The organism is Janthinobacterium lividum, assembly GCF_034424625.1.
GTDB classification, from domain to species: Bacteria; Pseudomonadota; Gammaproteobacteria; order Burkholderiales; family Burkholderiaceae_D; genus Janthinobacterium; species Janthinobacterium lividum.
In genome coordinates this window covers 1028134-1084516 of the sequence record NZ_CP139976.1, presented here as the reverse complement: position 1 = coordinate 1084516, position 56383 = coordinate 1028134, and the positions used below count along the sequence as shown (strand labels likewise).

The following is a 56383-nucleotide window of genomic DNA, read 5'->3' as shown; positions in this document are numbered from 1 at the left end:
TGGTGCGCCCTGCCACCCCGCGCCAGCCATCGGCATGGCGGCCCCGCTCCTCGCCGCACAGCAGGGAGTGGGCAGGGCTGGCAAACGCGTGCGGCAAGACGTCCTGCATGGCGCAGCGCACGGATGCGCAGGCTGCCGGCACGCCGCGCGCCAGCACATGGCCGCGCCCGGCCGCCAGCAGCATGCGCATACTGCCCAGCGCCGTGCTGTGCCAGGTGGCAGGCCAGTCGGCGCCGCGCTGGGCGATGGCGTCCTGCGTCACCAGTGCCGCATGGCAATCGCCGCGCGCCAGGGCCGCCAGCGCCGCATCCTCGAAAGCCGGTTGCAAACGCAAGCTGGCCTGCGGATAGGCGTCCAGCGCCGCCGCCAGGGTCTCCGCGTGGCGCCACAGCAGCAAGGCAGGGCCGGCGATGCGGCCATCGATGGCGCCCCGTTCGCCCATCACGTCCAGGCGCGCCTGTTCGGCCAGCGCCAGCAAGCTGCGCGCACGCTCGAGCAGCAAACGGCCGCTGTCGTTGAGCAGCAATTGCTTGCCGCTCCGGTCAAACAGGGGCGCGCCCATGTCCCCCTCCAGGCGGCGCAAGGCTTTCGACACGGCCGATGGCGTCAGGTGCAATTCCAGCGCCGCCGCGCCCAGGGTCGGCAGGCGCGCGGCGCTGCAAAACACGCGCAGGTCGGCAAGGCTCATATGCATGATGATTTCCAAATGGGACACGAAAGGTGAAAAATGGTTGCTGTACCGTCCATCATACCGCCCCTATCATCCTGGTATTAAAACTCATCAATTCCTCCCATGCTACGTTTCTTCCTTTCCGCCATGCTCCTGATGCTGTCCAGTCTCGCCCACGCCGCGCCCCCGACCTGGGGCCTGCACGGCATGGTGCTGTTTGGCGGCAAGCAAGGGCTGTATGCCTCGCACCTGCCGATGTTCCATGCGCCGCACGATTACCAGGTGGTGCTGCAAGTGCGGCTGGCCGACCCCGCCCTCGATGCGCGGCTGCGCCAGCAGCTCGATGGCCATACGGCGCTGTGGACCCTCGAACCGGAACATTTCGAGCTGGCGCGCTTGCTGCCCGCCGCGCCGCTGCCGCTGCGCCAGTTCCGTGCGACGGTAGTGCGCGGGCACTTCGAGAAGGCTGGAAAAGCCGAACCCGGTTACGGCGCTGCCGCCATCATCGTCGAGCGCGTCCTGCTGATGCGCCAACTGTCGCCGGCACCCGCCGCGCACGCCAGCGCGCGCTATCTGCAGGTGGGCGACGGCACGCAGCGCTTCCTCGTCAAGCGCATCGACAGCCGCCCCGATTTCGAACATATCGTCGCCTGGACCAGCCCTGCGCAGGCGCCGCATGGCGACATCGTGGCGGCCAAGCGGGGCGTGCAGGAAACCCCGGCCGCCAGCTTGCAGGCGGCCTTGCGCGCGCAGCTGGGAACAACGGCACGCTTGCGCGGCACGGTGTACTTTTCCACCGAGGACGTGCGCTAAAACAACACGCCAGGCGGACGCGCACCGGCGTGGCCAAATGTGTCACAGCGTCATGAGGGCGTCACATTGGATTGTTATCTTGCTAGCTCTTTCAAACCTAGCCGGATGAACCACATGACACGCAGAAAAATTTCCGTCGCTGGCTGCAGCGTCGCCATCACCCTGATGCTGGCCGCCTGCGGCAGCGACGCCAAAAAAGAAGAGGTAGTGGCTGAAGCACCGCCGAAAAACGTCATCTTCTTCCTCGGCGACGGCATGGGCCTGACCACCATGACAGCCGCGCGCATCTATTCGGTGGGCGAAGAGGGTGCGCTGACCATGGACACCCTGCCGGAAACGGCCTTCGTCAAGACGTTCTCGAACGACGCGCAAGTGACGGACAGCGCGCCATCGATGGCCGCCTACATGACGGGCGTCAAGATGAACAATGAAGTCATCTCGATGTCGGCCAACACGGTCGCCATCGATCCGGGCACGGATGCGAACGGCAACAAGCTGGTCAACAAATGCGGCACCGGCAACGGCACGCCCGCCACCACCCTGCTGGAACTGGCCAAGGCCAAGGGCTTTGCCGCCGGCGTCGTCAGCACGGCACGCGTGACGCATGCCACGCCGGCGGCGACCTATTCGCACATCTGCCACCGCGACCTGGAAAACGATATCGCCGCAGCCCTGGTGCCTGGCGGTACGGGCTACAACAGCGCGCTGGGCACTGCCGGCCTGGACGTGGTCCTCGGTGGCGGCGCGCAATTCTTCAAGCCGTTCAAGGATGGCGGCAAGCGTTCCGACGGACGCGACCTGCTCGCCGAACTGAAAGCGAAGAGCTACACGGTCGCCAACACGGGCGCCGACTTCAAGGCCGTCGATGCGGCCAAGACGGAGCGCCTGTTCGGCGTGTTCACGTCCAGCCACATGAGCTACGACCTGGACCGCGATGCCGCCAAGGAACCGAGCCTGGCGGAAATGACCACCAAGGCCATGGATGTATTGGCCAAGAACAAGAAGGGTTATTTCCTGATGGTCGAAGGCGGCCGCATCGACCATGCGCTGCACGAAACCACAGCCAAGAAAGCGCTGCAAGATACCGTCGCATTCGATAACGCCATCAAGGCGGCCATCGACAAAGCCAAGCTCACCGACCCGACCCTGGCCAATACCCTGATCATCGTCACGGCCGACCATGACCACACCCTGGTGCTGAACGGCTACGCCAAGCGCACGGGCAAGACGGCTGCCGGCAACCCTGGCGTGCTGGGCGTGGTGAAGAACTACGTGACCGGCGCGGTCGAGAAAGACCTCGATGGCGCACCGTATTCGATCATCGGCTTCGGCAATGGCGAAAACCGCACCCAGTCGAGCCGCGCCGCCATGGCCAGCCTCGATGAAACCGTCACCAGCGCCAATAATTACCACCAGGAAGCGGTGATCCGCACCACGGCGGGCAACGAAACCCACGGCGGCACCGACGTCTTCCTGGGCGCCATCGGCAAGGGTTCGGAAACCTTCCTCGGCACCATCGACAACACCAAAGTATTCGGCCTGGTCAAGACCGCCGGCGGTCTGTAATCCCCAAGAGACAAGAATTGGACAAGCACATGAAACTTGCATCGACACCCGCCGTACTGAAATCGGCCCTGAAACTCTCCTTGCTGACCACGCTCGTGGCCGCCAGCGTTGCCAGCGCCTACGCCGCCGACGCCAAGAACGTCATCTTCTTCCTCGGCGACGGCATGGGCCCGTCCGTCGTGACGGCGGCGCGCATCTACCAGTACAAGGAAGACGGCAGCCTGACGATGGACACGCTGGAACGCACGGCGCGCATCAAGACGTTCTCGAACGATGCGCAAACGACGGACAGCGCGCCATCGATGGCCGCCTACATGACCGGCGTCAAGATGAACAATGAAGTCATCTCGATGGCGCAGGACACGATCGCCAAGGAACCCAGCCGCGATGCCAACGGCAATCTGGGTGTGGACAATTGCCCGGCCGGCGGCAAGAGCGCGCCGACCATCCTGGAACTGGCAAAAGCCAAGGGCAAGGCCGTGGGCGCCATCACCACCACGGAACTGACGCACGCCACGCCGGCGACGACTTTCTCGCACATCTGCAACCGCAATGCGCAATACGCGATCGCCGCGCAAACGGCGCCGGGCGGCGCGGGCTACAACGCGGCCCTGGGAGATGGCGTCGACGTGCTGATGGGCGGCGGCCGCAATCACTTTACGCCTTGGTCGGCAAGCAACAAGTATGGCCGCGCCGATGGCCGCAACCTGTTGACGGAATTTGCCGCCAAGGGCTACACCGTGGCCGCGACGAAAGCGGAAATGGCGGCAGCGCCGAGCGGCAAGAAATTTATCGGCCTGTACAGCACCCGCAGCCACCTGGAATATGAACTGGACCGTACGGCCACGCCACCGCTGGGCGAAGGCGCGACCCAGCCTAGCCTGTCGGAAATGACGCTGAAAGCCATCGACTTGCTGTCGAAAAACACGAACGGCTACTTCCTGATGGTCGAAGGCGGCCGCATCGACCACGCCTTGCACGGCATCAACGCCAAGCGCGCGCTGACGGATACCATCGCCTTCGACGACGCCATCAAGGCAGCCATCGGCAAGATCCGAGAAACCGATCCGAAGCTGGAAAATACCCTGATCGTCGTCACGGCCGACCATGACCATACCCTGGCCTTCAACGGTTACGGCAAGCGCGGCAACCCTATCCTCGACATCAACCGCGGCTACAAGGATAACCAGCCGAGCAAGGATGCCGATGGCAATACCTACACCACCCTGGTGTTCGGCAATGGCCCGAACCGCCCTGCCCTGCGCAGCAACGTCGACAGCGCCACGGCCCTGAAAGACAATTACCTGCAGGAAACAGGCGTGCGCCTGGCCAGCGAAACCCACGGCGGCGGCGACGTCAAGCTGCTGGCCACGGGCGCCGGCTCCAAGACCTTCAAGGGCACCCTGGACAACACCAAGGTGTTTGACTTGCTGAAGGCGGCCTTCGGCTTCTGATCCACATCAACACGGCAACCCCACCGGGGCGGATGGCGTAGGCCCTCCGCCCCTCTGCACGTAAAGGCAACACCATGAAATCGTCCCTGATCGCCATCCTCCTCGCCGCCGGCTTTGCCGCCAGCGCGCAAGCCGCTCCTGCCACCCCGCCTGCTACTGCCGACCTGGACCTGGGCATCACCTATTACAGCCGCGTCCTGACGCCAGAAGGCGTGACGCGCGAGAGCCGCTACGAAGAAAAGATGCTGCGCCGTCCCGGCCACGTGTGGGTCGAGCGCGTGCTGGCGCCGTCAACGGACACGCATGCAGGCCACAAGCACGGCGACAACACCAAAGTGGCGCTGAAGGCCACGCAGCATGAACACAAGCACTTCAATCCCGTGCTGATACCGCGCCACGTGATGCTGGAAAAGAACACCGTGCGCGTGGAATACATCGATGCGCATGACAAGGTGGTGGTGGCGATCCCGAAAGCGGAATACGAAAACGTCAATTTCGACGGCTCCTGGGAAAACAGTTTCTATCTGCTGGACCCGAAACTGGTGGCCGCCATGCCGCTGTCGAAACAGGCATCGAACGTGACGGGCGCGCGCTGGCGCGAAGTGGAAAAAAATGGCGTGTTCCAGCGCATCCTGTGGGATGAACAAAAGCAGATTCCCCTGATCATCGAAAGCGGCGACCGCGCGAATACCTTCTATCGCCGGGTCGACGTCAAGCTGCAGCCGACCGTCAGCAAGGCGCAGCCGTGGGCGAATCTGCAGAACTACGCGCAGCGCGAGTATTCCGACTACCTTGACTAAGAGTCTCGGGACGTAAAAAAAGCCAGGGACATCCCTGGCTTTTGTTTGGCTGGCGCCGGATTACTCCGCCGCTGCCGCCTTCTTCGCCGGCGCCTTCTTGGCGGCCGGCTTTTTCACGGCCGTGGCTTTCTTGGCTGGCGCCTTTTTGACGGCTGCCGCTTTCTTGACGGCCGTCTTCTTCGCTGGCGCCGCGCCTTCTTCGCCTTCGGCTTCGACGGCTGCCGCCTTGGTCTTCGCGCCCGGCTTGGCCTTGCGCTCTTCAAACTCGAAGCTCACCTTGCCATCCTTGCCGCGCACGAGGAATGCCTTGAACGGACGGCGGGTACGCTGCGAAACAAAGCCCGGCAGCAAGTCCGTCTTGCCATCGTTGAGCAGTTTTGCCATTTGTTCCGGCAAGATTTCCTGCTGCAAGATGATACGGCCGCTGCGGAAATCGCACGTCTTCGGTTTGGCCACGCTGTGTTCGCACACATAGGCCAGGCCCATTTCGTACACGCCAGCGTTGCACTTGGGGCAAGGTCCCACAGGCGTCTGGCCCGTGAAATCGACGCCTTCGCCATCTTCGCTCTCGTCGTTCTGGCCGAAATCGAATTCCAGCTTGAAGTTCTTGATCTCTTCATCGCGCACGATGCGCAGGATGGCGGCGAACGGACGGCCCATCTTCGAGCGGAAGCCTTGCAGCGGGCCGATGGTGCGGTCCTTCAGCAATTGCTCCACTTCGGCGATTTCGAACTGGCGCGAACCCGGCGTCTTGCTCATCGAGAATTCGCACTTGGTGCAGGCGAAACGGCGGTAGTTTTCCTTTACCACGCCGCTGCAATTCGGGCACGGCGTTTCCAGGGTCGCGTAGTCGCCGGGGATCGTGTCGTTGTCGTATTCCTTGGCGCGCTTGACGATGATTTGCGTCATCTGCGCGATTTCGCGCATGAATTCTTCGCGCGAAATCTTGCCTTTTTCCATCTGCGACAGCTTGTATTCCCACTCGCCCGTCAGCTCCGGCGCCGTCAATTCGTTGACGCCCAGGCCCTTGAGCAAGGTCATCAGCTGCGACGCCTTGGCCGTCGGAATCAGTTCGCGGCCTTCACGGATCAGATAGCGTTCCGTCAGCAAGCCCTCGATGGTGGCCGCGCGCGTCGCTGGCGTGCCGAGGCCCTTGCCAGCCATCGCATCGCGCAGCTCGTCGTCGTCGATCAGCTTGCCGGCGCCTTCCATGGCCGACAGCAACGTTGCCTCGGTGAAGCGCGCAGGCGGCTTGGTGACCAGGCCGTTGGCGTTGACGCTTTCCGTCTGGACTTTCTCGCCCTTGGCGACCGGCACCAGATTGCCGTTGCCATTGCTTTCCTTGTCCGCGTCCGTCGAGGCTTCCTTGCCGTAGATGGCCAGCCAGCCCGGATTGGTCATGACCTTGCCTTCAGTCTTGAACTGATGGCCGGACACTTCCGTGTAGCGCGTGGTGACCTGGAATTCCGCAGGCGGGAAGAACACGGCCATGAAGCGGCGCGTGACCAGGTCGTACAGCTTCTGTTCCGGCTCGGACAAATTCTTTGGCGCGATCGTCGTCGGGATGATCGCGAAGTGATCCGAGATCTTGGTATTGTCGAAGATGCGCTTGTTCGGCTTGACCCAGCCCTTGTCGATGATCTGCTTGGCGAACTGGTGGTAGTTGCTGTTTTCCTTGACCGTTTCCAGCGCCTGCAGCACGGTCGGCATGTAGTCTTCCGGCAGGTGGCGCGAATCGGTACGCGGATACGTCAATACCTTGTGCTTTTCATACAGCGCCTGGGCCAGGCCCAGTGTGTTCTTGGCGGAGAAGCCGAAACGCGAGTTCGCTTCGCGCTGCAAACTGGTCAGGTCGAACAGGCCCGGCGCCATCGAAGTGGTCGGTTTCGACTCTTCCGTGACGATGCCTTGGCGGCCGCGGCAGGCGGTGGCGATCGAGTCGGCAGCCGTCTTGCTCCACAGGCGCTCGGCGCGCTTCTCCGGGTCGTTCTCGTCCTTCTTGAACTTCGTGTCGAGCCAGCGGCCTTCATAGATACCGGCCGCGCAGACGAATTCGGCGCGCACTTCCCAGAAGTCGCGCGGCACGAATTTCTTGATCTTGTCTTCGCGTTCGACCACGATCGACAGGGTCGGCGTCTGCACGCGGCCCACGGTGGTCAGATAGAAGCCGCCTTCCTTCGAATTAAACGCCGTCATGGCGCGCGTGCCATTGATGCCGATCAACCAATCGGCTTCCGAACGGCAGCGGGCCGCATCGGCCAGCGGCAGCATTTCTTCGTCGCTGCGCAGGTGCGAGAAACCGTCGCGGATGGCGCCCGGCGTCATCGACTGCAGCCACAGGCGCTTGACCGGTTGCTTGGCCTTGGCGTTTTGCGCGATCAGGCGGAAAATCAGCTCGCCTTCGCGCCCCGCATCGCATGCGTTGATGAGGGTGGTGACGTCTTTGCGTTTGATCAGCTTGTTTAATACTTTGAGGCGCGCTTCCGTCTTGGCGATCGGGTTCAGCGCGAAATACGGTGGAATCATCGGCAAGTGCGCGAAACTCCATTTGCCGCGCTTCACGTCGAATTCTTCCGGTACGGCGATCTCCAGCAAGTGGCCGACCGCCGACGACAGGACGTATTCATCCGATTCAAAGTACTCATCGTGCTTGGTAAAGCCGCCAAGCGTCTTCGCGATATCGTTCGCGACAGAAGGCTTCTCGGCGATGATGAGGGTTTTTGTCATATTTTTTAGTCTCGAAAAATGCTCTAGGATAGTTTCAGCATGCGCATCATACAGTGCATTGCCAGGCGCCGACGCTTTTGTCTGCGCAAGGCCGTGTGACTTGTGGTCTTGTCAAGCGGCCAATGATAAGCGCCTATTGAAGAATTCGGCAAGTTATCTGCAAGCAAGAATGCGCAAGCGCAAACACAACAGGCTGGCGGGTGCGCTGGTGCAACACATGGTAAAGGGGATGGCGCGGCAGCGGCGCCAGGGTCGGGCAGACAGCGAAGAATACGGCTATATATTAGTGCAATAAGCGCGGCGGGAGATCTTCATCGTCGACGAACAAGTCGTCGAACATCAGGGCATCCGGTTCCTTGCCCTGGCTCCACAGCAGCATCAGCACGATGACTTTCAGCTTGCCCAGCGACACGGGTGCCTCGTCGAGCGCCAGCGCCCGTTCGATGACGATTTCGCGCTGCAGCGGCGAGAGTACCTTGGCGCTTTCCAGGAACTGGATGAAGCCGATGGCGGCCGTGCCCAGCACGTCGCTTTCCTGCTGTACATAGAAGCGCGTGCCCGTGGAACTGGCCGTCAGGGTTTGCTCGACGCCGGCCATGGCATTCAAATCCGTCAGCCAGACAAGCGCTTCGGAAATCTCCACGTCGTCGAAACCGACGGCCGACAGTTTGCGCGCCAGGACTGCCGGCTCGGGGCAGGCATCGGGGCGATAGTAAGTCTCGTAGAGGTACACCAGGATATCGAACATGGCTCTACTCTATCAGCTAAGTTCGCTGCGACACAAGGGTGCGCGCCGACAAAGCGCCGCCGTGCGGCAAGGCCGCCACACAAGTGACAAGCTGTCATTTACAGCGTTGAAACAGTCCTCCTGGCAAGCGCTCCACCCGGCCCGCCAGCTCCAGCGCCAGCAGTTCGCCCATCAGCGCGCCCATGGCCAGGCCGCTGCGCGCGGCCAGGGTATCGGCATCGAGGGGATCGTGGCCCAGCGCGGCCAGCAGCGGCGGTTCGTCTTCCACCACGGCCGGCGCGCCGGGGATGCCGCCCAGCCACTGCAGCTCTTGCAGCACGTCATCGGCCGACTCGACCAGCTTGGCGCCCTGCTTGATGAGCGCATGGCAACCCTTGGCCAGGGTGGCATGGATGGAACCGGGCAAGGCATACACATCGCGCCCCTGCTCGCCGGCCAGGCGGGCCGTGATCAGGGAGCCCGATTGCGCGGCCGCCTCGACCACCAGCACGCCGCGCGCCAGGCCGCTGATCAGGCGGTTGCGGCGCGGAAAGTTACCTGGCATTGCGGGCAGCCCCAGTGCATACTCGCTGACGATGCAACCCTGTTCGGCAATTCTTTGCGCCAGATCAAGGTTACGTCGCGGATACACCAGATCGGCGCCCGTGCCGATCACGGCGACGGTGGCCCCCGCGCCGCGCAAGCCGCCCTCGTGCGCGTGCGTATCGATGCCCAGCGCCAGCCCGGAAATGATGGTCAAGCCTGCCGTGCTGAGGGCTTGCGCAAAGGCGGCCGCATTCTGCATGCCTTGCGCGCTGGCATTGCGGCTGCCGATGATGGCCACGCCGGGACGCGACAGCAATTCCGCCCGCCCCCGTACATATAACAAGAGCGGCGGATCGGCGATTTCCAGCAGCAGGGGCGGATACGCGGCATCGGCCAGGGTCAGCACGGCATTGCCGGGGCCTTGCAGCCACTGCAGAGTAAGCTCGAGCTGGCTGTTGGCCACCGGCCTGGGCGGCTGCACGATGGCGCGCGCCACGCTGGCCGGCACCACTTCGCGCAAGGCCTCGAAGGACGCGCTGAAGATGGCCGGCGGCAAGCCGAAGCTGACCAGCAAGGCACGCGCCGCCACCGGCCCCACGCCGGGCAGATGCTGCAGGCGCAGCCAGCCCGCCAGTTCCGTGGCCGCGTCTGCCGTCGTGGCAATTGCATGCATGACAACCTCGCTGTGTGCTGTGCCATCCCATGCTAGCGCCATGGCGCGCACGCGATACCGACGCGCGCAACAATGCGTGCAATGGCCGTGCAAAACGGCCCGTCATCCACAGGAGCATGGGCGTCTGTGATAAAATTTCCCTTTGCAGCAGACGAATAGCGCACTGGCAAACGCATCTGCCGCGCCGTTGTGCCATACGCGCCCAACCGTAGCGTACTCAAATAAAATAGCCCTGCCATCGTTCGCATGGCCCAGGCATGAATAATCCGGCGCACCGGCGCCCACCTTAACCAGTCGAATCCGTATGTCCATATTAAATATCCTGCGTTACCCCGATCCTCGCCTGCACACGATCGCCAAGCCCGTCACCGAATTTGACGCGCGTCTGCAAACCCTGATCGACGACATGGCCGAAACCATGTACGACGCCCCGGGCGTCGGCCTGGCCGCGTCGCAAGTGGACGAGCATATCCAGATGATGGTGATCGACATCACCGAAGAGAAAAACCAGCTGCAAGTGTTCATCAACCCGGAAATCACCTGGGCCAGCGAAGAAAAGCAGGTCTACGATGAAGGCTGCCTGTCCGTGCCTGGCGTCTACGATGGCGTCGAGCGCCCGGCCCGCATCAAGGTGCGCGCCCTGGACCGCCACGGCAAACAGTTCGAACTGGAAGCCGATGGCTTGCTGGCCGTCTGCATCCAGCATGAGATGGATCACTTGCTGGGCAAGGTATTCGTCGAATACCTGTCGCCGCTCAAGCGCAACCGCATCAAGACCAAGATGATCAAGGAAATCCGTGGTCTCGAGCGCGAAGCGAGCCTGCGCGCTCAGAACCGCCGCTTCTAAGCCACTGCTGATAGACTAAGCAACAACAGTCGTCGTTACACCACGCCAGCCTGGCGCATTTGGGCGCGGGCCTGTACACCTCACGTCAAGGAACCATATGAAAGTGATCTTCGCAGGCACGCCTGAATTTGCCGCCACGGCCCTGAAAGACTTGCACGAAGCGGGATTCGAGATTCCGCTGGTGCTGACCCAGCCCGACCGCCCTGCCGGGCGCGGCATGCAATTGCACGCCTCGGCCGTCAAGCAATATGCGCAGCAACATGGCATCGAGGTGCTGCAGCCCTTGTCGCTGCGCATGGACAGCAAGGACCCGCAGCGCGCCGCCGAAGCCAAGGCAGCCCACGCGCGCCTGCTGGCCACCGACTACGACGTGATGGTGGTGGCGGCCTACGGCTTGATCTTGCCGCGCAGCACGCTCGACATCAAACCCTGCATCAATATCCACGGTTCATTGCTGCCGCGCTGGCGCGGCGCGGCGCCCATCCACCGCGCCATCGAAGCGGGCGACGATGAAACGGGCGTGACCATCATGCAGATGGAAGAAGGCCTCGATACGGGCCCGATGCTGGCCATCGAGCGCACGCCCATCGAAGCGGGCGACTCCACCGCCAGCCTGCACGACAAGCTGGCCGCCCTGGGCGGCAAGATGATCGTCGAAACCCTGCGCAAGATGCAGCAGCAGCCGCTGGAAGCCGTGCCGCAGCCGGAAGCGGGCGTCACCTACGCGGCAAAGATCGCCAAGGAAGAAGCGGCGCTCGATTTCAGCCTGCCGGCACTGGAACTGGGCCTGAAGATCCGCGCCTTCAATCCGTTTCCCGGCGCCTGCGGCCAGGTCGATGGCACCACCATCAAGATCTGGGCCGCCGACGTGCTCGAAGCGGATAGCAAGGAAGCGCCCGGCCAGGTGCTGGCAGCCGACGCCCAGCACGGCATCGTCGTGGCCTGTGGCAATGGCTCGCTGCGCCTGACGGAACTGCAAAAACCGGGCGGCAAGCGCCTGCCCGCGGCCGAATTCATCAAGGGCTTCCCGCTCGAAGGCAAACGCTTCGCCTGACTTCACCGGGTTGCACCGCGCCATCATGCCGATGGCCATAAAAAAAGGCTTGCCGCGGCAAGCCTTTTTTGTATCCAGCCACAGCGCTTAGCGGCGCTGCACCTTCATCAGGCGTGCGCCCACGGACGACGACAGGCTGACTTCAAAACGGCCACCGGCCGGCACGGCGCTCACGTCGACATTGGCTTTGCCACCCGTCAAGTCACTGGCAACCACCGTCTTGCGGCCATCGGCAGCCACGTGCATGACGGCGGCATACGGTTCCGCCTCGGCATTCCAAACCAGCACCAATTGGCCGCCGCTTTGCGTCGCATCAAACGTGGCATCGTTGGCGGCAGCCTTGCTGCGGCGCGCCGGGCGTTCCAGCTTGGCCAAAGCCTTGCCATTTGCCAGCACTTGCACATCGCTGATTTCGCCCGGATTGGCGAAGCTGACGCGGAAGTGGCTCATGGCGTTGCCGCCATGGTCGGCCACGGAGACGCCATCGAAGGGCAAGTCGATAGTCTGTCCGGACGCCGTCAACACGCGCAAGGTATAAGCATGGCCACTGCCGCTGGCAGCGGCGCCGATGCGCGCCGACGAGGCAACGGCTGGGCGCAAGGCCACGCCGGCTGGCGTGATGCGGCCGGAAATGGTCAGGTAGCCGTTCTCGGCCACGGACATGCTGGCGGCCAGCACATTGCTGCCCGTCCCCTGCGTGCTGCGTTTTTCCAGGAATTGCTGCACCCGCGCATAGCTGTAGTCGGAGAACCAGGCGCCGCTGCAATAGCTCATCACGTCTTTCATCGGCGTGCTGCCATAGACTGCCTTGCTCAGCTGGCCGATGCTGCCCGCATAGTTGCTGTTATACAGGGGTTGCGGTCCCAGATTGCCATCCGCATACGGGTAGTCGGCAGCGGCGCCGGCCGGGCCGCCGCAGGCAACGTGCTGCAGCGAGTGGTTGTGGCCCAGCTCGTGCACGAGCGTGGTCAGCCATTCAGGCCATTGATTGCCGAATGGATCGACCGATGCGATGCTGTTGAAGCGGGCATCCAGGCCGATGGCCGACGTGAAGTCGCTGCCGCTGCTGCGCTGGTTGATGTAGGCCAGGCCGGCGGCGCGGGTGGAGGACATTCTCGGCACGAAACCATAGTAATAGGCACCGCTGTCTTCCAGCGCGCGCTTGTTTTCCAGCTTGCCCAGGGTATCGCTCCACCAGCTGTCGGCCGTGCTGCTGCCTGGCATGCTCAGCGCGGCGCGCGTGGTGATGCTGATATTTTCCGTCGCATACGGATACACGCGCAACAGCGCAGCGCGGATCACCTCGGCGTCCGGCAGTTGCGCCACGCCATCGTCGGTGCTCAAGGGGACGAGTACCAAACGGATTCTGGCCAGGCTGGCCACCATGGGTGCCGCTTCCTGGCTCACTTGCACGCCGTCATTGCCGACGGCCGTCACGCGCACGCGCACGCCGGGCAAGATCCAGCCGGAGGGCAGGACGGCACTGAAATTGCCATTGAAACTGTCATCGTTCGTCGTCGTCGGCAAGAGCGCCGGCCCCGTCATCGCGATGCTGCCCAGATTGCTGCCATTGGCGGCGGTCGCATTCAAGGTCACGGCCGGGCTGGCCTGGCCCGCCTGCGTGGCCAGCACGGACACGCGCACGGCAGCCGGCTTGCCGCGCGTCAGACGCAAAGCCGTATTGCTGGCGTTCAAATTCAGTACTTGCGCGAAATCAATGCTGCCCAAGGTAAAGGCCGACACCGTGCCCGCATTTACGGCGATGCGCGAAGCGGCCGACAGCATCACATTGCCCGTTGCCGAGGCTGGCGCGGACAGCAGCAGCTGGCTGGCGCTGGCGCTGACGATGACGGCCGGCGTATTGCCCACCGAAGCCGAGCTGACCTGGTCGAGATTGCTGCCCTGCACCGTCACCGACAAGGTCGCGCCGTTGACGGCCGACGTGATCGACGTCACTGCCACGCTGGCCAGGACCGTGTACGCGTCGCTGCTGATCACATCGTTGTAGGGACCGCGCACCGTCAGCGCGCCTGTCGCTGCACCCGCAGGCACCACCACTGTCACGCTGCTGGCCGTCTGGCTTTGCGGCGTTGCCGCCGCGCCATTGCCAAACTGTACCGCTGTCACGGCCCCCATGCCGCCGCCCGTGATCGTCACGCTGGAGCCGACACCGCCCGTCGCCGGCGCGACGCTGCCCACGCTCAACGGCAGGTACACATTGACGTTATAGCTGGTGGCCGCCGTACCGCTGGCGCTGACCAGGCTCAAGGCACCCGTGACGGGCACGCCAGGCATGGCCAGGGTCACGCTGGTCTCGCTGGCGGCACTGGTGGCAACGGTCACGCCGCCCACCTGGAAGGCCGTCACGCGGCCCAGATTTGTGCCCGTGACCACCAGGCTGCCGCCCACGGCAACATTCGCCGCCGAGACGGCCGTCACGGCAGGAGTCAGGACGGGCGTGCCCGAGGTGGTCGCCACCACCGTGTCGCCACCACCGCCACCACCGCCACCGCAGGCGGACAGGCCCAGCACGACAAACAATGCTACGAGCAGATGGTTTTTCATGGCTGGCAACCATGTTTGTGCAGCGCGATGCCGGGGAGGACACGAGATAAATGTGACATATTGGTGACTTTTGGTGAGAATTTAATTTCTAAGAACCAATATTATGGGTTAATTCGATTCCCAAAGACAACTATTAATGCTTTTGATTCAATTGGTTTTGATAATAGTTAAAATATCTGCTTGGCAAACTTTATTCTGAGCATTATTTCCCTCACTCTGTATTGCCTTAAATCAAAATTAATTTCCTTTGCAGCTATTGCCATTCCATTCATTAAAAATATGCTGAGGCAGGACAAATAATGTGGAAATTTTTCCACATCCTAGAGGACAGTATTTTTCTGCCAACTTTGGCGGAAGAATTAACGTTTTGAGTAAGATTTTCAGGAATGTAATTTCAGCGGCAGGCGTGGCAGGAGGCGATGTGTTGCAAGAAGGCCAGCCGTGGGGCGAACGGCCGCTTTTGCTTAAAACCAAAGCAGCCTGATGCCGTATAATTTTAGACCCGGTGAAATCAGGCGATTGCCACCTTCTGCCTGCCCTACCCGGCCGGCACTCTCCGTCAGCTGATCCTGCTGGCCCGCATCCGCCTCGTACCAGTCTTGTCGCCGCGCCGCCGCCCGTTTGCCTATTGAAAGCATGAAATGAACGATACCGTGATCCCCGCCATGTCCCCGACCGAAGCCACCTTGCGCGCCATTCTGGCGCAGCGGATCATGATCCTCGACGGCGCCATGGGCACGATCATCCAGCAGTACAAGCTCGACGAAGAAGCGTATCGCGGCGGCCCCGCCGGCCGCTTCATCGATTTCGCCGCGCCGGCCGACAGTGGCGCGCGCGAACTGTTCGTCAAAGGCAATAATGAGCTGCTGACCCTGACACAGCCGCACATCATCCAGGAAATCCACGAGCGCTACCTGGCGGCCGGCGCCGACCTGATCGAAACGAATACCTTCGGCGCCACGACCATCGCGCAAGACGATTACCACATGGCCCACCTGGCCTATGAAATGAACGTGCAGGCAGCCAAGCTGGCGCGCGCCGCCTGCGACAAGTATTCCACCCCGGACAAGCCGCGCTTCGTCGCCGGCGCCCTCGGTCCCACGCCGAAGACGGCATCGATCTCGCCCGACGTCAACGACCCGGCAGCGCGCAACGTCACCTTCGACCAGCTGGTGGCCGCCTACCTGCAGCAGACGCAGGGCCTGGTGGAAGGCGGCGCCGACGTGCTGCTGGTGGAAACCATCTTCGATACCCTGAACTGCAAGGCGGCCCTGTTCGCCATCGACCTGTTCTACGAGCAAAACCCGGATGTCGTGCGCCTGCCGCTGATGATTTCCGGCACCGTCACGGACGCCTCGGGACGCATCTTGTCGGGCCAGACCGTGCCCGCCTTCTGGAATTCCGTGCGCCACGCAAAACCGCTAACCATCGGCCTGAACTGCGCGCTGGGCGCCGCCCTGATGCGCCCGTACGCGGAAGAGCTGGCCAAGATCGCCGACACCTTCGTGTGCATCTACCCGAATGCGGGCTTGCCCAACCCCATGAGCGACACGGGTTTCGACGAGTTGCCAGCCGACACGTCCGCCCTGCTGCGCGAATTTGCCGACGCGGGCTTTTTGAACATGGCGGGCGGCTGCTGCGGCACCACGCCCGAGCACATCGCCGCCATCGGCGAATTGCTATCGAAAAACACGCCGCGCACCGTGCCGGCCCCATCGCACGACTTGCGCCTGGCGGGCCTGGAGCCGTTCGTCGTCAATGACGAGTCGCTGTTCGTCAACGTGGGCGAGCGCACCAACGTCACGGGCTCGAAAGCGTTCGCGCGCATGATTCTCAACGAGCAATACGACGAAGCCCTGTCCGTGGCGCGCCAGCAAGTGGAAAACGGCGCGCAGGTGATCGACATCAACATGGATGAAGCGATGCTCGATTCGCTGGCCGCCATGACGCGCTTTTTGAACCTGATCGCCTCGGAACCCGATATTTCGCGCGTGCCCATCATGGTCGACTCGTCGAAATGGTCCGTCATCGAAGCGGGCCTGAAATGCGTGCAAGGCAAGGCCATCGTCAACTCGATTTCCATGAAGGAAGGCGAAGAGGAATTCCTGCGCCAGGCAAAACTGTGCCGCCGCTATGGCGCGGCCGTCATCGTCATGGCCTTCGATGAAAAAGGGCAAGCCGATACCTTCGAACGCAAGATCGAGATTTGCGCCCGCGCATACCATTTATTGATCGATGCGCTCGACTTCCCGCCGGAAGACATCATTTTCGATCCGAACATCTTTGCCGTCGCCACCGGCATCGAAGAGCACAACAACTACGCCGTCGACTTCATCAACGCCACGCGCTGGATCAAGGAAAACTTGCCGTACGCGAAGATCTCGGGCGGCGTGTCGAACGTGTCCTTCAGTTTCCGCGGCAACGATCCAGCCCGCGAAGCCATCCACACCGTCTTCCTGTACCACGCCATCAAGGCCGGCATGACCATGGGCATCGTCAACGCCGGCATGGTGGGCGTGTACGACAACCTGGACCCGGAATTGCGCGAGCGCGTGGAAGACGTGGTGCTGAACCGCCGCGAAGACTCGACCGAGCGCATGATCGAATTTGCCGGTACCCTGAAGGCGGGCGGCAAGGCCGAGGCGCAAACCCTGGCCTGGCGCGAAGGCACCGTACAGGCGCGCCTGTCGCACGCGCTGGTGCACGGCATCACGCAATTCATCGTGGAAGACACGGAAGAGGCGCGCCAGGAATTGCTGCACAATGGCGGGCGCCCCATCCATGTGATCGAGGGCCCCTTGATGGCCGGCATGGACGTGGTCGGCGACCTGTTTGGCCAGGGTAAAATGTTCCTGCCGCAAGTGGTGAAATCGGCGCGCGTGATGAAACAGGCCGTGGCCCATCTGATCCCGTTTATCGAGGAAGAAAAGCTGCTGGAAGAAAAGCGCACGGGCATCGTCGCCAAGCCGAAAGGCAAGATCATCATGGCGACCGTGAAAGGCGACGTGCATGACATCGGCAAGAATATCGTCACCGTCGTTCTGCAGTGCAATAACTTCGAAGTGGTCAACATGGGCGTGATGGTGCCGTGCTCGGAAATCCTCGCGCGCGCCAAGGTGGAAAACGCGGACATCATTGGTCTCTCGGGCCTGATCACGCCATCCTTGGAAGAAATGGCGTATGTCGCCAAGGAAATGCAGCGCGACGAACACTTCCGTATGCTGAAGATCCCCCTGCTGATCGGCGGCGCCACCACCAGCCGTGCCCACACGGCCGTGAAAATCGCGCATAACTACGAAGGCCCCGTCATCTACGTGCCGGACGCCTCGCGTTCCGTATCCGTGGCGCAATCGTTGCTGACGCCGGAACAGCGCGACAAATACGTGGAAGACATCGAAATCGATTACGCGCGCATCCGCGAGCAGCACGCCAACAAGAAGGCCCTGCCCATCCTGCCGCTGGCGCAGGCGCGCGCCAACAGGATGGTCGTGCCGTTCGACGGCCCCTGCACGCCCGTGAAACCGAAGTTCATCGGCCGCCGCGTGTTCAAGAATGTCGACCTGGCCACGCTGGCCAACTATATCGACTGGGGCCCGTTCTTCCAGACCTGGGACCTGGCAGGTCCCTTCCCCGCCATTTTGACGGATGAAGTGGTGGGCGACGCGGCCACCAAGGTGTACGCGGAAGGCCAGGCCTTGCTGAAAAAACTCATCGACGGGCGCTGGCTGACGGCCAATGGCGTCGTGTCCTTGCTGCCGGCCAACAGCGTCAATGACGACGATATCGAGGTGTACACGGACGATACGCGCAGTACCGTGGCGTTCACCTATTACGGCATGCGCCAGCAAGGCGTCAAACCCGTGGTCGACGGCGTGCAGCGTCCGAATCAGTGCCTGGCCGACTTCATTGCTCCGAAAGCATCGGGCGTGAAGGATTACATCGGCATGTTCGCCGTCACGTCCGGCCTGGGCATTGAAAAGTACGAAAAACGCTTCGAGGATGCGCACGACGATTACTCGTCCATCATGCTCAAATCCCTGGCGGACCGCCTGGCCGAGGCGTTTGCCGAATACCTGCACGAGCGCGTGCGCAAGGATTTGTGGGGCTATGTACCGGATGAACACCTGGGCAACGACGACATGATCGCCGAAAAGTATGTCGGCATCCGCCCCGCGCCCGGCTACCCGGCTTGCCCGGAGCACACGGTCAAGAAACAGATGTTCGAGGTCATGCAGGCCGAGGAAATCGGCATGCAGCTGACGGAATCGTATGCCATGTTCCCCGGCGCGGCCGTCTCCGGCTTCTATTTTGCCCACCCGGAGTCGAAATACTTCGTCGTCGGCAAGATCGGCATGGACCAGGTGGAAGACATGGCCAAGCGCCGCAACGTCAACATCGAGGACGTGGAACGCTGGCTGGCACCCAATCTGTCATAATATAGGTACAAGGCGCGCGGAACTTATCGCGCGCCGAAGCGCACTAACGCAGTATGCCGGCTGGCATGCTGCATGCCCGCTCCGGCCCGTTCCCAACCGGCAAGGAGGATATATGGCAACCAATTTCAAACTAAAACGCTGGCAGGATCAAGTGATCCTGTTGCTGGGTCTATGGCTGGTCGTCTCGCCCTGGGCCTTTTCCTATCCCGAAGGTTCACCGCAGATGATCAACGCCTTTGTCTCGGGACTGGTGATCGCCGTACTGGCCGCCTTCGACCTGTACAAGACCTATTTCTGGGCCGTCGTCGTCAACCTGCTGGTCGGCGTCTGGGTGGCGGCCTCGCCATGGGTACTGCGGCTGGCCGATCAGCCCGTCGTCATGTGGAACGAGTTGCTCGTCGGTATCGCCGTTGTCGTGCTGGCCCTGTGGGAACTGCGCACCGACCCCGAGCTGCACAAGCACTGGCCCGGCGCCGCTGCGTAGCGGCGTAAAAAAGCCCTGCCACGGCGACGCCGTGCAGGGCTCTTTTAGATAAATGGGGTAGGTCGGATTAGGCCGCAGGCCGTAATCCGACATCACTACGATCAGCGTCAACAATGTAGTCGGATTACGCGTGGCCTGGCGGCCGCGCTAATCCGACCTACAGCGCGTAGCGGACTACGTTATCGCTCCATTCGTAGGCGGCCATTTCCAGCTCCACCAGGTCGTCCGGCGACATGGCCAGGTCGCGCAAGGTTGGCACGATTTCGCCTTCCATGTCTTCGATGCGCTCGATGCATTCGGCCAAGCGCAGCAGGTCGCCGTAGAAGCCCTCGCGCGACAGCAGCGCTTCGGCCACTTCGTCGATGACTTCGATCTGGCTGAGGATTTCCGACATCGGCACGCCGAACAGGGTATCCATCAGCGACATGATGCCGACCGTAAAGGCGATATCGGCCGAATGGGCGTGGTTCGGGCGCAGTTTATGCGCCAGCAATTCCAGCAGGCGGCCGCGCGTGGTGGCCAGCATCAGCAGCGGCGTCATGCTATGGCCGCGCTTGCTTGGTTCCGCGTACAGCATGATTTGCAGCCAGCGCTGCAATTGGCGGCGGCCCAGCACGGTCACGGCCTGGCTCAGCGAATCGATGCGCTGGCGCGCGCCCACGGCCGGCGTATTAACCAGGCGCAGCAGGTTCAGGGCCAGCGACACGTCGCGCTTGATGGCGCGCTCGATATCCATGTTGTCGGCGTCCGATGTGACCAAGGTCATCAGTTCCATGACTGCCAGTTGCGACGGCGACAGCTTCTTGCCCGTCATGATGGCCGGCTTGGCAAAGTAATAGCCCTGGAAGTAATCGAAGCCCAGATCCAGGCCCGACTTGAATTCTTCGCGCGTCTCGACCTTTTCCGCCACCAGTTTCTTGTTTTCCTGCTTGAAACGGGGCGCCAGCGCTGCCAGCACTTTCGGGTCGACCGTGCTCATGTCCATCTTGACGTACTGCACCAGTGGCAGCAGTTCCTGCACTTGCGACGTATCGGATACGACGTTTTCCAACGCGAAGGTGAAGCCATGGCCCACCAGTTCGCTGATGCGTGCACGCACTTCCGGCGTGACGGGCATCGATTCAACGATTTCCAGCACGACTTTTTCACGCGGCAGAAACACGAAGATGTCGCTCATGATCACGTCGGCATCGACGTTGACGAAACCGAGCGCGTCGCCGATGACCTTTTCCATGCCCAGCTGGGAAGCGTGGGCGATGACGGATGCCGTGGCAGACAGGTCGCTGGTAATGTTGGCGGGACCGACCGGAGCGTTGCGGAAAAGCAACTCATAGCCAAACAAGGCTTGATTGCGGTCAAGGATAGGTTGTCGCCCCAGATAGAACTCGCGCACGCGCAAGGGTTTCGGGGTGATGTCGTTGCTGGAAATATCGATCATTAACTCTTCATCAATCACGTCGAGTGACACCGGCCGCGCCGCGCCCGCATCAAGGTTCACTATTGACAATACTTTAGCTGAATTCCGCCCGCGCTGTGGGTATTTTGGCAGCAATCCAGTTTATTGTCGTCAACAAATTAGGGCGCAGGGGTTTCTTGCACCATCCCGTCGACAAATAATTTCAATTCACCCGGCGCAAACGCCGTCCATTGCTCATTCGTCGTCAGCGGCTGGGTAACGATCACGGCCACTCTGTCCTGGGGAGTCGTCACCTGGGAAAAGTCCACGCTCAGGTCTTCATCGGAGAGTTTAGCAGTTGGAAACGGATGTTGTCGCACCAGATAGTGCAAGCTGGTCGAGCAATGGGCAAACAGCGCCTCGCCGCTCGACAGCATCATGTTGAAGGTGCCGTGGGCGGCGATGCCAGGCAACAACTCCGCCAGGGCGGCATGCAGTTGCGGCAACGCCGGCGGGGCATCGCCAAAGCGCCCATGCAACTCCTGCAGCAGATAGCAGAAAGCCAGCTCGCTGTCCGTGCAGCCGACGGGGCGGTAACTGCCCGTCAGCACGGGGTGGAAATCCTTCAAATCGCCATTGTGGGCAAAGACCCAGTAGCGGCCCCACAGTTCGCGCACGAAGGGGTGGCAGTTTTCCAGCGCCACCTGCCCTTGCGTGGCCTTGCGGATGTGCGCGATGACATTACGCGACTTGATGGGGTAGCGTTTGATCAGTTCGGCCACGGGCGAGGCGATGGCCGCCTGGTGGTCGACGAAATGGCGCACGCCGGCGCCCTCGAAAAAGGCGATGCCCCAGCCATCATGGTGGGTATCGGTATGGCCGCCACGCATGGCGAAGCCGGTAAAACTAAAGACAATGTCCGTAGGGACATTGCAATTCATTCCAAGAAGTTGGCACATGGTCTGTTTGCAGCGGGATAACACGGCCACCATACCACGCCGCCTGGCGGATTGGTATGGCGGCGATAGCCATCACCCTAATGCAACAGCACAGGCTGGCTCATGAGGGAATCATAGCTGCCCAAAAATTCATCGATCTCTTCCATGCTGGGTTCGCTGGCGATCAGCTCCGTCACGTCGCGGCGGAAGTTTTGCGCAAGGATGCCGGCGATAAACGTTTCCCGCTTGCCCCCCTTGTCGACGATTTCATAGCCGCCAAAGCGCAAGGCTTCCAGGTTGCCATCGACGCCGAATTCCACGACGCTATATTGTTCGCTGTTATAGATCAGGTTCATTTTGCATCCTTCGCTCAAGCAGGAGAAGCTCCTGCGGTGTCAGAACAGAGGTGGGGTTACACGGCGCCATTTCAAGCGGCCATGCCACCCTGCGGGCTACAGAGTTGTAACGAGATGCAAACTGCGCTTGCGGTAAGTCGATCAGGAAATCGTCAGGAAACCACCATGTCTGCTTGCAGCGCCAGCAGGGCATCGTAGGGACTGGCGGTGAGCCAGGTGCGCAATTGTTCGATGTGCGAGGCGTCGGCCAGGCTGATGAACAAGCGCGCGGGTGGATGGCGCAGCAGACGATTCAATGTTACACGCAATACGAGATTGCCGCTGCAGCACAGGCAACCGGGCGCGATGCGCAACAGTTGCAATGGAAATGATGGGGATGGAGAAACTTGCTCGGCCAGGTAGGCCAGGATGCCGTTACCGTCAGCCAATCCTTCAAGGATCACGGCGGCCGGCTGGTCCGGCGGCAAGGCTTGCGCGATGGCCGCCTCGCGCCCGGCGGCGCGTCCACCGCTGACCAGGGTCAGCGGCGTCGGACGCCGCACGGCTGCCGTCACAGGCTTTTCTTGGCCAGCTTGCCCGGTTCGACGCCCAGCTGTTTCAGCTTGCGGTACAAATGGGTGCGTTCGAGGCCCGTTTTTTCCGCCACGCGGGTCATGCTGCCGCCTTCGCGCCCCAGGTGGTGTTCGAAATACATGCGCTCGAACGCGTCGCGCGCCTCGCGCAGGGGCAAGTCGAACGACAGGTTGTAGCCATGGCCTTCGGCCACAGCCGGTACGGCGATGCCCGGGCGTACCATCAGCTGTTGCGGCGCGCTGCCGCCAAAGCTGGGCACGGGATGGCTGCTTTCCTCGGCCACCACGGGTGCCACGGGACGCGGCGCCACGCTCGGCGCGCGCACGGTTTCCTGTGCCCGCGTCAAGCCTTGCTGGACCGCCTTCAGCAGTTTTTGCAGGGCAATCGGTTTCTCCAGGAAGTTCATGGCGCCGATGCGCGTCGCCTCGACCGCCGTATCGATGGTGGCATGGCCCGACATCATGATTACCGGCATGGTCAGCAAGCCGTCGCGCTGCCACTCCTTGAGCAGGGTGACGCCGTCGGTGTCGGGCATCCAGATATCCAGCAATACCAGATCCGGCGCACCGGCGGCACGCGCTTCGCGCGCCTGCTGCGCATTTTCGGCCAGCTGGATAGCATGTCCTTCGTCGCCCAAAATTTCCGAGAGCAACTCACGGATACCCATTTCATCATCCACTACGAGTATGTTTGCCATTCGTGTCTTGCCTTCCTCATTTCGCCGGCCGTCGCGCACAAGATGCACGCGGCGGACAACTATGATTTTATTAGTGTTTTAAATACTAAACCAGACCCTCACGCCAGGAATTCCTGGGCAGGAGTGTCGGGAGCTAACTTTAACAGCAAAATGACCACCGAAGCGCCATTGCCGTCGACCCGGTTCTCGATATCGATGCGTCCGCCGTGTTCATCGATAATTTTCTTGACCATCGCCAGGCCCAATCCCGTGCCGCGCGCCTTCGAGGTCACATACGGCTCGAAAGCCCGCGCCAGGATTTTTGGCGCGAAACCAGGGCCATTGTCGCTGATGGCCAGCCGCACGGCGATATTCACGCCGCCGTCCGCACTGCGATAATGAATTGCTTCCGTCCTTACGTCAATCCGCGGATGCGGCGAGTCCGGCGGCAAGTCGGTCATCGCGTCCTGCGCATTCTGCAGCAGGTTATGGATCACCTGGCGCAATTGGGTCGGATCGCCCATCACCATCGGCAGATTCGGCGCCAGCAGCGGGTGGATGATGTCGCCATCGTCGCCGCGCAGGTACAGGTTCAGTATCTCTTCGATCAGCTCGTTCAAGCGCAGCGGCGTGAGCACGGCCGGCGGCGTGCGCGCATAGTCGCGGAAGTCGTCGACCATGCGCTTCATCGCATCGACCTGCTTGACGATGGTGGTGGTGGCGCGACTGAGCAGGTCGGCGTCCGGCTGCTCCAGCTTGCCTTCGAGCTTCATCTGCAGGCGCTCGGCCGACAGCTGGATCGGCGTGAGCGGATTCTTGATTTCATGCGCCAGGCGGCGCGCCACTTCGCCCCAGGCGATCGAGCGCTGCGCGGAAATCACGTCGGAAATATCATCGAACACGACGATGTAACCGCTGCCGGACTCCAGCGGCAGGCGCGAGCCCCGCGCCAGCAAAGTGATGTCATGCTCGTCGGCACTGCTGCCCAGGCGTCGGGGAATCTCGATCTGGCGCTGCCAGTGCAGGCGCTGCTGGTTGCGGCCCGATGCCGATTGCGCGCTTTGCGCCGTGAAGGCGCTGATGATGGCGCCGCCAAATTCTTCCATTCCAGCAATATGCGCCAGCGGCTGGCCCACCATGCTCATGCCCGAATGCTGCAGGATGCGCTCGACCGACTCGTTGCAGGTCACCAGCTTGAAATCGCCGTCGAGCACCATCACGCCGGCCGACATGTTCGCCAGCACCGATTCCAGGTGGGCCTTGGCGTTTTGCAGGGCGGCGCGGTTGCTTTCCACGGCCGTGCGCGCATCGAGCAGCTGGCGCGTCATGATGTTGAACGACTGCGTCAGGGTACCCAGTTCATCCTTGGTGGCGACGATGGGGCGCGGCGACAGGTCGCCCTCGGCTACGGCGCGCGTGCCTTCGGCCAGCAGCAGCAGGGGCTGGGCCAGGTTGCCCGCGATCAGGAAAGCGCTGCCGATGGCGCCAAAGATGGCCAGCAGCAAGGTCAAGGTGAGGATTTCCATGTACATCTTGCGCAGTCCCACGCGCGCGACGAAACGTTCCTTGTATTCGCTGTAGGCGGCGCGCAGCACTTCGCCATTCGTCGCCAGCTTGGGCGGTACCGATTGCAGCAATTGCAGGTAGCGGGGCGAGACGGAAGGCCCCGGCACGGCCACCAGCACGCGCAGGCGCAGGCTGGCCGCCGTTTCCACCGACGCCGGCAAGCCCGAGCGGAAACCGCCGCCGCCTGACTCCGTGCCATCGTCGTGCAGCTCCAGCCCGCCCTCGGCGGAGGCATAGCCGGCCGGCAAGGCCGCCTGCACCAGCATGGCCGGCGTCGGCAAGTCGGCTGCGCTATGCGGCCCGGCGCTGGCCAGCAGCACGCCGTCGCCGCTGACAAGCATGACATTTTGCATGCCCTCTTCGCGCAGCAGGCTGGTCAGCACGGCCGGGCCGGCCACCGGGTCGGCGCCCAGTTCTTCGACGGCCTTGCGGCCCCGGTGGTCGAGCTCGACCAGTGCCGCATCGAGGCCGGCACGGCCCAGTTCAATCCCCGATTCCAGCGCCGCTTCGATCTTGACGTTGAACCAGGATTCGATGGAATGGGAGACGAATTGCACGGAAACAAGGAAAATCACCAGGCCCGGCAGAATGCCGACGGCGGCAAACAGCATCACCAGGCGCGTCATCAGCTTGGAGCCGAACTTGCCGCTCTTGTAGCGCGCGTACAGGCGCGCCAGGGAAATGCCCACCAGCGCCAGCAGGGACACGGCCACGGCCGCGTTCAAGCCCAGCAGCCAGGTGTAGTAGCGGTCGAAAAAGCCGGAATTATCGGAAGCCGACGCCAGCAGGAACAGCAGGATACTGACGATGCCGCCGCCCACTACCAGCAGATAGCGCAATGCTTGACTCACTACTCCGCCGTATACAAGAAGGTTTTTTTATTCGAAGCCAGGCGCCAGTCGCTGTTATTGAAGGCATTGACTTGTATCGGCTTGGGCAGGTAGTCGCGGTCCATGCCCATGCGCAAGGTGACGTTATATGTCTGCCCCACTTTCAGCTCGCCGCGCCGCGCCACCAGCCAGCGGCTGGGACGGCGGATCAGGAACAGCGCATCGTCGAGGGTGGGGAAACTTTGCTGCAAGCCCACGCCCGACACGTGATACTGGCGCGTCAGCACGTTGTAGGACAGCTTGCTGGTCTGGCGCGCCACGATGGCTTTTTCATCGAACCAGTACCAGCGGGGCCGGGTCAGTTCGATTTCGGTCGTGAAATACAGCGGCACGCCATGCTGTACCGCATCATCGAGGTCGTGATTGAGCTCGAAGGAATACGTGGCGGCCAGCTTGTAGCCCTCTTCGCTCGACTCGATGTAGGCACGGGTGATCTCGACCATGTCGGCGGCATGCGCGCGTGGCATGGTACATGCCAGCATCAGCAGCAGGGCCAGGAGTCGGAAGAGTCGTGTTGTCACAAGTGTGCCGGTGTAGTCCGTAGGATAAGTATCGACGAATCGCTCAAGCCGCATTTTTTTGGAATAGCGCATAGAACAAACCGTCGTGGTCCTGCTCCGCGCTGCCAGTCGGCAACAGCTGGCCAGGCGCTGTCAATCGGGTTGCATTATTGCGTACCGCAAATGCCGCCGCCTGTGCCTCGGACTCTTGCGGCCACAATGAACATGTCACGAACAGCAATTTACCATCGGGGCGCAGCATCTGCCACAGGTTGTCCAGAATTTTGGATGAAAGTGTTGCAAGTTGGAACGCATCGCCCTTGCGGCGCAACCAGCGGATATCAGGATGGCGGCGCACGATGCCCGAAGCCGTGCATGGCACGTCGGCCAGGATGCGGTCGAACTGCTGGCCATCCCACCACGCGCTCGATTGCGCATCCTGCGCCTTCAAGGTGGCGTCCAGGCCCAGGCGCTCGAGGTTTTCCGCGATGCGCGGCAGGCGCTTGGCGTCCGCATCGATGGCAGTCACCTGCACGTCGGCCAGCTCAAGGATATGGCACGTCTTGCCGCCCGGCGCCGCGCAGGCGTCCAGCACGCGCATGCCATCCTGCAAATCCAGCAGCGGCGCGGCCAATTGCGCGCCAGCATCCTGCACGGAAACGACGCCCTGCTCGAAGCCGGGGATCAAGGCCACGCCGATCGGCTTGTCCAGGCGCACGGCGAACGGCCCCACCTGGCGCGCGGCAATGCCCGCCTCGGCCAGCACGGCCAGATACGCTTCGACCGTGCTCTTGCGGCGATTCACGCGCAAAGTCAATGGCGGCACGGCATTGCCGGCCGTCAGAATGGCTTGCCAGTCGCGCGGATAGGCCAGGCGCAGCGAGTCGATCCACCACTGCGGATAATTCCATTGCGCCAAAGGTTGCTGCAGGGCCGCTTCCAGCAAGGACTTGCGCTCGCGCAAGAAACGACGCAAGACGGCATTCACCATGCCCTTGGCATGCGCCAGGTCGGGGTGCGAGGTGGCGACCGTGACGGCCTGGTCGACCACCGTGAATTCTTCGTACGGCTGTTCGCCCGGCTCGGCGGACATCAGCGACAGCGCGCAGCACAGCAGGGCGGCCAGCATCGGCGGCTCGGGCGCCTTCGACGTCATCAGGCCGACCAGGGTTTCGCTGCGGCCTAGCTGGCGCATGGTACGGTAGGAAATATCCTGGATGGCGCCGCGCGCCTGCGGGCTGGCGTTCGATTGCGCAAACACCTTGGCCAGCGCCTGCGGCAGGGCCGTGCCCGTGCGCACTTGCGCCACGGCATTGGCCGCGCCGAGCAGGCAAAACGCCAGCGAATCGGCACGCAAATCGGGTTGGAAGCCTGGCTGCAAGACCGGTTTCAGGTCGGGATGGTAGCTGGGACGCAGTTTCGGTGCGGCAGGAGCCTGGCCTGGCGCCGGCTTGGTTTTCAATTTCAGCGTGGGGCGCTTGTTCATAGTTATCCGGTGTGGCTGCGCGCGGCGGGCTGCATGGTGGCAAAGTCGCGGCCGCGCGTCATCAATAAAGGGTCGATTGTAGCGTTTGTGGCGCCCTCTGACCCAAGCGATTGCAGCGATACATGTAAATTGCGGCAAAAAACTGCATATATACAAGCAGAATGTCCCATGCTGATGTTTTCGTGCACCAACATGGGCATGCTGTCCTGATAATATCGTGAAACACGCCGGCGCGGGGACACTGCCGGCTGGCGTATTGTTCCCGGCAGCAAACCAGTATAATTAACGCAGTCTGGGCGGCTTGGGTACTTGCCGTCCGTTTTGCTTTTTGATTCATTCTATTCATTCTTAACGCGGTTCCACCGCCATCCTGCTCATGCTCGCCCAACAGAAACAAGAAATCATCGCCCTGTTCCAGGCCGCCCTCGCTCCCGTCCTGGCCGGCACTTCGCTTGCGCCTAGCGTAGTGCTCGAGCGACCACGCGATGCATCGCATGGCGACGTCGCCTGCAATATCGCCATGCAACTGGCCAAGCAGCTGAAACAGAATCCCCGCGAACTGGCACAAACCATCGTTGCGGCCGTGCTGGCCAATCCGGCCGGCAAGGGCCTGGTCGAGGCAGTGGAAATCGCCGGCCCCGGCTTCATCAACGTGCGCGTCTCCGCCGCCGCCAAGCAAGCCGTGGTCAACACCATCTTGAGCGAGGCCGACAGCTATGGCCGCAGCACGGCAGGCGCCGGCAAGCAAGTCATCCTGGAATTCGTCTCGGCCAACCCGACCGGCCCGCTGCACGTGGGCCACGGCCGCCAGGCAGCCCTGGGCGACGCCCTGTCCTCGCTGTTCGACGCGCAAGGCTACCAGGTGACGCGCGAGTTCTACTATAACGACGCAGGCGTGCAGATCCAGACCCTGGCCAATTCCGTGCAGGCGCGCGCGCGCGGCTTCAAGCCGGGCGACGCCGAATGGCCCGAGTCCGCCTACAACGGCGACTACATCGACGACATCGCCAACGACTTCAAGGCCGGCAAGACGGTCTCGGCCAGCGATGGCCAGCCTGCTACGGCCAATGGCAACGTGGAAGACATCGATTCGATCCGCCCGTTCGCCGTCACCTACCTGCGCAATGAACAGGACATCGACTTGCAGGCGTTTGGCGTGAAGTTCGACAATTACTATCTGGAATCGTCGCTGTATGCGGACGGCAAGGTCAACAGCGCCGTGGAAACCCTGATCAAGGCGGGCCACACCTACGAACAGGATGGCGCGCTGTGGCTGCGCACCACCGACTTCGGCGACGACAAGGACCGCGTGATGCGCAAGACGGACGGCACCTACACGTATTTCGTGCCTGACGTGGCCTATCACCTGGTGAAATGGCAGCGCGGCTTCGTGCAGGCCATCAATATCCAGGGCAGCGACCACCACGGCACCATCGCGCGCGTGCGCGCCGGCCTGCAGGCCGTCGACATGGGCATCCCGCAAGGCTACCCCGACTACGTGCTGCACAAGATGGTCACCGTCATGAAGGACGGCGAAGAAGTCAAGATTTCGAAGCGCGCCGGCTCCTACGTGACCGTGCGCGACCTGATCGAATGGTCGGGCGGCGGTGACATCGCCAAGGGCCGCGACGCCGTGCGCTTCTTCCTGATCTCGCGCAAGGCCGACACGGAATTCGTCTTCGACGTCGACGTGGCGCTGAAAACCACCGATGAAAACCCGGTCTATTACGTGCAGTACGCGCATGCGCGCATCTGCCGCATCCTGGAAAACTGGGGCGGCGATGCCAGCACGGTCGCCGGCGTCGACTTGTCTCCCCTGACAGCGCCGACCGAAGCGACCCTGCTGGCGACCCTGGCCGCCTACCCGGAAATGCTGGCGCGCGCGCAAGCGGAACTGGGCCCGCACCAGGTCGCCTTCTACCTGCGCGACCTGGCCGCCAACCTGCACAGCTTCTACTTCGCCGAAAAAGTGCTGGTCGAGGACGAAGCCGTCAAGATGGCCCGCCTGGCCCTCGTCATCGCCGCGCGCCAGGTACTGCGCAACGGCCTGGCACTGATCGGCGTGTCCGCGCCAAACAAAATGTAATCGCGAAGGTCTAACAGTCAATGAATCACGCTTCCCGTTTCTCTTCGACCCGGCGCCAGCAGGGCAATACCCTGGTCGGCATCATCATTGGCCTGGTCATCGGCCTGGGCATTGCCGTGGTGGTCGCCCTGGTGATCACCAAGGGCGCCTCGCCTTTCACCGACAAGTCGGGCAAGGCCGGCAAATCGACCGAACCGACGGCCGGCCAGATCGCCGACCCGAACAAGCCGATGTACGGCAACAAGGAAGCAGCCAAGGAAGCGGCGCGCGACTTCTCCAAGGAGCCGCGCGAGATCGTCACGCCAACGCAGCCTGCTGCGCCGGCGCCAGCGCAGCAGCCGAAGGCGCCGCCGCCGGACGCGCTGCAGGAATTGATCGGTACATTGAAGGACAAGCCGGCGCCGAAAACGCCGGCGGCAGCACCAGCGGCGCCCGCGCCGCAAGCCAAGGCCGACGCAAAAGAGGCCAAGGCCGATGCAGCCAGCGACAAATGGATTTATTATCTGCAGGCCGGCGCCTTCCATGACATGTCGGACGCCGAAAGCACGCGCGGCAAACTGGCGCTGCTCGGCTTCGAAGCGGCCATCAGCGACCGCAGCACCGACGCCGGCGTGCTGCACCGCGTGCGTATCGGGCCGTTCAACCAGCTCGAAGCGATGAACCGCGCACGCACCAAACTGTCTGAAAACGGCATCGATGTCGCCGTCGTCCGCAACCAAAAATAAGGAACCAGCATGCGTTTTCTGAAGAAAATCCTGTTCGCCGCCGCCCTGTGCACCGCCGCCATGGGCGCATCTGCCTCGCCGGCCGAGCCGAAAAACGGCGTCGAATACGAAACCCTGCCTACGCCGCAGGCGACGGAATCGGGCAAGAAAATCGAAGTGACGGAATTCTTCGCCTATTACTGCCCGCATTGCAACGTGCTCGAACCGCAGCTGGCGGCCTGGGTCAAGAAACAGGGCGACAACATCGTCTTCAAGCGCGTGCACGTGTCGCGCGATGACAGCGTGGCGCCGCAGCAGCGTTTGTTCTTCACCCTGCAAGCCATGGGCCTGGTCGACAAGCTGCACACCAGCGTATTCCACGCCATGCACGTGGAACGCAACCGCCTGAACACGGACGACGCCGTATTCGATTTCGTCGCCAAGCAGGGCGTGGACCGCCAGAAATTCATCGACACCTACCGTTCGATGGGCGTCTCGGCCCGCGTGCGCCGCGCTGACGCCATGATGCAGGGCTATAACGTGACGTTCTGGCCCATGATCGCCATCGACGGCCGCTACATCACCTCGCCTTCGCAGGCCGATCAGGGCAGCAAGTCGGCCAGGAACGAAGAGCAGCTGAACGCCCAGGCGCTCAGCGTGATGGACGTGCTGGTCGCGAAAGCCAAAGCGGAAAAGAAATAAGCATGGCCACTTCCCTGGCGCGCCCGGGCATCGCCTGATGCATCGCGTTTTCATCACGGGCGCGTCGAGCGGATTGGGCGCCGCCCTGGCGCTGCAGTACGCGCGCCAGGGTGCCCATTTGGGCTTGCTGGCGCGCCGTGGCGACACCCTGCAGCAACTGATCGCCTCCCTGCCCCACCCTGAACGCCACCGCGCCTACGCCGTCGATGTATGCGACCACGCCGCCCTGAAAAGCGCCGCCGGTGACTTCATCGCCCATGCCGGCGGCATCGACGTCGTCATCGCCAGCGCCGGCGTGTCCTACGGTACCTTGAGCGAACACGCGGAAGACCTCGACGCCTTCGCGCGCCTCATCGCCATCAACGTCACGGCTACCGTCGCCACCTTCGCGCCCTTCATCGCCGCCATGAAAAGCCAGGGCAGCGGGCGCCTGGTAGGCATCGGCAGCGTGGCCGGCATCCGCGGCCTGCCCGGCGCCGAAGCCTACAGCGCCTCGAAGGCAGCCGTCATCAGCTACTGCGAATCGCTGCGCCTGGAATTGAAACCGGCGGGCGTCAAGGTCGTCACCATCACGCCCGGCTACATCGACACGCCGATGACGCGCCACAATGCCTACCGCATGCCATTCCTGATGCCGGCCGAAAAATTCGCCGTGCGCGCCGCGCGCGCCATCGCCAACGGCGACAGCTACCGCGTGATCCCGTGGCAGATGGGCGTCGTCGCCAAGCTGCTGCGCGCGCTGCCCAATGCCGTCTACGACATGGCCTTCGCCAACGCGCCGCACAAGGCGCGCAGCAAGCCATCCGGCGGCAGCCAGTAAAACCAACCTCTCCCCATGACGAAGCACTCAGACCTGAACAGCGCGGCCATCGCCGCCCATTGCGCCACGGGCGCCTCCCACGTGGCCATCGAGGTGGTCGACGAAACGGGATCGACCAACGCCGACCTGCTGGCGCGCTGCGCCACCCTGGCCGGCCCCACCCTGCGCATCGCCGGCCAGCAGACGGCCGGACGGGGACGCGCCGGGCGGCCGTGGGTGTCGCAGCCGGACGCCAGCCTGATGTTTTCGCTGGCCTGGCGCTTCAAGGGTCCGCTGCATCAGCTGGTCGGCTTGCCGCTGGCCGTCGGCGTGGCGCTGGCCGAGACCATGACGTCGCTGGGCGTGCCGGTGCAGCTGAAGTGGCCAAACGATATGCTCAAGGATGGCCACAAGCTGGCCGGCATCCTCGTCGAGACCCAACAGGCAGCGGACGATGGCGTGTGGGCCGTCATCGGCTGCGGCATCAATCTGCTGATGCCCGATGCGCTGGAACGGCAGATCGGGCGCAGCGTCTCGGCCGTGCCCTGGCTGGCGCAGATGGAACGCAATACCCTGGTGTCCGCCCTGCTCAGCCGCCTGGCCGGCGTGCTGGCCGAATTCGACGACACGGGCTTTGCACCGTTTACCGAACGCTGGAACGCGCTGCACGCCTGGCAAGGCCAGCACGTAAAAATCCTCGACAACGGTCAATTGCTGCAGCAAGGCGTGGCGGCTGGCGTGGACCACCTTGGCCGCCTGCTGCTGCGCACCGATGGCGGCCTGCAGGAAATCATGTCCGGCGACGTTTCCTTGCGCCTGACCGGGGAGTAAGCGCATGCTGCTGCTGATCGACGCCGGCAATACGCGCATCAAATGGGCACTCGTGGCCGCCGGCAGTCCCGCCGGCGGCTGGCTGGCCAGCGGCGCCGTCGCGCATGCGCAGATCGACACCCTGGCCGCGCAGTGGGAGACGCTCGGCATCAGCGAAGCGCTGCTGTCGAACGTGGCAGGCGCCGCCATCGGCACGCGCCTGCGCGCCATGCTGCCGGTCGTCGCCCGCGACTTTGTATCGCTGCCGCAGCTGGCGGGCCTTACGAATGGCTACCGCGCGCCGTCACAGCTGGGTTGCGACCGCTTTGCCGCCGCCATCGGCGCGCAGGCGCTGGCGCCTGGCCAGGCCGTCATCGTCGCCAATTGCGGCACCGCCACCACCATCGACGCCATCACGGCCGATGGCGTTTTCCTCGGCGGAATGATCTTGCCGGGACTGGGATTGATGGCCAGCTCGCTGGCGCGCAACACGGCGCAGCTGCCGCAAATCGCCAGCGACGCCCTGCTGCCGGCCGGCTTTGCCGACAACACGGACGACGCCATCCTCTCCGGCTGCCTGGCGGCACAGGCGGGCGCCATCGAACGGGCCGTGCGCATGCATGGTGCCAGCGCCTGTTTGCTGTCGGGCGGCGCCGCACCGCGCATCGCACCGGCCCTGGCGCTGGCCGTGCCGCTGCATCTGGTGGACAATATCGTCATGCTCGGCCTGCAGGCGGCCGCGCGCGCCGGGACCGCAGGAACACAAGGAAACCACGTATGCTGAAATTCGTCTTCTGGCTGCTGGCCGGCGTCAACCTGCTGGTGCTGGCCATCGGCCAGGGTTATCTGGGCAGTTTTCGCACCGAGACGCGCGAACCGGCGCGCCTGAAAAACCAGCTGCAGGCGGGCAAGCTCACCTTGCTGACGCAGGAGCAGGCCACGGCGCCCGCCGCCGAAGAGGGCGCGACGCCGACGGCGGCGGCACCGGCACCACCGACATCGTATGCCTGCACGGAAGTGGGCAATTTCCTGCTGGCCGATGGGCGCCGCTTTGAAGCGCAAGTGGCGGCATTGGACCTGGGCGACCGCCAGTCGCGCCGCAACGTGGCCGGCCAGGAGATTTCCAGCTACATGGTGTATATCCCGCCGCAGGGCAGCAAGGAAGGCGCCGACCGCAAGGCCGGCGAATTGAAGCAGCTGGGCGTGACGAATTACTTCATCATGAATGAAAGCAGCCCGCTGCGCTGGGGTATTTCACTGGGCGTGTTCAAGTCGGAAACCAGCGCGCAAAGCCAGCTGGCATCGCTCAACAAACAGGGCGTGCACAGCGCCCGCGTCGCGCCGCGCTACAGCGCCGGCAAGCAGCTGGCCTACCAGTTCCGCGACCTCGACGCCGCCACGCGCGCGCGTCTCGAGAAGATCAAAACGCAATTCCCTGACCAGGAACTGCGCAACTGCAAATAAACCCCAGGCCCGCGCCTATCGTTGAATGACGATGGGCTTGATGCCCGTCGATTCCGGTAAATTCGCCGCCGCGCGGGCCGCCTCGGCGCGGCTCGAGAATGGGCCACCGTACAGGCGGAACAGATTCCCGGCCTGCACCACGCCCAAGGTACCCAAAGCTGCCGCGTAGGGTTCCAGGCGCGAGCGGCCCGTTTCCGCATTGTCGGCGCGCGAGTAGGCGCCCAGCTGCAGATAGAAACCGCTGGCCAGCGCCGCCGGTGCCGGTGCGGCGACTGTCGCGTCGACGGGCAGCATTTGCGACGACACTTCCGGCTGCACCACGGCGCCCGTTTCCACCGGCGTATCGATGGAGATGGCCACCACGGACGGCACCGGCTTCGGTGCCGCACGGGCGGCCAGGATGGCGTCGATATCGGCAGGCAGCAGCCGTTCGACCACCACCTGGTGACTGCCCTTGCCAAGGAAGCCCAGTTTCAGCGCCGCCGTGTACGACACGTCGATGACGCGCGTGGCATGGAAGGGGCCGCGGTCGTTGATGCGCACGATCACCTGCTCGCCGCTGTCGATGCTCGTCACGCGCGCATACGACGGAATCGGCAAGGTCGGATGGGCCGCCGTCATCTTGTACATATCGTAGATTTCACCCGACGAGGTGCGCTGGCCATGGAATTTCTTGCCATACCAGGTGCCCGTGCCCTTTTGCTTGAAGGGCTCATTGTCGGTGATCGGCGTGTAGGTCTTGCCGAAGACGACATACGGACGGTTCGAGCGCGTCGAATACGGCTCGTTGCGCACTTCCGCATCGGGCACGTCGCGCAGGTTGGCTGGCGGATTGTCGCCCGGGCCGTCATCCTTGTAGTAGCCGCCGCGCCCGGAGCCGGCCGCCGGCAATGCCGGCAAGGTGGGATCCTGGCGCACGGGCACCTTGACCTTGCCGCCGGACGGCAGCGGCACGTTATTCGATGCGGGCTTTTGCGGCGTCGTGCCGCAAGCGGCCAGGGTCAGCAAGACCGTCAGGCCCAACCCGCGCATGGCGAAAGTATCGAAAGGCGCGCGCATCAGGTCTGCACCAGCTTGCGGTGGCGCTGAATGCTCATCAGGATACCGGTGGCCACGCCCAGGGTCAGCAGCGCGGTGCCGCCATAGCTAAGGAATGGCAAGGGAACGCCGACCACCGGCACGATGCCGCTGACCATGCCCATGTTTACAAAGGCGTAAGTAAAGAAAATCATAGTGATCGCTCCTGCCAGCAGGCGAGTGAAAAAACTGGGGGCGTTGGCGGCGATCATCAGCCCCCGTCCCACCAGCAGCAAATACATCAGCATCAGGATCAAGTTACCGACCAGGCCGAATTCCTCGGAATACACGGCAAAAATAAAATCGGTCGTGCGCTCGGGAACAAATTCCAGGTGGGCTTGCGTGCCGTGCGTCCAGCCCTTGCCCGTCATGCCGCCGGAACCGATGGCGATGATGGACTGGATGATATGGAAGCCCTTGCCCAGCGGGTCCTTGGTCGGGTCGATCAGCATCATCACGCGGTCGCGCTGATAATCATGCAGATGCGACCAGGCGATCGGCAGGCAGGAAACAAAGGTGATCAGCAAGCCGGCCAGCACCTTCCACGACAAACCGGCCAGGAAGATGACGGTAAAGCCGGCCGCCACCACCAACAGCGCCGTGCCCAGGTCGGGCTGGCGCGCAATCAGGTAGACGGGCACCAGCAACAGTATCGCCGCCATCAGGAACGATTTCCAGCGCAGGGCGCCCGCATTGTGCTGGAAGAACCAGGCCAGCATCAGCGGCGTGGCGATCTTCAGGAATTCGGACGGCTGGATGTCGATCACGCCGATATGCAGCCAGCGCCGGGCACCAAGCTTGATGGTGCCGAACAGCGCCACGGCCACCAGCAAGATCACCGATATCGTGTACGCCGGCACGGCGATGCGCATCATCATCTGCGGCGTGACGTTGGCCGCCACCCACATGACGAAAAAGCACAGCAAAATATTGCGCAGGTGGTCTTCGATCTTGCCCGGAATGCCGATGCTGGCCGAATACAGGGTCAGCAAGCTGGTACTGAGCAGCATCAGGATGATGATCATCAGCGGCGGATCGAACACCGCCAGATAGGGTTTGGCGCGCCGCCACAGCGAGCGCCTCTCGTTAATGGGCATGTGCTTCCTTATTGCCTGGCAGGTACCGCCGGGGCGGCCTGCTCGTCAGTGATTTCTTCCAGGGTGCGCACTTCGTCGACATCTTCCTTGGGCACCTTGGTGGTGTCCTTTTCCTTGTCGCTCGGGCGCTTGCCCAGCAGGTAGTAGTCGAGCGCCTTGCGCGCGATCGGCGCGGCCACGCCGGCGCCGAAGCCCGCGTTTTCCACCACGATGGCGATCGCGATGCGCGGCTTGTCGGCCGGCGCAAAGGCCGTAAACAGGGCGTTGTCGCGCAGGCGTTCGGCCAGCAGCTTGGCATTGTACTTCTCGTTTTTCTTGATACCCACCACCTGTGCCGTACCCGTCTTGCCGCCCACCGTGTACTGCACGCCGGTGAAGATACGCGCGGCCGTGCCACCCTGCTCGCTGGTCACGCCCACCATGGCGCGCTTGATGACGTCGATGTTTTCCTGCTTGAGCGCGATGCGGTAGCTTTCCTTGGGCACCGTCAGGGTGCGCGCGCGCGTAGCCGCATCCTCGATGATCTTCACCAGATGCGGCTTCATCACCACGCCGTTATTGGCCAGGTTGGCCGTCGCGTGGGCGATCTGCAGCGGCGTATACGAGTTGTAGCCGGAGCCGTTACTCACCGAAATCGTGTCGCCGCCCACCCATTTTTTCTGCTGCGGCGTCTTGAAGCGGTTGCGCTTCCATTCCGTCGACGGCAGCACGCCCGTCTTTTCGTTATTCAGGTCGATGCCCGTCAGCTGGCCGAAACCGAACGGTTTCATGAAGTCGTGGATGGCATCGATGCCCATGTCGCGGCCCAGCTGGTAGTAATAGGTGTTGCACGAAACGACGATGGACTTGTGCATGTCCACCGTGCCATGGCCGCCCACCTTGTCATCGCGGAAGGTGTGGCCGCCGAGGATGAAGAAACCGGGATCGGAAATCGACTGGCTCGGCGTGCGCTTGCCCAATTCGAGTGCGGCCAGCGCCATGAAAGGCTTGAAGGTCGAGCCGGGCGCGTAGGTGCCGGACAGGGGACGGTTGACCATCGGCCGGTCCAGCGAGGTATTGAGTTCGTTCCAGCTTTGCTGGTCGATGCCGTCGACGAACAGGTTCGGGTCATAGCCTGGCTTGGACACGTAAGCGAGGATGTCGCCCGTGGCCGGGTCGATGGCCACGGCCGCGCCGCGCCATTCGCCGAACGCTTCCTCGACCACCTTCTGCAGCTCGATGTCGATCGACAGGATCAGATTGTTGCCAGGAGTGGCGGCCGTGCGCGACAGGGTGCGCATGGCGCGCCCGCCGGCCGACACTTCCACCTCTTCGTAGCCGGTGGTGCCATGCAGCTGCTTTTCGTAGCTTTTTTCCAGGCCTTCCTTGCCGATATGGTCGGTGCCGTTGTAATTGGCCGCATCCTCGCCCTCTTCCAGCGCCTTCGCTTCATTGCGGTTGATGCGGCCGATGAAGCCCACCACGTGCGACGCCACCTCGCCCATCGGATACTGGCGGAACAGGCGCGCCTGCACCTCGACGCCAGGGAAGCGGAAACGCTGCGCCGTGAAGCGCGCCACTTCCTCGTCCGTCAATCGCGTGCGCAGCGGCACGCTGACGAAGTTCTTGGATTCTTCCAGCAGCTTCTTGAAGCGGCGGCGGTCCTTGATGTCGATCTGCACCAGGGTCGACAGCTCGTCGATCACGGAATCGAGGCTGGCGCTCAATTTCGATGGCGTGATTTCCAGCGTATAGGCCGAGTAATTGCGCGCCAGGACCACGCCGTTGCGGTCGAGGATCAGGCCGCGCGTGGGCACGATGGGCACCACGGCGATACGGTTGTCCTCGGCCTTGGTCGCGTAGTCCTCGTGCTTGATCACCTGCAGCCAGATGAAGCGCGCCAGCAGCAGCGAAAAGCAGACGAAGACGAGCGCGCCCAGGATGGTCAGGCGCATGCGGAAAAAATGCAGTTCGCGCTCAGTGTTCTTAAGTTCAGTCATTGCAGGCGCCCGTCAAATCGGCCGGTTATGGTCACGGTCCACGGCACGGCGCTGCGGCGCCAGCAAGATCCACGTGACGATGGGCCACAGGGCGACGGCGACGAAGCTCTCGATGAAATTGAGCCAGCCAGGGAAGCGGCCCGAGACGATCAGACGCGTCAGCAATTGCAGCGCCTGCGTCAGCAGCAGCAGCGGCAGCACGTGCAGCGCCTGCGTCATGATGGGGAACCACAGCACGCGGCGGTGCATCATGATGGCGAAGTACGACAGCAAGGTATAGGCCAGCGCATTCTCGCCCAGCAGGGTCGAGTCGTGCACGTCCATCATCAGGCCCATGAAAAACGCCACGCCGATACCGACCTTGCGCGGCTGGTGGATGCCCCAGAAGACCAGCACCAGGGCGACGAAATCGGGCACGCCGACGAACTGCCCCCATGGAAGCAGATTCAGCAGGAAAGCGCACAGCAGGGAAAACCCGATGAACAGGGGGCTGACCGGCAGCAGGATGTAATGCGGGCGGTTCATCGTGTCGCTTCCTTCGGTGGCACGGCGGCAGGTGTTGGCGTTGCTGCTGGTGTTGCGGCAGGCGCCGCCGGTTTCGGCGCCGGGCTGGCAGGCGGTTTCGCGGCCGGCGCGGTCACCGCATTGGCGGCCGCTGGTGCCGCAGCGGCAGGCTCCTTGGCGGGATCCTTGATCGGCGCCATCTTGCCGGCGATCTTGCGCCCCGTCTTGACTTCTTCAGCGGGCGGACGCGGCGGAATTTCCGGCGACGTCATCAAGATGAGCAGCTGGGTGTTGCGTTCAATGCCGGCCAGCGGCTGGCACACGACGCGGCCGAACGGGCCATGCGCATTGCGCTCGACCAGGGTCACGCGCGCCACGGCCAGGCCGGCCGGATACAGGCCGTCGAGGCCCGAGGTAATGACGATGTCGCCGATCTGGATGTCGGCGCTGGGGGCCGTGAAGCGCAGCTCCATGGTGCCGGACTTGCCGCGCCCGATGGCCACGCTGCGCACGCCATTGCGCAGCAGCTGCACGGGAATGGCCTGCTCTTCATCGGTCAGGAGCGTCACTTCGGAGGTGAACGGGAACACGCGCGTGACTTGTCCCACCACGCCCAGGTTGTCGATCACGGGGCGGCCCAGCTCCACGCCATGCTGGATGCCCCGGTCGAGCACGATCTTGCGCGTGGCCGAATCGCGCGTGTCGTACAGCACTTCGGCCATCATGGTCTTGACGGGCACGCGCTCGCGCGCTTCCATCAACTTGCGCAGGTGGTTGTTTTCAACGATGTTGAGCTGCGCCTGCTGCAGGATCTGCGCCGAGGCGATCTGTTCGTGTTTCAGGTCGCGCACCTGTTTTTCCAGGGCGGACAGCGAAGAGAAGTAGTTGCCGACACCAACCGCCACATCGCGCGGCACCAGGGCTGCCATCTGCACCGGATACAGCACGGTGCCGACGGCCTGGCGCACGGCCGTCAGCGCGTGCATGCGCGAATCGACCAGCAACAGGGCGATTGAAATGCCGGCGAACACCATCATCTTGACGCGGGCGGAGGCGCCTTGTTTGAAAAGTGGCGGAGGACTGTATTCCATGACTTCCAATAATCAGGCCAGGCGCAGTGCGCCAACGTGCAGGCCCCGGTCAAACGCCGGCGCCAAAACCAAAAAAAGGCCGGAGTTGGTTTCCGGCCCTTCTGTCAGATTATTCGTAGGAAAAGATCGAGCCGAGCTTGTCCATACGTTCCAGGGCCATCCCGGAACCGCGCACCACGCAGGTGAGCGGATCCTCGGCCACCAGCACCGGCAGGCCGGTTTCCTCCATCAGCAGGCGGTCCAGGTCGCGCAGCAGTGCGCCGCCGCCCGTCAGCATCATGCCTTTTTCGGCGATGTCGGCGCCCAATTCCGGCGGCGTCTGTTCCAGCGCGTTTTTCACGGCCGAGACGATGTTGTTCAGCGGGTCGGTCAGCGCTTCGAGGATTTCGTTGCTGGAGATGGTGAACGAACGCGGAATGCCTTCGGACAGGTTGCGGCCCTTGACTTCCATTTCCTTCACTTCCGAGCCAGGGAAGGCCGAACCGATGGCCTTCTTGATGGCTTCAGCCGTCTGTTCGCCGATCAGCATGCCGTAGTTGCGGCGGATGTAGTTGACGATGGCTTCATCGAATTTGTCGCCGCCGACGCGCACGGAACCCTTGTAGACCATGCCGCCCAGCGAAATGATGCCCACTTCGGTGGTGCCGCCGCCGATGTCGACCACCATCGAGCCGGTCGCTTCGGACACGGGCAAGCCCGCGCCGATGGCCGCAGCCATCGGTTCTTCGATCAGGTACACCTGCGAGGCGCCGGCGCCCAGGGCCGATTCGCGGATCGCGCGGCGCTCAACCTGGGTCGAACCGCACGGCACGCAAATGATGATGCGCGGCGATGGACGGAAGAATTTCGAGTCGTGCACCATGCGGATGAATTGCTTGAGCATCTGCTCGGTCACGGTGAAGTCGGCGATCACGCCATCTTTCATCGGACGAATCGCTTCGATATTGCCCGGCACTTTGCCCAGCATCTGCTTGGCTTCCTTGCCGACTGCCTGAATGGTCTTCTTGCCATTCGGACCGCCTTCCTGGCGGATGGCGACGACGGATGGCTCGTCCAGGACGATACCGAGGCCGCGTACATAAATAAGGGTGTTGGCCGTGCCCAAGTCAATGGCCAGATCGGTGGAGATATACCTGCGTAAAAAACCAAACATGAGTGTCCTGTAGCGCATCGAGCTGCGCAAAAGCTGTTTATGGGGAGTTTCAAAGCGGGCGCTTTCAGGCACCCTGAAAATCCAAAAGGCGATTTTTCCGGGTTTCGCTTGGCGCTTGCGCAATCTTTTCTATGCTGCGGCAGCAGTCCATCAGCGCCGGCAACGCATTAACCCGCCATTCTACCTTATAATTTGAATGCGATTTGCTCAAAAACCATGGAAAAGTGCGACTCTTGCAGCCGCGAGTTACGCGGCATTCCTCGATTTTTGTGAGCAAAATAGCAGTAAATACCCGCGTTTTATCAAAACGCCAACTTAATACTAATGCGCGGCACTCCGCGCCATTCGCCATGTCCCTGACACTCTCCGACGTAAAACGCATCGCCCACCTGGCACAACTTGAAATGGCCGACGACCAGGCCGTCACGTCTTTGGCCCAATTGAACAAGATTTTTGCACTGGCAGAACAAATGCAAGCCGTCAATACCGATGGCGTGGCGCCCCTGAGCCACCCGCTGGCCGCCCATATGGACAATATCGCCCTGCGTCTGCGCGAGGACATCGCCACGGAACAAAACCGCCGCGATGCCTACCAGGCCGTGGCGCCGAAGGTACAGGATGGCCTGTATCTCGTGCCCAAGGTCATCGAGTAACTGGCACCTGACATAAGCTACTGCGCGTCGCGATTTGCGGCCTGCGATGCTCACTGTGCTAAAGCACAGCTCCGCTTCTCGGCCACAACTCACTTCCGCTCGCTACGCTTCTGTCAGGCGCTAGAACGGCGCAGTGCACGAATCCCAACCTTGCCGAATAGATAAAAATAGAAACGCCATGCATACAAAATCCATCAAACAGCTGTCCACGCTCTTGCAGAACAAGGAAATTTCCGCCGTTGCGCTGGCGACGCATTTCCTCGACCGCATCGAAGCGGACAACTCGAACGCCTTTTTGCACGTCGACCGTGCCCTGACCCTGGCGCAGGCTGCCGAAGCGGACGCACGCATCGCCGCAGGCACGGCCACGCCATTGACGGGCGTGCCGATCGCGCACAAGGACTTGTTCGTCACCAAAGGCTGGCGCACGACGGCCGGCTCGAAAATGCTGGCCGACTACACCAGCCCGTTTGACGCCACCGTGGTGGAGAAATTCCGCGCGGCCGGCATGGTCACCCTGGGCAAGGTCAATTGCGATGAATTTGCCATGGGCTCCGGCAACGAGAACTCGGCCTTCGGCGCCGTGCGGAATCCGTGGGACAAGAATGCCGTACCAGGCGGCTCGTCGGGCGGCTCGGCCGCCGCCGTCGCGGCTGGCCTGACGCCGGCAGCCACCGGCACCGACACGGGCGGCTCGATCCGCCAGCCTGCCGCTTTTTGCGGCATCACCGGCATCAAGCCCACGTATGGCCGCGTCTCGCGCTTCGGCATGATCGCCTTTGCCTCGTCGCTGGACCAGGGCGGCCCGATGGCCCGCTCGGCCGAAGACTGCGCCCTGCTGCTGACCGCCATGGCCGGCTTCGACGAACGCGACTCGACCAGCCTGTCGCCGGAACAGGGCGGCGTGGCGGAAGATTTTTCGCGCGACCTTGACCAGCCCCTCACGGGCTTGCGCATCGGCGTGCCGCGCGAGTACTTTGGCGAAGGCTTGGCCAAGGACGTGGAAGCGGCCGTGCGCTGCGCGCTGGCGCAGTATGTAAAGCTGGGCGCCACCCTGGTCGATATCTCGCTGCCGAACACGGCCCTGTCGATTCCCGCCTACTACATGATCGCGCCGGCCGAAGCGTCGTCGAACCTGTCGCGCTACGACGGCGTGCGCTATGGCCACCGCGCCACCGAGTACAAGGACTTGCAGGACATGTACAAGAAGTCGCGCGCGCAGGGTTTCGGCCCGGAAGTACAGCGCCGCATCATGGTCGGCACCTATGTGCTGTGCCACGGCTACTACGACGCCTACTACCTGAAGGCGCAAAAGATCCGTCGCCTGATCGCGCAGGATTTCGACGCCGTGCTGAATGGCCCGAACGCCGTCTGCGACGTCATCATGGGACCGGTCGCGCCGACCGTCGCCTGGGACCTGGGCGACAAGACGGATGACCCGGTGGCGAACTACCTGGCCGACATCTACACCCTGTCGACCAGCCTGGCCGGCCTGCCAGGCATGTCGATTCCATGCGGCTTTGGCGACGGCGAGAAAAACGGCAAGCGCCCCGTCGGCCTGCAAATCATCGGCAATTATTTTGGCGAAGCCAGGCTGCTGAACATCGCCCACCAGTTCCAGCAAGTGACGGACTGGCATACGCGCAGCCCTGCAGGCATTTAAGAAAAAATTCGCGCCGCCCAGGCGGCGCCACCAAAAAATAAGCGAGAACACTATGCAATGGGAAGTCGTCATCGGTCTTGAGAACCACGTGCAGCTCACGACCGAATCCAAAATTTTCAGCGGTTCGCCGATCAAGTACGGCGCCGAAGCCAATACGCAAGCGAGCCCAGTCGACCTGGCGCTGCCAGGCGTGCTGCCGGTGATGAACAAGCAGGCCGTCGACCGCGCGATCCGCTTCGGCCTGGCCGTCGGCGCCACCGTCGCGCCGCACTCGGTCTTCGCGCGCAAAAACTATTTTTATCCGGATTCGCCGAAGGGCTACCAGATCAGCCAATTCGAGGACCCCGTCGTCATCGGCGGCGCCCTGACCTTCGGCTATGAAAAGGATGGCGAATTCGTCACCAAGACGGTCAACCTGACGCGCGCCCACCTGGAAGAAGACGCCGGCAAATCGCTGCACGAAGATTACGCAGGCATGAGCGGCATCGACTTGAACCGCGCCGGCACGCCGCTGCTGGAAATCGTCTCGGAACCGGAAATCCGCAGCGCCGCCGAAGCCGTGGCCTACGCCAAGGCCCTGCACTCGCTGGTCATGTGGTTGGGCGTGTGCGACGGCAACATGCAGGAAGGCTCGTTCCGCTGCGACGTCAACGTTTCCGTGCGCCCCGTCGGCCAGAAGGAATTCGGCACCCGCTGCGAAATCAAGAACCTGAACTCCTTCCGTTTCATCGAGGAAGCCGTGCACGTCGAAGTGCGCCGCCAGATCGAACTGATCGAAGATGGGGGCAAGGTCGTGCAGGCGACGCGCCTGTATGATCCGGACCGCAAGGAAACGCGCGAAATGCGCAGCAAGGAAGACGCCCAGGATTACCGCTACTTCCCGGATCCTGACCTGCCGCCACTGGTCATCTCGCAAGCGTGGATCGACACCGTCAAGGCCTCGATGCCGGAACTGCCGGCCGCCATGCGCGCCCGTTTCATCAGCGAATACGCGCTGCCGGACTACGATGCGCTGGTGCTGACGCAATCGAAAGCCATGGCCACCTATTTCGTCGCCGTGGTCAACAAGGCCGGCAAGGAAAACGCCAAGGCCGCCGCCAACTGGCTGATGGGCGACGTCTCGTCGACCCTGAACCGCGAAGGCGTGGACCTGGATGACGCCCCCGTCTCCGCCGCGCAGCTGGCCGCCATGCTCAAGCGCATCGCCGACGGCACGATCTCGAACAAGGCGGCGAAAGAAGTCTTCGCCGGCATGTGGGAAGCGAAGTCCAGCGACGAGCACCTGGTCGACGCCATCATCGACGCCAAGGGTCTGAAGCAGATCTCGGATTCGGGCGCCCTGGAAGCCATCGTCGATGAAGTACTGGCGGCCAACGCCAAGTCGGTGGAGCAATACCGCGCCGGCAAGGAAGCGGCCATCAACGCGCTGATCGGCCAGGCCATGAAAGCATCCAAGGGCAAGGCCAACCCGGCCCAGCTGACGGAACTGCTGAAGGCCAAGCTGGCGGGCTAACTCTCCCCCATCCCCAAAAAAGACGCTGCGGCGTCTTTTTTTTCGCTTGTACGCATCGTTTATAAACAGCCTTGTCTAGACTTTTCCTCTTCCTTCAAGGGCGTTTTCAGACCGACAGAAATTAAAGTATACATTTTTGTCTACAAGATTTAATCTAGCCATATTGAATTTCAGGCAAGAGGAAAACAGCATGGCCAAGACGCACGACATCCCGAAACCGACGGCAGCCGAACTCGATCTGCTGCAGGCACTGTGGCCGCTGGGCGCCGCCACGGCCAAGCAGGTGCACGAGGCGATGGCGCTGGCCAAGCCTGCCATCACGTATGGCACCGTGCTGCGCCTGATGCAGATCATGCACGGCAAGGGCTTGCTGATCCGCGACGCAAGCCAGCGTTCGCACGTGTATGCGCCGGCCCAGGCGCAGGACAGCCTGCAGACGAATCTGCTCAAGGAATTGATGCAGAAAGCCTTTGCCGGTTCGGCCAAGGCACTGGTGCTGGCGGCGCTGCGCACGGGCGTGTCGCGCGCCGAACGCGAAGAAATCGAAAAAATGCTCAAGGACGATCAGTCATGAACGGCTTCGTGCCGGCGCTAGGCTGGACCCTGCTGCACTTCCTGTGGCAAGGCTTGCTGATCGGCTGCGCCACGGCGCTGGCGTGGGCGGCCCTGCGCAATGCGCGTCCGGAGGCGCGCTACGCCGTCGGTTGCGGCGCCCTGCTGGCCTGCCTGGCATGGCCGGCGGCGGGCTTGTGTCTGCGCCTGACCGGCGGCGATGCCACGGGCGCCCGGTACTCCAGCACCTTGCTGCCGACCGCCCTGCTGGCGCCCGACAGCCTGCCCGACCTGGACTTGCTGCTGCGCGCCATCGTCGGCGTGTGGGCCCTGTGCGCCGCCGTGCTGGCCGTGCGCATGGCGCTGGGCATGCTGTGGATAGAGCGCAGCGCCAGGAACACCGGCGCCACGCATGGACAACTGCAGACAAGGCTGTCGCGCATGGCCCAGGATGCCGGCGTGACGCGGCCCGTGCGGCTGCGCGTGCTAAACGGCATCGCCAGCCCGCTCACGGCCGGCATCTGGCGCCCCATGGTGCTGGTGCCCGCTTCGCTGGTCACCGGCATGCCGCCGCACCTGCTCGACGCGCTGCTGGCGCACGAACTGGCGCATATCCGGCGCCACGACTATCTGATCAACCTGCTGCAAAACGCCATCGAGGCGCTGCTGTTCTTCCACCCGGCCGTCTGGTGGATTTCACGCGGCGTGCGCCTCGAACGCGAACACATTGCAGATGATTTCGCAGCAAGACAACTGGGCGAACCGCGGCGTCTGGCTCTTGCACTCTCGGAACTGGAACGTCTCCAGTTCTCAACCCACCACCTGGCCCAGGCGGCCAACGGAGGAGATCTTATGTCACGTATCAAACGATTGCTGCGCCCCGCACCACAAACCCTGAACTGGAAAGCGGCCATACCGCTGCTGGCCCTGGCCGGCGCCTGCCTCGGCATCTACGGCCAGGCCATGGCCGCCGACAGCGCGCCCGTGCTGGAGCGCCGCCCCGTCATCGACTTTGGCGTCTGCGGCAAGCCGGTCTGGCCAGCCGCATCGCTGCAGGCGAAGGAAGAGGGCACGGTCAACATGTCCTTCGACGTGAATGCCACCGGCAAGGTAACGGGATCGAGCGTGGTCAAAAGCAGCGGCCATCCGGCCCTCGACGAGGCGGCGCGCAGCGGCATCGCCAAGTGCACGTTCAAGCCGGCCCTCGCTGGCGGCAAGCCGGTCAGCGCCAGCGTCAAGGTGCAATACGTCTGGAGCCTGAACTAAAAGCAGCGGCGGCGGCGTTGCAACATCGCAGCAGCGCTGCCGCCGCCCGCTTGCGGGTATGATCATGGATTCTTCCACGCACCTGTGAACACGCCATGAACAAGATCAAAACCGGCCTGGTGGGCTACGGCTTTGCCGGCTCCACCTTCCACGCGCCTGTGCTCTCCACCATCGAAGCCCTGGAACTGGCGGCCGTCGCTTCCAGCAAGCCGGAGCTCGTACACAAGGATTGGCCGCACGCGACCGTGTATGCGGAGCCCGCGCAACTGTTTGCCGATCCGTCCATCGAACTGGTCGTCATCGCCGCGCCCAACGAAGCGCATTTCAGCCTGGCGCAAGCGGCCCTGCAAGCGGGCAAGCACGTGGTGGTCGACAAGCCATTCACCATTTCCAGCACCGAGGCGCAGTCACTGATCGCGCTGGCGAAAGAGCGCAAGCTGGTGCTCAGCGTGTATCACAACCGCCGCTGGGATGGCGACTTCCTGACCCTGAAAGCGCTGCTGGCCCAGGGCACCTTGGGCCGTATCGCCAGCGTCGAATCGCATTTCGACCGCTTCCGCCCCGAGATCCGCCAGCGCTGGCGCGAGTCCGGCGCGCCGGGCGGCGGTTTGCTGTACGACCTGGGCCCGCACATGCTGGACCAGGCCATGCAGCTGTTCGGCCAGCCGGAAAAGCTGTACGCCGATATCGTCCTGCAGCGCGATGGCGCGCAAGCCGTCGACTACATGCACATCGTCCTGTACTACGACCGGCTGCGCGTGGTGCTGCAGGCGGGCTGCCTGGTAAAGGCGCCGACGGCGCGCTTCGCCGTGCATGGCGACAAGGGCAGTTTCGTGAAGTTTGGCCTCGATCCGCAGGAAGATGCCCTGAAGGCGGGCGGCAGGCCGGGCCAACCCGGCTGGGGCGTGGACCCCGTGCGCGGCGCGCTGCATCTGGGTACGCAGCCGGACGGACATTTCGAACACCTCGAGATGCAGGCGGGCCGCTACCAGGACTTTTACCAGGGCATGGCCGACGCCATCCGCCACGGCGCAGCGGCGCCCGTGGCGGCCGAAGATGCGGCGGCGACGATACGCCTGATCGAACTGGCGCTGCAAAGCGCGGCCGAAGGGCGCGTGCTCGCGGTCAGTTGATCGACGTCAGTTGATAACGAAGGCCAGCACCACGGCACCCAGCGCCAGCAGGGCCAGGCCGCAAAGGAACAGCAGTTCGCCCCACCATTCGTGGCGCAAGCGCGACTGGCCGGGGCGCAGCGACATGAACGAGAGCACGGCGCTGACGAGAAAGACGATGGCATCGATGGCCAGCAGCTTGTCGATGGCCACGCGTACCTCGCCGCGCGGTGCCAGGTGCCCGATCGACAGCACCGTCATGCACACGCCGACCATCGTCGCCGACGTGGGCAGGATATGCGCCGACAAGCCCCGCGCCGACGAGTCCCGTTCAGGTGCCTTGCCGTCGCCCGGCATCAAGGCCGGCCCTGGTTCGTTCCCGCCGGCCAGACCAGTTCCACGCGCGCGGACGATCCCGCCTTGACCTGCACCTTGCGTTCCAGTGCCTTGCCGGCCAGCGTGGCGCGCAGGCTGTAGCGGCCTGGCGGCAGCTTTGCCAGCAGGAACGGTCCGCTGGCCGTCGTTTCCAGCGCCACGCCACCCTTGGCGTCGCGTATCTCCAGCTTCACGTCGGAGGCAAATTCCGCCTTGCCCGCCGCCTGCACGGAAAACACGAGGCTCAAGGGCCAATGCGGACTGGCGCTCTGGATGGCCGTCGACTCGTCGAGGCCGATGCCGCCGCTCAGGTATTCCACCGCCCCGCTTTTCTGCACGGGCGGCAGTGCGCTGTCGGTTTGGGCCTGCGCCGCACTTCCCAGCAACAGCCCGGCGGCCAGCATTACCGCCGCCAGGTTCAAGGTACCGCGTCTGTCTGGTGCCATCTCACTCTCCTCATGTCGGTTGAATCAAGATAGGAAGCGCAGCTTAGGCCAGTCTTAGGTTAGCGCCGGCGCATGGCCTCGGCGATCTTCTGGTCCGTCTTGTACTGGCTCAGCGCATACACGGCCCAGATCGTCGCTGGCAGCCAGCCGATCAAGGTGATTTGCAGGATCAGGCAAATGATGCCGGCGATCGGACGGCCGATCGTGAAAAAGGTCAGCCACGGGAGTAACAGGGCAATCAGCAAGCGCATCGTTCGTTCCTTGAGTATTCCCCTGTACCGCGGGGACCGGGCCGGCATGCGCCGGCGGTGAATTCAGTTGAACCGATTATAACGATACCGGCGCCTCACGGCGCTACGGGTGCCAGCAGTTTCTCCATCCACGCCAGAATGGCGGCGAAGATGACGTCGCGGTTCACTTCATTGAAATTCTCGTGGTAGTTGGCCGGATAGTAGTGATAGTCGAGCAGGCCATCGGGCACGCTGCGCAGCATGCTCTCCGTGGCGCGGCTGTTGGCCAGCTTGTCGTCGCCCGCCACCACGGCGAACAGGGGGAAGCGCCAGTCCGACAAGCCGCCCGCCAATTCCTTTTGCGCCGACGTCAGCGCATGGGCAAAGCGCACCGACGCCGCACTGGCGCGTATGCCGTCGCGCTCGTCCTGGAAATGGCGCGCGGTGATGGTTTGATCGTGCGTCAGCAGCATGGTCAAGTTTCCTAGCGGCACCTTCATCATGGGGAAGCGCTGCGCCAGCCAGCCCGACAGCATCTGCAGCACCTTCGGCACGGGAATCGCATTCACATAATACGGCGATGAGATGATGAAGCCTTTGATCGCCGGGTCGCCCGCGAAGCGCCGCAGCCCCAGGTGCGTGGCGATCAGGCCGCCCATGGAATGGCCCATGACGAATACGGGCAAGCCCGGATACGCCTGCTTGACCCAGGCGAGGAACAGCTCCGCGTCGTCGAGGAAGGCATCGAACGAAGGGATATCGACCTTGCGCTTGCCATCGTGGCCCACCATGTCGAAGCTGACGGTGGCGAAACCGTGCTGGCGGAAATACAGCGCCGGCGTGACGTAATCGCCCGCATGCGCCATGCCGCCGTGGATCGCCAGGATCACTGCACGTGGCGGGATGTGCTCCGGCTGCCAGATGTGGATTGGCCGCTCGACCTGGTCGCTGCACCGCAGGCTGGCCATCTTGTCTTCTGAAAAACGCATCGCTGCTCCTGTCATGCCCTGTCACGCCTTCAGATGATCGATCAACTGGCGCGCATACAGGGGTAATTCACTGAACTGGCGCACGCAGATTGTCAGATTGCGTACCGACCAGGGATCGGATAATTCAAGGCAGCGCAGCGCCATCGTCTGCTGGCAGCGGCTGGCAGCCGCCAGCGGCACCACGCTGATGCCCACGCCGCTGGCCACCATGCGGCAGACGGCATCGAAACTGCGCAGGCGCACGCGCACCTTCAACGGACGCCCCAGGCGCGCCGCATGCATGCCCAGGTACTGCTGCATCGCGCTGTCGTCGGCCAGGCCGATGAAATCGTGATCCAGCACGCTGGCAAAATCAACGACGCCATCCTGGCCGAGCGCGCGGTGGTGCACGCCGTCGGCCGCGGCGATGACCACCAGCCGGTCGGGGCGGAACAGGAACGTCTGCAAGCCGCGCATGTCGACCGAGTCGGACACGATGCCCATGTCGGCCAGCCCTTCCGAGACAGCCTTGACGATATCGTAACTGAGGCGCTCTTCCAGGTCGATGGTCAGGTTCGGATGGCGGTCGAGAAAAGCGCCGAGCGCCTCGGGCAAGAACTCGCTGAGCGCGGCCGTATTGCACAGCAGCCGCAACTGCCCTTTCAAGCCGCGCGCAAATTCGCCAAGCTCGCCGCGCATTTTTTCCATTTGCAGCAGCACCAGGCGCGCATGATGCAGCAAGGCCTGGCCCACGGGCGTCGGCTCCACGCCGCGCCGCCCGCGCAGCAGCAGGGGCATGCCCAGCATCTCTTCCATGCCGCGCACGCGCGCGCTGCTGGAGGCCAATGCGAGATGGCTGCGCGCGGCGCCCGCCGTCAGGCTGCCCGCCTCCACCACGTTGACAAACAGCTGCAAATCGACCAGATCAAAGCGCATGGCGGCTCTCCTTTTCGCCATCTTATCAGCCTTCGTATTTTGCTAAGGCTGACTCAAAATAATCCACCTTGGCGAAATCCCCGGGCAAGCGCAGAATCCACGCAAAATCACTCTGGATAAAAAAGATGGAGACGTCATTTCTGCTGGCTGTCGGCGCCAGCTTCCTCGTCGCTGGCTTCGTCAAGGGCGTAGTCGGACTGGGCTTGCCGACGGTGGCCATGGGCACGCTCAGCCTTGTCATGCCACCCGTGCAGGCGGCCGCCCTGCTGATCGTGCCATCGATGGTGACGAACGCCTGGCAACTGGCGGCGGGCCCGGGCCTGCGCGGCCTGCTGCGCCGTTTGTGGCCCATGCTGGCGGCCGTCATGGCGGGCACCCTGGCGGGCGGCGCCCTGCTGCCGACCGACAGCGGGGTCTGGGCCGTCGTCGCGCTGGGCGTGGCGCTGATGCTGTACGCGCTGGCCGGCTTGTTCTCGCTGCAGTTGCGCGTGCCGGCCCGGCACGAAGCGTGGCTGGGGCCCGTCGCGGGCGCGGCGACAGGGCTGGTGACGGCCGCCACGGGCGTGTTCGTCATCCCCGCCGTGCCATATCTGCAGGGACTGGGGCTGGCGCGCGATGCGCTGGTGCAGGCGCTGGGCCTGGCATTTACGGCATCGACCGTGGCGCTGGCGGCCAGCCTGGCCCTGCACGGCAACTTCAGCCTGGGCGCGGCGGGCGCCTCCGCGTATGCGCTGCTGCCGGCGCTGGCCGGCATGCTGGCCGGTCAATGGCTGCGCGGACGCATAGCGCAGCAGGTATTCAAACGGTGTTTTTTTGCCGGGCTGTTCGCCCTGGGCTTGCATGCGGCGCTCAAGCCATGGCTGGCGTGATGCAGATAAACTGGCAAGGGGACAGCGCGCTGTGCGCGTGGATCGACGGCCAGCAGGTGGCCATGCTCGACATCAGCAAGTGCGCAGACGGGGTGACGGTGAACATGCTGTTCGTGAAGCCGCCATTCCGGCGGCGCGGCATCGGCGGCGCGCTGCTGCGGCGGCTACTGCAATGCCATCCGCAAGCTGCCACCGCCTGCAGCGACCCGCGGCTGCGGGCGCTGCTGGACAAGACTACTTAAATGCCATATTTGGTGCGGTAGGCGGAAACAGCCTCTTTATGTTTCAGCAGTTCCGGATCAGCGCCCGCGCCATTCAGGTAGCCGAACAAGTCGTCCAGGTTGCCGATCGAGATGACGGGGATGCCGTACTGTTTCGACACTTCCTGCACCGCCGAACTTGGCGACAGCTGGCCGTCCGGGCCGGAACGCTCCATGCGGTCCAGGGCGATCAGCACGGCGCATGGCTCGGCGCCGGCGGCACGGATCATGTCCACCGATTCGCGCACCGAGGTACCGGCCGAGATCACATCGTCAATGATGACAACCTTGCCATGCAGCTTGGCGCCGACGATGGTGCCGCCTTCGCCATGGTCCTTGGCTTCCTTGCGGTTGAAGGCGAACGAAGTGTTGCGACCCTTGCCGGCCAGCGCCACGGCGGTGGCCGATGCCAGGGTGATGCCCTTGTAGGCGGGGCCGAACAGCATGTCGAATTCGACGCCCGAGTCGAGCAGGGTCTGCGCGTAGAACTGCGCCAGCTCGGCCAGGGTGGCGCCGTCGTGGAACAGGCCTGCATTGAAGAAGTACGGCGACTGGCGTCCGGCCTTGGTGGTGAACTCGCCAAACCGCAAGACTCCCTTGGATACTGAAAACGCGATAAACTGCTGGCGTAAATTATTCACATTAGCCTCATTTTTTAAAAGTGCCTGTATTTTAATCCGCGCGCACCGGCGAGACAATCGCCATGCCGCGCCCGCCGGCCCCGTCCAGCGCCCTTTTCACTCTCGACCTATGCCAAAAATTATCTCCGCCAACCTGAACGGCATCCGTTCCGCCGCCAAAAAAGGCTTTTTCAACTGGATAGGCACGCAAACGGCCGATTTCATCTGCGTGCAGGAATTGAAGGCGCAACTGCCCGACATGACGCCGGAATTCCTCAACCCGCACGGCTACCATGGCCATTTCCACTACGCCGAGAAAAAGGGCTATTCCGGCACGGGCGTGTACAGCAAGGTCGAACCGGACGCCGTGCATATCGGTTTCGGCAGCCCCGAATTCGATGCCGAAGGCCGCTATGTGCGCTGTGATTTTGGCAACCTGTCCGTCATTTCCGTGTACTGCCCGTCCGGCTCGTCCGGCCCGGAACGCCAGGAAGCCAAGTTCCGCTTCATGGAACTGTTCCTGCCGCACCTGCTGGCATTGAAGGCGCTGGGCCGCGAAGTGGTTATCTGCGGCGACTGGAACATCGCCCACCATGAAATCGACCTGAAAAACTGGAAGGGCAACAAGAAGAATTCCGGCTTCCTGCCCGAGGAACGCGCATGGCTGACGCGCGTTTTCGACGAAGTGGGCTTTGTCGATGTGCACCGCGGCCTGGACAAGCGCGAAGACCAATACACCTGGTGGAGCAACCGGGGACAAGCCTACGCGAAAAACGTGGGCTGGCGCATCGACTACCACGTCGCCACGCCCGGCATCGCGGCCCAGGCGCATACGGTCAGCGTCTACAAGGACGAGCGTTTTTCCGACCATGCGCCGCTGATCATCGATTACACGCTCAAGAGCTGATCTTTGACACGTCGCGGGTGGTGTCGGCTTACGCGCTTCGCGCAAATCCGACAACATTGTTGGCTGTGTCCTTGGTGGTGTGGGTTACGCGAGCACGCGCCGGCTTTCGAAATGGCGCATCTCGCCCGTCAACGGGTCGGCAAATTCGATGGCCCGCGCCAGCAGCTGCAAGGGCTGCGACATGTCGTCCTCCTTGCACGGCAGGGCCACCGGGTAAAACGCGTCGTTGACGATGGGGATGCCCAGCGAGGCCAGGTGCACGCGCAATTGATGCTTGCGCCCCGTGTGCGGCTGCAGCCGGTACAGGTTGACGTCGCCGCGCTCTTCAATCACATCGATGATGGTTTCCGAATTCGGCTCGCCGGCTTCCTCGCGCATGAGGAAAAACTGCGCGCCTTCGACCATGCGGCTGCGGTAGGCAAATGGAAAATCGCGGCCATCGAGGCGCGGCGCCAGCGCCTCGTAGGTCTTGCGCACTTCGCGGCGCTGGAACAGCGATTGATACGCGCCGCGGCTGGCGATCTGGCGCGAAAAAATCACCACGCCGGCCGTCTCGCGGTCGAGGCGATGGATCGGCGTCAGCTCGGCGCAGTCCAGCTTTTTCTTCAGGCGCGTCAGCAGGGTCTCCTGCACGAAACGCCCAGCCGGCGTCATGGGCAGGAAGTGCGGCTTGTCGACCACGATCAAATGCTCGTCCTGGAACAGGATCTCTTCCTGGAACGGGATCGGCGTTTCGCGCTCCAGCTCGCGGTAGTAAAAAATACGCATGCCGCGCCGGTATGCGCTGTCGGGCGCCAGCACGGCGCCGTCACCGTTGACCACTTCGCCGCGCGCCATGCGGTCCCGCCATTGCGCGGCGCTGATCTGCGGATAGCGCTCGAGCAGAAACGCCAGCATGTCGGGCCACTGCCCTTCCGGCAGCCACAGGTAGCTGGGCGCCACACCGTCGCGCATGGGCAAGGGTGCGGCGGTGTGGCGGTTCGACATCCTAGCGCTGCGCGATGGCGTTGCTGCGGTATGGCGGCAAGGCGTCCACGCTGACGCCCTTGCTGCGCGCGTACAGGGGCAGCACTTGCGTCATGTGGCTGTTCATCTGCAAGATGCGGTCCTTGCCCGACGGGTGGGTCGAGAGGAATTCCGGCGGCGCGCCCGCGCTCACGGCAGCCATCTTCTGCCACAACACCACGCCGGCGCGCGGATCGAAGCCGGCGCGCGCGGCCAGGTCCATGCCGATCAGGTCCGCTTCGCGTTCATCGTCGCGCGAGAATTTCAGCATCACACCCTTGGCCGCCATATTCGTGGCGGTACTGGTCAGATTCGGGTCGACGCCGAGCCAGGCCGACAGGCCGGCGCCGGCCAGCTTGGCGCCGACGGCGGCCAGGTTGCCCTTGCCGGCCTGCGCCTGCGAATGTTCGCGCAAGGCGTGCGAGATTTCATGGCCCATGACGACGGCCACTTCATCGTCGGTCAGATTCAGCTTGGTGATGATGCCGCTGTAAAAGGCGATCTGCCCGCCCGGCATGCAAAAGGCGTTGACCTCGTCCGAGTTGAGCAGGTTGATCTGCCAGTTCCAGCTGGCCGCCGCCTCGTTCCAGCGCGTGGCGAACGGGATGATGCGCTGGGCGATGGCGCGCAGGCGTTTCACCTGCGGATCGCTGTCCGGCACCAGCGCATTTTTTTCCTTCGCTTCGTTGACCAGCTGCGTATATTGCTGCTTCGACTGTGCATTGAAATCGGCGCCGCCGGCAAAGATGCGCGAGGTCGACAAGGGACGCACCTTGATGCCATCCTGCACTGTCGCCTGCTGGGCGGAGACGGACAGGGGCGCCAGCGCGGTGGCCGCGCACAGGCTGGCCAGGACGGTGTAACGTTTAAGGGATATTGGTGCCATTGGCAGACCTCCATGGAGCGATTTTAGGCAGCATCATCATGGCCGGGAAGGCCAGGAAGAAGCACACGATGAAAAACGAGAACCAGCCCAGCTCGGCGACGAGGAAGCCCACCGAGGCATTGATCAGGGTGCGCGGCACGGCGCTCAGGCTGGAAAACAGCGCATATTGCGTGGCCGTGTAGCGCGGGTCCGTGGTGCGCGACAAGAACGCGACAAAGGCGGCCGCACCCAGACCCAGGCTGGCGAAAGCTTCGAAGCCGATCACGGCGCTCAATAGCATGGTATTCGGCCCCACCTGCGCCAGCCAGGCGAATCCGAGGATGGCGATGGCCTGCAGCGCGCCAAACACCCACAGGCCCCGGTTGATACCCAGCTTGAGCATCCACACGCCGCCCACCACGCCGCCGGCCAGGCTGGCCCAGAAACCCGTGGTATTGGCGGCCAGGCCGATCTGCGTCATGGAAAACCCCAGGTCGAGATAGAACTTCGTCGCCAGCGCCGTGGCCATGCTGTCGCCGATTTTGTAGAGTAATACGAAGGCGAGGATCCACATTGCGTTACGCCAACCATCGCGCGCGATGAATTCCTGGAACGGCAAGATGATCGCTTCGCGCATGGTCTTCGGCGGCGAGCCGTACACGGTCGGCTCCCTGATCAGCAAGGTGCAGACCAGGCCTGGCAGCATGAAGGCGGCCGTGATCCAGAAAACGGGTTGCCACGGCATGCGGTCGGCCAGGATCAGCGACAGCGCCCCCGGCACCATGCCCGCCACTTTATACGCGTTGACGATGACGGCGGCGCCCAGGCCCTGCTCGTTATCGCTGAGGATTTCGCGCCGGTAGGCGTCGATGACGATGTCCTGGCTGGCCGACAGGAAGGCCACGCCGCCGGCGGCGGCCGCGATCAGGCCGAT

At 63.1% G+C, this 56383-nt stretch carries 53 protein-coding genes (2 of these 53 running past the window's edge); 25 read left to right on the top strand and 28 right to left on the bottom strand.

Translation table 11 applies throughout. From position 1 onward, the window contains the following. Nucleotides 1-694 carry the 5' portion of a LysR family transcriptional regulator gene (locus tag U0004_RS04855; RefSeq protein WP_139144058.1) on the bottom strand. The gene continues 224 nt to the left of window position 1, outside the view, so the window shows 694 of its 918 coding nt (coding positions 1-694); the start codon lies at nucleotides 692-694; its stop codon lies beyond the left edge, outside the window. A 99-nt stretch (nucleotides 695-793) separates the two neighbouring features. Between U0004_RS04855 and U0004_RS04850 the strand changes: the two genes are divergently transcribed. The 4 genes from U0004_RS04850 to U0004_RS04835 all read left to right on the top strand — a co-directional run bounded on the left by U0004_RS04850 (nucleotide 794) and on the right by U0004_RS04835 (nucleotide 5303). Further along, nucleotides 794-1483, top strand: coding sequence for a hypothetical protein (locus U0004_RS04850; protein ID WP_070253833.1), 690 nt, complete (start codon nucleotides 794-796; stop codon nucleotides 1481-1483). Between the two features lie 114 nt (nucleotides 1484-1597). Further along, nucleotides 1598-3049, top strand: coding sequence for an alkaline phosphatase (locus tag U0004_RS04845; RefSeq protein ID WP_081345433.1), 1452 nt, complete (start codon nucleotides 1598-1600; stop codon nucleotides 3047-3049). A 68-nt stretch (nucleotides 3050-3117) separates the two neighbouring features. Then, nucleotides 3118-4503 carry an alkaline phosphatase gene (locus tag U0004_RS04840; RefSeq protein WP_412101873.1) on the top strand — a complete coding sequence of 462 codons (1386 nt, stop codon included), beginning with the start codon at nucleotides 3118-3120 and terminating at the stop codon, nucleotides 4501-4503. Nucleotides 4504-4577: 74 nt separating this feature from the next. Continuing rightward, a complete protein-coding gene (locus U0004_RS04835) occupies nucleotides 4578-5303 on the top strand; it encodes a hypothetical protein (protein WP_070253834.1) in 726 nt (241 codons plus the stop codon). Nucleotides 5304-5363: 60 nt separating this feature from the next. Here U0004_RS04835 and U0004_RS04830 read toward each other — a convergent pair whose 3' ends face one another. The 3 genes from U0004_RS04830 to dprA all read right to left on the bottom strand — a co-directional run bounded on the left by U0004_RS04830 (nucleotide 5364) and on the right by dprA (nucleotide 9976). Further along, nucleotides 5364-8030, bottom strand: coding sequence for a DNA topoisomerase III (locus U0004_RS04830; RefSeq protein WP_070253835.1), 2667 nt, complete (start codon nucleotides 8028-8030; stop codon nucleotides 5364-5366). Nucleotides 8031-8313: 283 nt separating this feature from the next. After that, nucleotides 8314-8778, bottom strand: coding sequence for a Smg family protein (locus U0004_RS04825; RefSeq protein WP_034749287.1), 465 nt, complete (start codon nucleotides 8776-8778; stop codon nucleotides 8314-8316). A gap of 94 nt (nucleotides 8779-8872) precedes the next feature. Next, nucleotides 8873-9976 carry a DNA-processing protein DprA gene (gene dprA / locus U0004_RS04820; protein ID WP_070253836.1) on the bottom strand — a complete coding sequence of 368 codons (1104 nt, stop codon included), beginning with the start codon at nucleotides 9974-9976 and terminating at the stop codon, nucleotides 8873-8875. Between the two features lie 304 nt (nucleotides 9977-10280). On the opposite strand from dprA, the gene def reads away from it, so the two are divergent. Then, the gene (gene def, locus U0004_RS04815; protein WP_034784735.1) at nucleotides 10281-10823 is read left to right on the top strand and encodes a peptide deformylase; all 543 of its coding nucleotides are present in this window, start codon (nucleotides 10281-10283) and stop codon (nucleotides 10821-10823) included. A gap of 97 nt (nucleotides 10824-10920) precedes the next feature. Continuing rightward, nucleotides 10921-11877: a methionyl-tRNA formyltransferase gene (gene fmt / locus U0004_RS04810; RefSeq protein ID WP_070253837.1), complete on the top strand. Its 957-nt coding sequence runs from the start codon at nucleotides 10921-10923 to the stop codon at nucleotides 11875-11877. Between the two features lie 87 nt (nucleotides 11878-11964). Here the strand turns inward: fmt and U0004_RS04805 are convergent, their stop codons facing one another. Then, entirely contained in the window at nucleotides 11965-14442 is a 2478-nt protein-coding gene (locus U0004_RS04805) for an IPT/TIG domain-containing protein (protein WP_115057409.1), read from the bottom strand. A 301-nt stretch (nucleotides 14443-14743) separates the two neighbouring features. Between U0004_RS04805 and U0004_RS04800 the strand changes: the two genes are divergently transcribed. The 3 genes from U0004_RS04800 (at nucleotide 14744) to U0004_RS04790 (ending at nucleotide 19362) form a co-directional block, all read left to right on the top strand. Next, nucleotides 14744-14926, top strand: coding sequence for a hypothetical protein (locus tag U0004_RS04800; RefSeq protein WP_139144059.1), 183 nt, complete (start codon nucleotides 14744-14746; stop codon nucleotides 14924-14926). Nucleotides 14927-15083: 157 nt separating this feature from the next. Further along, nucleotides 15084-18878, top strand: a complete 3795-nt coding sequence (gene metH, locus U0004_RS04795; RefSeq protein WP_174718091.1) for a methionine synthase — start codon at nucleotides 15084-15086, stop codon at nucleotides 18876-18878. 112 nt (nucleotides 18879-18990) lie between these two features. Then, on the top strand, nucleotides 18991-19362 hold the full coding sequence (locus tag U0004_RS04790; protein ID WP_070253839.1) for an SPW repeat protein: 372 nt from the start codon (nucleotides 18991-18993) through the stop codon (nucleotides 19360-19362). Between the two features lie 157 nt (nucleotides 19363-19519). Here the strand turns inward: U0004_RS04790 and U0004_RS04785 are convergent, their stop codons facing one another. From U0004_RS04785 to rsmB, 8 genes are all read right to left on the bottom strand, one after another. Further along, nucleotides 19520-20800, bottom strand: coding sequence for an EAL and HDOD domain-containing protein (locus tag U0004_RS04785; protein WP_034784728.1), 1281 nt, complete (start codon nucleotides 20798-20800; stop codon nucleotides 19520-19522). Nucleotides 20801-20937: 137 nt separating this feature from the next. Beyond that, nucleotides 20938-21717 (bottom strand): class II glutamine amidotransferase, encoded by a 780-nt coding sequence (locus U0004_RS04780; RefSeq protein ID WP_071653611.1) that lies wholly within the window; start codon nucleotides 21715-21717, stop codon nucleotides 20938-20940. A gap of 77 nt (nucleotides 21718-21794) precedes the next feature. Continuing rightward, nucleotides 21795-22052, bottom strand: a complete 258-nt coding sequence (locus tag U0004_RS04775; protein ID WP_070253841.1) for a BTH_I0359 family protein — start codon at nucleotides 22050-22052, stop codon at nucleotides 21795-21797. Between the two features lie 152 nt (nucleotides 22053-22204). Beyond that, nucleotides 22205-22606, bottom strand: a complete 402-nt coding sequence (locus U0004_RS04770; protein WP_070253842.1) for a GTPase — start codon at nucleotides 22604-22606, stop codon at nucleotides 22205-22207. Next, nucleotides 22603-23322, bottom strand: a complete 720-nt coding sequence (locus U0004_RS04765; RefSeq protein ID WP_034784724.1) for a response regulator — start codon at nucleotides 23320-23322, stop codon at nucleotides 22603-22605. Before U0004_RS04765 ends, U0004_RS04770 begins: the two co-directional genes overlap by 4 nt. Before the next feature lie 98 nt (nucleotides 23323-23420). Then, the gene (locus U0004_RS04760; protein WP_070253843.1) at nucleotides 23421-25718 is read right to left on the bottom strand and encodes a sensor histidine kinase; all 2298 of its coding nucleotides are present in this window, start codon (nucleotides 25716-25718) and stop codon (nucleotides 23421-23423) included. After that, the gene (locus U0004_RS04755) at nucleotides 25718-26224 is read right to left on the bottom strand and encodes a DUF4390 domain-containing protein (RefSeq protein ID WP_225317180.1); all 507 of its coding nucleotides are present in this window, start codon (nucleotides 26222-26224) and stop codon (nucleotides 25718-25720) included. Before U0004_RS04755 ends, U0004_RS04760 begins: the two co-directional genes overlap by 1 nt. A 97-nt stretch (nucleotides 26225-26321) precedes the next feature. Further along, a complete protein-coding gene (gene rsmB, locus U0004_RS04750) occupies nucleotides 26322-27743 on the bottom strand; it encodes a 16S rRNA (cytosine(967)-C(5))-methyltransferase RsmB (protein WP_034784714.1) in 1422 nt (473 codons plus the stop codon). Nucleotides 27744-28119: 376 nt separating this feature from the next. Between rsmB and argS the strand changes: the two genes are divergently transcribed. The 7 genes from argS to U0004_RS04715 are packed head-to-tail and all read left to right on the top strand — an operon-like array spanning nucleotide 28120 to nucleotide 34308. After that, the gene (gene argS, locus U0004_RS04745) at nucleotides 28120-29829 is read left to right on the top strand and encodes an arginine--tRNA ligase (RefSeq protein WP_070253844.1); all 1710 of its coding nucleotides are present in this window, start codon (nucleotides 28120-28122) and stop codon (nucleotides 29827-29829) included. A gap of 20 nt (nucleotides 29830-29849) precedes the next feature. Further along, the gene (locus U0004_RS04740) at nucleotides 29850-30554 is read left to right on the top strand and encodes an SPOR domain-containing protein (RefSeq protein ID WP_034784711.1); all 705 of its coding nucleotides are present in this window, start codon (nucleotides 29850-29852) and stop codon (nucleotides 30552-30554) included. A 9-nt stretch (nucleotides 30555-30563) separates the two neighbouring features. Further along, nucleotides 30564-31235, top strand: coding sequence for a thiol:disulfide interchange protein DsbA/DsbL (locus U0004_RS04735; RefSeq protein WP_070253845.1), 672 nt, complete (start codon nucleotides 30564-30566; stop codon nucleotides 31233-31235). A gap of 37 nt (nucleotides 31236-31272) precedes the next feature. Next, the gene (locus U0004_RS04730) at nucleotides 31273-32055 is read left to right on the top strand and encodes an SDR family oxidoreductase (RefSeq protein ID WP_070253846.1); all 783 of its coding nucleotides are present in this window, start codon (nucleotides 31273-31275) and stop codon (nucleotides 32053-32055) included. A gap of 15 nt (nucleotides 32056-32070) precedes the next feature. Further along, a complete protein-coding gene (locus U0004_RS04725; RefSeq protein ID WP_070253847.1) occupies nucleotides 32071-32865 on the top strand; it encodes a biotin--[acetyl-CoA-carboxylase] ligase in 795 nt (264 codons plus the stop codon). A 4-nt stretch (nucleotides 32866-32869) separates the two neighbouring features. After that, nucleotides 32870-33628, top strand: coding sequence for a type III pantothenate kinase (locus U0004_RS04720; protein ID WP_034784705.1), 759 nt, complete (start codon nucleotides 32870-32872; stop codon nucleotides 33626-33628). Continuing rightward, on the top strand, nucleotides 33622-34308 hold the full coding sequence (locus U0004_RS04715) for an SPOR domain-containing protein (RefSeq protein ID WP_070253848.1): 687 nt from the start codon (nucleotides 33622-33624) through the stop codon (nucleotides 34306-34308). The genes U0004_RS04720 and U0004_RS04715 overlap by 7 nt, the downstream gene beginning before the upstream one ends. Before the next feature lie 15 nt (nucleotides 34309-34323). Here U0004_RS04715 and U0004_RS04710 read toward each other — a convergent pair whose 3' ends face one another. The 6 genes from U0004_RS04710 to U0004_RS04685 form a co-directional block, all read right to left on the bottom strand. Then, nucleotides 34324-35367 carry a septal ring lytic transglycosylase RlpA family protein gene (locus U0004_RS04710; protein ID WP_070253849.1) on the bottom strand — a complete coding sequence of 348 codons (1044 nt, stop codon included), beginning with the start codon at nucleotides 35365-35367 and terminating at the stop codon, nucleotides 34324-34326. Beyond that, on the bottom strand, nucleotides 35367-36482 hold the full coding sequence (gene rodA, locus U0004_RS04705; RefSeq protein WP_034784703.1) for a rod shape-determining protein RodA: 1116 nt from the start codon (nucleotides 36480-36482) through the stop codon (nucleotides 35367-35369). Before rodA ends, U0004_RS04710 begins: the two co-directional genes overlap by 1 nt. An 8-nt stretch (nucleotides 36483-36490) precedes the next feature. After that, a complete protein-coding gene (mrdA, locus tag U0004_RS04700) occupies nucleotides 36491-38461 on the bottom strand; it encodes a penicillin-binding protein 2 (protein WP_034784702.1) in 1971 nt (656 codons plus the stop codon). Between the two features lie 12 nt (nucleotides 38462-38473). Continuing rightward, nucleotides 38474-38986 (bottom strand): rod shape-determining protein MreD, encoded by a 513-nt coding sequence (gene mreD / locus U0004_RS04695; protein ID WP_034749354.1) that lies wholly within the window; start codon nucleotides 38984-38986, stop codon nucleotides 38474-38476. Beyond that, nucleotides 38983-40056 carry a rod shape-determining protein MreC gene (gene mreC, locus U0004_RS04690; RefSeq protein ID WP_115057408.1) on the bottom strand — a complete coding sequence of 358 codons (1074 nt, stop codon included), beginning with the start codon at nucleotides 40054-40056 and terminating at the stop codon, nucleotides 38983-38985. The genes mreD and mreC overlap by 4 nt, the downstream gene beginning before the upstream one ends. 109 nt (nucleotides 40057-40165) lie before the next feature. Continuing rightward, nucleotides 40166-41209, bottom strand: coding sequence for a rod shape-determining protein (locus tag U0004_RS04685; RefSeq protein WP_010393186.1), 1044 nt, complete (start codon nucleotides 41207-41209; stop codon nucleotides 40166-40168). Nucleotides 41210-41559: 350 nt separating this feature from the next. On the opposite strand from U0004_RS04685, the gene gatC reads away from it, so the two are divergent. From gatC to U0004_RS04655, 6 genes are all read left to right on the top strand, one after another. Beyond that, complete coding sequence (gene gatC, locus U0004_RS04680; protein ID WP_034784699.1) at nucleotides 41560-41862, top strand: Asp-tRNA(Asn)/Glu-tRNA(Gln) amidotransferase subunit GatC; 303 nt, start codon at nucleotides 41560-41562, stop codon at nucleotides 41860-41862. Nucleotides 41863-42040: 178 nt separating this feature from the next. Then, a complete protein-coding gene (gene gatA, locus U0004_RS04675) occupies nucleotides 42041-43525 on the top strand; it encodes an Asp-tRNA(Asn)/Glu-tRNA(Gln) amidotransferase subunit GatA (RefSeq protein WP_070254343.1) in 1485 nt (494 codons plus the stop codon). A gap of 37 nt (nucleotides 43526-43562) precedes the next feature. Beyond that, nucleotides 43563-45038, top strand: coding sequence for an Asp-tRNA(Asn)/Glu-tRNA(Gln) amidotransferase subunit GatB (gatB, locus tag U0004_RS04670; protein ID WP_256608853.1), 1476 nt, complete (start codon nucleotides 43563-43565; stop codon nucleotides 45036-45038). Nucleotides 45039-45228: 190 nt separating this feature from the next. Further along, nucleotides 45229-45612 (top strand): BlaI/MecI/CopY family transcriptional regulator, encoded by a 384-nt coding sequence (locus tag U0004_RS04665; protein WP_070254345.1) that lies wholly within the window; start codon nucleotides 45229-45231, stop codon nucleotides 45610-45612. Next, the gene (locus U0004_RS04660; RefSeq protein WP_070254346.1) at nucleotides 45609-46856 is read left to right on the top strand and encodes a M56 family metallopeptidase; all 1248 of its coding nucleotides are present in this window, start codon (nucleotides 45609-45611) and stop codon (nucleotides 46854-46856) included. The genes U0004_RS04665 and U0004_RS04660 overlap by 4 nt, the downstream gene beginning before the upstream one ends. A gap of 95 nt (nucleotides 46857-46951) precedes the next feature. Then, a complete protein-coding gene (locus tag U0004_RS04655; RefSeq protein WP_070254347.1) occupies nucleotides 46952-47989 on the top strand; it encodes an oxidoreductase in 1038 nt (345 codons plus the stop codon). Nucleotides 47990-47995: 6 nt separating this feature from the next. On the opposite strand, the gene U0004_RS04650 is transcribed toward U0004_RS04655, so the two are convergent. The 5 genes from U0004_RS04650 to U0004_RS04630 form a co-directional block, all read right to left on the bottom strand. Next, entirely contained in the window at nucleotides 47996-48325 is a 330-nt protein-coding gene (locus tag U0004_RS04650; protein WP_070254348.1) for a hypothetical protein, read from the bottom strand. Continuing rightward, entirely contained in the window at nucleotides 48325-48789 is a 465-nt protein-coding gene (locus U0004_RS04645) for a carboxypeptidase-like regulatory domain-containing protein (protein WP_070254349.1), read from the bottom strand. Before U0004_RS04645 ends, U0004_RS04650 begins: the two co-directional genes overlap by 1 nt. 59 nt (nucleotides 48790-48848) lie before the next feature. Further along, on the bottom strand, nucleotides 48849-49040 hold the full coding sequence (locus tag U0004_RS04640) for a YqaE/Pmp3 family membrane protein (protein WP_034749384.1): 192 nt from the start codon (nucleotides 49038-49040) through the stop codon (nucleotides 48849-48851). A gap of 95 nt (nucleotides 49041-49135) precedes the next feature. Continuing rightward, nucleotides 49136-50008 (bottom strand): alpha/beta fold hydrolase, encoded by an 873-nt coding sequence (locus tag U0004_RS04635; protein ID WP_070254350.1) that lies wholly within the window; start codon nucleotides 50006-50008, stop codon nucleotides 49136-49138. 21 nt (nucleotides 50009-50029) lie between these two features. Continuing rightward, entirely contained in the window at nucleotides 50030-50923 is an 894-nt protein-coding gene (locus U0004_RS04630) for a LysR substrate-binding domain-containing protein (protein WP_070254351.1), read from the bottom strand. A gap of 125 nt (nucleotides 50924-51048) precedes the next feature. On the opposite strand from U0004_RS04630, the gene U0004_RS04625 reads away from it, so the two are divergent. Together U0004_RS04625 and U0004_RS04620 are read left to right on the top strand one after the other, a co-directional pair. Continuing rightward, complete coding sequence (locus U0004_RS04625) at nucleotides 51049-51792, top strand: sulfite exporter TauE/SafE family protein (protein WP_070254352.1); 744 nt, start codon at nucleotides 51049-51051, stop codon at nucleotides 51790-51792. Further along, nucleotides 51780-52034: a GNAT family N-acetyltransferase gene (locus tag U0004_RS04620; RefSeq protein ID WP_070254353.1), complete on the top strand. Its 255-nt coding sequence runs from the start codon at nucleotides 51780-51782 to the stop codon at nucleotides 52032-52034. Before U0004_RS04625 ends, U0004_RS04620 begins: the two co-directional genes overlap by 13 nt. On the opposite strand, the gene pyrE is transcribed toward U0004_RS04620, so the two are convergent. Continuing rightward, complete coding sequence (gene pyrE, locus U0004_RS04615; RefSeq protein WP_034784688.1) at nucleotides 52031-52693, bottom strand: orotate phosphoribosyltransferase; 663 nt, start codon at nucleotides 52691-52693, stop codon at nucleotides 52031-52033. The genes U0004_RS04620 and pyrE overlap by 4 nt on opposite strands. Nucleotides 52694-52802: 109 nt before the next feature. Between pyrE and U0004_RS04610 the strand changes: the two genes are divergently transcribed. Continuing rightward, entirely contained in the window at nucleotides 52803-53579 is a 777-nt protein-coding gene (locus U0004_RS04610) for an exodeoxyribonuclease III (RefSeq protein ID WP_070254354.1), read from the top strand. Nucleotides 53580-53663: 84 nt separating this feature from the next. Here U0004_RS04610 and U0004_RS04605 read toward each other — a convergent pair whose 3' ends face one another. The 3 genes in view from U0004_RS04605 to U0004_RS04595 are tightly spaced (at most 1 nt apart) and all read right to left on the bottom strand, a layout consistent with a single transcriptional unit that may run on beyond the window. Then, nucleotides 53664-54566 carry a pseudouridine synthase gene (locus U0004_RS04605; protein ID WP_070254355.1) on the bottom strand — a complete coding sequence of 301 codons (903 nt, stop codon included), beginning with the start codon at nucleotides 54564-54566 and terminating at the stop codon, nucleotides 53664-53666. 1 nt (nucleotide 54567) lies between these two features. Continuing rightward, a complete protein-coding gene (locus U0004_RS04600) occupies nucleotides 54568-55470 on the bottom strand; it encodes a M48 family metallopeptidase (protein ID WP_070254356.1) in 903 nt (300 codons plus the stop codon). Then, nucleotides 55451-56383: the 3' portion of an AmpG family muropeptide MFS transporter gene (locus U0004_RS04595; protein ID WP_070254357.1), read on the bottom strand. 327 nt of this gene lie beyond the right edge of the window; 933 of the gene's 1260 nt are visible here — the last part of the coding sequence; the start codon falls outside the window, past its right edge — the gene reads right to left on this strand; it ends in the stop codon at nucleotides 55451-55453. The genes U0004_RS04600 and U0004_RS04595 overlap by 20 nt, the downstream gene beginning before the upstream one ends.

Excerpts from the sequence above, each read along its gene's own strand:
- fmt (WP_070253837.1), top strand. The coding sequence starts at position 10,921 with ATGAAAGTGATCTTCGCAGGCACGCCTGAATTTGCCGCCACGGCCCTG.
- rodA (WP_034784703.1), bottom strand. The coding sequence starts at position 36,482 with ATGCCCATTAACGAGAGGCGCTCGCTGTGGCGGCGCGCCAAACCCTAT.
- U0004_RS04845 (WP_081345433.1), top strand. The coding sequence starts at position 1,598 with ATGACACGCAGAAAAATTTCCGTCGCTGGCTGCAGCGTCGCCATCACC.
- U0004_RS04765 (WP_034784724.1), bottom strand. The coding sequence starts at position 23,322 with ATGGCAAACATACTCGTAGTGGATGATGAAATGGGTATCCGTGAGTTG.
- U0004_RS04640 (WP_034749384.1), bottom strand. The coding sequence starts at position 49,040 with ATGCGCTTGCTGATTGCCCTGTTACTCCCGTGGCTGACCTTTTTCACG.
- U0004_RS04605 (WP_070254355.1), bottom strand. The coding sequence starts at position 54,566 with ATGTCGAACCGCCACACCGCCGCACCCTTGCCCATGCGCGACGGTGTG.
- gatA (WP_070254343.1), top strand. The coding sequence starts at position 42,041 with ATGCATACAAAATCCATCAAACAGCTGTCCACGCTCTTGCAGAACAAG.
- U0004_RS04620 (WP_070254353.1), top strand. The coding sequence starts at position 51,780 with ATGGCTGGCGTGATGCAGATAAACTGGCAAGGGGACAGCGCGCTGTGC.
- U0004_RS04785 (WP_034784728.1), bottom strand. The coding sequence starts at position 20,800 with ATGATCGATATTTCCAGCAACGACATCACCCCGAAACCCTTGCGCGTG.
- U0004_RS04830 (WP_070253835.1), bottom strand. The coding sequence starts at position 8,030 with ATGACAAAAACCCTCATCATCGCCGAGAAGCCTTCTGTCGCGAACGAT.
- U0004_RS04665 (WP_070254345.1), top strand. The coding sequence starts at position 45,229 with ATGGCCAAGACGCACGACATCCCGAAACCGACGGCAGCCGAACTCGAT.
- U0004_RS04835 (WP_070253834.1), top strand. The coding sequence starts at position 4,578 with ATGAAATCGTCCCTGATCGCCATCCTCCTCGCCGCCGGCTTTGCCGCC.
- mrdA (WP_034784702.1), bottom strand. The coding sequence starts at position 38,461 with ATGACTGAACTTAAGAACACTGAGCGCGAACTGCATTTTTTCCGCATG.
- argS (WP_070253844.1), top strand. The coding sequence starts at position 28,120 with ATGCTCGCCCAACAGAAACAAGAAATCATCGCCCTGTTCCAGGCCGCC.
- def (WP_034784735.1), top strand. The coding sequence starts at position 10,281 with ATGTCCATATTAAATATCCTGCGTTACCCCGATCCTCGCCTGCACACG.
- U0004_RS04645 (WP_070254349.1), bottom strand. The coding sequence starts at position 48,789 with ATGGCACCAGACAGACGCGGTACCTTGAACCTGGCGGCGGTAATGCTG.
- U0004_RS04725 (WP_070253847.1), top strand. The coding sequence starts at position 32,071 with ATGACGAAGCACTCAGACCTGAACAGCGCGGCCATCGCCGCCCATTGC.
- U0004_RS04625 (WP_070254352.1), top strand. The coding sequence starts at position 51,049 with ATGGAGACGTCATTTCTGCTGGCTGTCGGCGCCAGCTTCCTCGTCGCT.
- U0004_RS04735 (WP_070253845.1), top strand. The coding sequence starts at position 30,564 with ATGCGTTTTCTGAAGAAAATCCTGTTCGCCGCCGCCCTGTGCACCGCC.
- U0004_RS04755 (WP_225317180.1), bottom strand. The coding sequence starts at position 26,224 with ATGCCACGCGCGCATGCCGCCGACATGGTCGAGATCACCCGTGCCTAC.
- dprA (WP_070253836.1), bottom strand. The coding sequence starts at position 9,976 with ATGCATGCAATTGCCACGACGGCAGACGCGGCCACGGAACTGGCGGGC.
- U0004_RS04825 (WP_034749287.1), bottom strand. The coding sequence starts at position 8,778 with ATGTTCGATATCCTGGTGTACCTCTACGAGACTTACTATCGCCCCGAT.
- U0004_RS04610 (WP_070254354.1), top strand. The coding sequence starts at position 52,803 with ATGCCAAAAATTATCTCCGCCAACCTGAACGGCATCCGTTCCGCCGCC.
- U0004_RS04650 (WP_070254348.1), bottom strand. The coding sequence starts at position 48,325 with ATGCCGGGCGACGGCAAGGCACCTGAACGGGACTCGTCGGCGCGGGGC.
- U0004_RS04775 (WP_070253841.1), bottom strand. The coding sequence starts at position 22,052 with ATGAACCTGATCTATAACAGCGAACAATATAGCGTCGTGGAATTCGGC.
- U0004_RS04790 (WP_070253839.1), top strand. The coding sequence starts at position 18,991 with ATGGCAACCAATTTCAAACTAAAACGCTGGCAGGATCAAGTGATCCTG.
- mreC (WP_115057408.1), bottom strand. The coding sequence starts at position 40,056 with ATGGAATACAGTCCTCCGCCACTTTTCAAACAAGGCGCCTCCGCCCGC.
- U0004_RS04715 (WP_070253848.1), top strand. The coding sequence starts at position 33,622 with ATGCTGAAATTCGTCTTCTGGCTGCTGGCCGGCGTCAACCTGCTGGTG.
- U0004_RS04655 (WP_070254347.1), top strand. The coding sequence starts at position 46,952 with ATGAACAAGATCAAAACCGGCCTGGTGGGCTACGGCTTTGCCGGCTCC.
- U0004_RS04600 (WP_070254356.1), bottom strand. The coding sequence starts at position 55,470 with ATGGCACCAATATCCCTTAAACGTTACACCGTCCTGGCCAGCCTGTGC.
- U0004_RS04805 (WP_115057409.1), bottom strand. The coding sequence starts at position 14,442 with ATGAAAAACCATCTGCTCGTAGCATTGTTTGTCGTGCTGGGCCTGTCC.
- rsmB (WP_034784714.1), bottom strand. The coding sequence starts at position 27,743 with ATGAACAAGCGCCCCACGCTGAAATTGAAAACCAAGCCGGCGCCAGGC.
- mreD (WP_034749354.1), bottom strand. The coding sequence starts at position 38,986 with ATGAACCGCCCGCATTACATCCTGCTGCCGGTCAGCCCCCTGTTCATC.
- U0004_RS04720 (WP_034784705.1), top strand. The coding sequence starts at position 32,870 with ATGCTGCTGCTGATCGACGCCGGCAATACGCGCATCAAATGGGCACTC.
- U0004_RS04780 (WP_071653611.1), bottom strand. The coding sequence starts at position 21,717 with ATGTGCCAACTTCTTGGAATGAATTGCAATGTCCCTACGGACATTGTC.
- U0004_RS04710 (WP_070253849.1), bottom strand. The coding sequence starts at position 35,367 with ATGCGCGCGCCTTTCGATACTTTCGCCATGCGCGGGTTGGGCCTGACG.
- U0004_RS04630 (WP_070254351.1), bottom strand. The coding sequence starts at position 50,923 with ATGCGCTTTGATCTGGTCGATTTGCAGCTGTTTGTCAACGTGGTGGAG.
- U0004_RS04850 (WP_070253833.1), top strand. The coding sequence starts at position 794 with ATGCTACGTTTCTTCCTTTCCGCCATGCTCCTGATGCTGTCCAGTCTC.
- U0004_RS04685 (WP_010393186.1), bottom strand. The coding sequence starts at position 41,209 with ATGTTTGGTTTTTTACGCAGGTATATCTCCACCGATCTGGCCATTGAC.
- metH (WP_174718091.1), top strand. The coding sequence starts at position 15,084 with ATGAACGATACCGTGATCCCCGCCATGTCCCCGACCGAAGCCACCTTG.
- gatC (WP_034784699.1), top strand. The coding sequence starts at position 41,560 with ATGTCCCTGACACTCTCCGACGTAAAACGCATCGCCCACCTGGCACAA.
- U0004_RS04730 (WP_070253846.1), top strand. The coding sequence starts at position 31,273 with ATGCATCGCGTTTTCATCACGGGCGCGTCGAGCGGATTGGGCGCCGCC.
- U0004_RS04660 (WP_070254346.1), top strand. The coding sequence starts at position 45,609 with ATGAACGGCTTCGTGCCGGCGCTAGGCTGGACCCTGCTGCACTTCCTG.
- U0004_RS04740 (WP_034784711.1), top strand. The coding sequence starts at position 29,850 with ATGAATCACGCTTCCCGTTTCTCTTCGACCCGGCGCCAGCAGGGCAAT.
- U0004_RS04635 (WP_070254350.1), bottom strand. The coding sequence starts at position 50,008 with ATGCGTTTTTCAGAAGACAAGATGGCCAGCCTGCGGTGCAGCGACCAG.